General features: G+C 72.4%; 54 protein-coding genes and 1 pseudogene (1 of these 55 cut by a window edge). 19 read left to right on the plus strand and 36 right to left on the minus strand.

All coding sequences use genetic code 11. From position 1 onward, the window contains the following. Together ACF061_RS06215 and ACF061_RS06220 are read left to right on the plus strand one after the other, a co-directional pair. Positions 1-472: pseudogene (locus ACF061_RS06215) on the plus strand (DEAD/DEAH box helicase); the annotation flags it as partial. A gap of 158 nt (positions 473-630) precedes the next feature. Beyond that, positions 631-1,506 carry an alpha/beta fold hydrolase gene (locus tag ACF061_RS06220; RefSeq protein WP_392265633.1) on the plus strand — a complete coding sequence of 292 codons (876 nt, stop codon included), beginning with the start codon at positions 631-633 and terminating at the stop codon, positions 1,504-1,506. A gap of 75 nt (positions 1,507-1,581) precedes the next feature. On the opposite strand, the gene ACF061_RS06225 is transcribed toward ACF061_RS06220, so the two are convergent. After that, positions 1,582-2,478: an NYN domain-containing protein gene (locus ACF061_RS06225; RefSeq protein WP_392265634.1), complete on the minus strand. Its 897-nt coding sequence runs from the start codon at positions 2,476-2,478 to the stop codon at positions 1,582-1,584. A gap of 230 nt (positions 2,479-2,708) precedes the next feature. On the opposite strand from ACF061_RS06225, the gene ACF061_RS06230 reads away from it, so the two are divergent. Then, positions 2,709-2,861, plus strand: a complete 153-nt coding sequence (locus tag ACF061_RS06230; protein ID WP_018571269.1) for a hypothetical protein — start codon at positions 2,709-2,711, stop codon at positions 2,859-2,861. A gap of 113 nt (positions 2,862-2,974) precedes the next feature. Here ACF061_RS06230 and ACF061_RS06235 read toward each other — a convergent pair whose 3' ends face one another. From ACF061_RS06235 to ACF061_RS06245, 3 genes are all read right to left on the minus strand, one after another. Beyond that, complete coding sequence (locus ACF061_RS06235) at positions 2,975-3,577, minus strand: MarC family protein (RefSeq protein ID WP_392265635.1); 603 nt, start codon at positions 3,575-3,577, stop codon at positions 2,975-2,977. Positions 3,578-3,654: 77 nt separating this feature from the next. Beyond that, positions 3,655-4,512 carry a PHP domain-containing protein gene (locus ACF061_RS06240; RefSeq protein ID WP_392265636.1) on the minus strand — a complete coding sequence of 286 codons (858 nt, stop codon included), beginning with the start codon at positions 4,510-4,512 and terminating at the stop codon, positions 3,655-3,657. 187 nt (positions 4,513-4,699) lie between these two features. Next, positions 4,700-5,341 carry a DUF6758 family protein gene (locus ACF061_RS06245; RefSeq protein WP_392265637.1) on the minus strand — a complete coding sequence of 214 codons (642 nt, stop codon included), beginning with the start codon at positions 5,339-5,341 and terminating at the stop codon, positions 4,700-4,702. A gap of 195 nt (positions 5,342-5,536) precedes the next feature. Here ACF061_RS06245 and ACF061_RS06250 point away from each other — a divergent pair, with 195 nt between their 5' ends. Further along, positions 5,537-6,766: an MFS transporter gene (locus ACF061_RS06250; protein ID WP_392265638.1), complete on the plus strand. Its 1,230-nt coding sequence runs from the start codon at positions 5,537-5,539 to the stop codon at positions 6,764-6,766. Positions 6,767-6,867: 101 nt separating this feature from the next. Here ACF061_RS06250 and ACF061_RS06255 read toward each other — a convergent pair whose 3' ends face one another. Beyond that, positions 6,868-7,464: a suppressor of fused domain protein gene (locus ACF061_RS06255; protein ID WP_392265639.1), complete on the minus strand. Its 597-nt coding sequence runs from the start codon at positions 7,462-7,464 to the stop codon at positions 6,868-6,870. A 580-nt stretch (positions 7,465-8,044) separates the two neighbouring features. On the opposite strand from ACF061_RS06255, the gene ACF061_RS06260 reads away from it, so the two are divergent. Together ACF061_RS06260 and ACF061_RS06265 are read left to right on the plus strand one after the other, a co-directional pair. Continuing rightward, a complete protein-coding gene (locus tag ACF061_RS06260) occupies positions 8,045-9,160 on the plus strand; it encodes a magnesium and cobalt transport protein CorA (RefSeq protein WP_392265640.1) in 1,116 nt (371 codons plus the stop codon). A 118-nt stretch (positions 9,161-9,278) separates the two neighbouring features. Continuing rightward, positions 9,279-9,791, plus strand: coding sequence for a hypothetical protein (locus tag ACF061_RS06265; RefSeq protein WP_392265641.1), 513 nt, complete (start codon positions 9,279-9,281; stop codon positions 9,789-9,791). 86 nt (positions 9,792-9,877) lie between these two features. On the opposite strand, the gene ACF061_RS06270 is transcribed toward ACF061_RS06265, so the two are convergent. Next, positions 9,878-10,651 carry a hypothetical protein gene (locus ACF061_RS06270; RefSeq protein WP_392265642.1) on the minus strand — a complete coding sequence of 258 codons (774 nt, stop codon included), beginning with the start codon at positions 10,649-10,651 and terminating at the stop codon, positions 9,878-9,880. 284 nt (positions 10,652-10,935) lie between these two features. On the opposite strand from ACF061_RS06270, the gene ACF061_RS06275 reads away from it, so the two are divergent. From ACF061_RS06275 to ACF061_RS06285, 3 genes are read left to right on the plus strand one after another with little or no spacing between them, the layout of a single operon-like run. After that, a complete protein-coding gene (locus ACF061_RS06275; protein WP_392265643.1) occupies positions 10,936-12,222 on the plus strand; it encodes a magnesium transporter MgtE N-terminal domain-containing protein in 1,287 nt (428 codons plus the stop codon). Next, positions 12,212-12,805: a DUF1003 domain-containing protein gene (locus tag ACF061_RS06280; protein ID WP_392265644.1), complete on the plus strand. Its 594-nt coding sequence runs from the start codon at positions 12,212-12,214 to the stop codon at positions 12,803-12,805. The genes ACF061_RS06275 and ACF061_RS06280 overlap by 11 nt, the downstream gene beginning before the upstream one ends. Positions 12,806-12,848: 43 nt before the next feature. After that, the gene (locus tag ACF061_RS06285; RefSeq protein ID WP_392265645.1) at positions 12,849-13,982 is read left to right on the plus strand and encodes an Mrp/NBP35 family ATP-binding protein; all 1,134 of its coding nucleotides are present in this window, start codon (positions 12,849-12,851) and stop codon (positions 13,980-13,982) included. A gap of 101 nt (positions 13,983-14,083) precedes the next feature. Here ACF061_RS06285 and ACF061_RS06290 read toward each other — a convergent pair whose 3' ends face one another. After that, the gene (locus tag ACF061_RS06290; protein ID WP_392265646.1) at positions 14,084-14,473 is read right to left on the minus strand and encodes a hypothetical protein; all 390 of its coding nucleotides are present in this window, start codon (positions 14,471-14,473) and stop codon (positions 14,084-14,086) included. Positions 14,474-14,659: 186 nt separating this feature from the next. Between ACF061_RS06290 and ACF061_RS06295 the strand changes: the two genes are divergently transcribed. Further along, the gene (locus ACF061_RS06295) at positions 14,660-17,281 is read left to right on the plus strand and encodes a DUF6185 family protein (RefSeq protein WP_392265647.1); all 2,622 of its coding nucleotides are present in this window, start codon (positions 14,660-14,662) and stop codon (positions 17,279-17,281) included. 84 nt (positions 17,282-17,365) lie between these two features. Here the strand turns inward: ACF061_RS06295 and ACF061_RS06300 are convergent, their stop codons facing one another. The 5 genes from ACF061_RS06300 to sigE all read right to left on the minus strand — a co-directional run bounded on the left by ACF061_RS06300 (position 17,366) and on the right by sigE (position 23,336). Continuing rightward, complete coding sequence (locus tag ACF061_RS06300; protein ID WP_392265648.1) at positions 17,366-18,040, minus strand: hypothetical protein; 675 nt, start codon at positions 18,038-18,040, stop codon at positions 17,366-17,368. A gap of 358 nt (positions 18,041-18,398) precedes the next feature. Then, the gene (locus ACF061_RS06305) at positions 18,399-18,851 is read right to left on the minus strand and encodes a sec-independent translocase (RefSeq protein WP_392265649.1); all 453 of its coding nucleotides are present in this window, start codon (positions 18,849-18,851) and stop codon (positions 18,399-18,401) included. A 229-nt stretch (positions 18,852-19,080) separates the two neighbouring features. Next, positions 19,081-20,994 carry a trypsin-like peptidase domain-containing protein gene (locus ACF061_RS06310; protein ID WP_392265650.1) on the minus strand — a complete coding sequence of 638 codons (1,914 nt, stop codon included), beginning with the start codon at positions 20,992-20,994 and terminating at the stop codon, positions 19,081-19,083. Between the two features lie 573 nt (positions 20,995-21,567). Next, positions 21,568-22,563, minus strand: a complete 996-nt coding sequence (locus tag ACF061_RS06315) for an anti-sigma factor family protein (RefSeq protein WP_392265651.1) — start codon at positions 22,561-22,563, stop codon at positions 21,568-21,570. Further along, on the minus strand, positions 22,560-23,336 hold the full coding sequence (gene sigE / locus ACF061_RS06320; protein WP_392265652.1) for an RNA polymerase sigma factor SigE: 777 nt from the start codon (positions 23,334-23,336) through the stop codon (positions 22,560-22,562). The genes ACF061_RS06315 and sigE overlap by 4 nt, the downstream gene beginning before the upstream one ends. Positions 23,337-23,510: 174 nt before the next feature. On the opposite strand from sigE, the gene ACF061_RS06325 reads away from it, so the two are divergent. Next, a complete protein-coding gene (locus tag ACF061_RS06325; protein WP_392266157.1) occupies positions 23,511-24,209 on the plus strand; it encodes an O-methyltransferase in 699 nt (232 codons plus the stop codon). 199 nt (positions 24,210-24,408) lie between these two features. Here the strand turns inward: ACF061_RS06325 and ACF061_RS06330 are convergent, their stop codons facing one another. Further along, positions 24,409-24,576, minus strand: a complete 168-nt coding sequence (locus ACF061_RS06330) for a DUF3117 domain-containing protein (RefSeq protein ID WP_003966491.1) — start codon at positions 24,574-24,576, stop codon at positions 24,409-24,411. Positions 24,577-24,968: 392 nt separating this feature from the next. On the opposite strand from ACF061_RS06330, the gene ACF061_RS06335 reads away from it, so the two are divergent. After that, complete coding sequence (locus ACF061_RS06335) at positions 24,969-25,772, plus strand: enoyl-CoA hydratase/isomerase family protein (RefSeq protein ID WP_392265653.1); 804 nt, start codon at positions 24,969-24,971, stop codon at positions 25,770-25,772. Between the two features lie 44 nt (positions 25,773-25,816). Here the strand turns inward: ACF061_RS06335 and ACF061_RS06340 are convergent, their stop codons facing one another. After that, positions 25,817-26,404: a DNA-3-methyladenine glycosylase I gene (locus tag ACF061_RS06340; RefSeq protein WP_392266158.1), complete on the minus strand. Its 588-nt coding sequence runs from the start codon at positions 26,402-26,404 to the stop codon at positions 25,817-25,819. A 29-nt stretch (positions 26,405-26,433) separates the two neighbouring features. Continuing rightward, positions 26,434-26,790, minus strand: a complete 357-nt coding sequence (locus ACF061_RS06345) for a DivIVA domain-containing protein (protein WP_392265654.1) — start codon at positions 26,788-26,790, stop codon at positions 26,434-26,436. Between the two features lie 117 nt (positions 26,791-26,907). On the opposite strand from ACF061_RS06345, the gene folP reads away from it, so the two are divergent. Continuing rightward, entirely contained in the window at positions 26,908-27,768 is an 861-nt protein-coding gene (gene folP, locus ACF061_RS06350; protein ID WP_392266159.1) for a dihydropteroate synthase, read from the plus strand. A 125-nt stretch (positions 27,769-27,893) separates the two neighbouring features. On the opposite strand, the gene ACF061_RS06355 is transcribed toward folP, so the two are convergent. Continuing rightward, positions 27,894-28,652, minus strand: a complete 759-nt coding sequence (locus ACF061_RS06355) for a TIGR00730 family Rossman fold protein (RefSeq protein WP_392265655.1) — start codon at positions 28,650-28,652, stop codon at positions 27,894-27,896. 114 nt (positions 28,653-28,766) lie between these two features. Next, positions 28,767-29,846: a succinyl-diaminopimelate desuccinylase gene (dapE, locus tag ACF061_RS06360; RefSeq protein WP_392265656.1), complete on the minus strand. Its 1,080-nt coding sequence runs from the start codon at positions 29,844-29,846 to the stop codon at positions 28,767-28,769. 93 nt (positions 29,847-29,939) lie between these two features. Here dapE and ACF061_RS06365 point away from each other — a divergent pair, with 93 nt between their 5' ends. Both ACF061_RS06365 and ACF061_RS06370 read left to right on the plus strand, forming a co-directional pair. Continuing rightward, positions 29,940-30,920 (plus strand): heavy metal transporter, encoded by a 981-nt coding sequence (locus tag ACF061_RS06365; protein ID WP_392265657.1) that lies wholly within the window; start codon positions 29,940-29,942, stop codon positions 30,918-30,920. 418 nt (positions 30,921-31,338) lie between these two features. Next, positions 31,339-31,761, plus strand: a complete 423-nt coding sequence (locus ACF061_RS06370; protein ID WP_392265658.1) for an ATP-binding protein — start codon at positions 31,339-31,341, stop codon at positions 31,759-31,761. Between the two features lie 155 nt (positions 31,762-31,916). On the opposite strand, the gene ACF061_RS06375 is transcribed toward ACF061_RS06370, so the two are convergent. Next, entirely contained in the window at positions 31,917-33,017 is a 1,101-nt protein-coding gene (locus tag ACF061_RS06375; protein ID WP_392265659.1) for a bifunctional succinyldiaminopimelate transaminase/glutamate-prephenate aminotransferase, read from the minus strand. 117 nt (positions 33,018-33,134) lie between these two features. Beyond that, positions 33,135-33,455 carry a ferredoxin gene (gene fdxA, locus ACF061_RS06380; RefSeq protein ID WP_030176303.1) on the minus strand — a complete coding sequence of 107 codons (321 nt, stop codon included), beginning with the start codon at positions 33,453-33,455 and terminating at the stop codon, positions 33,135-33,137. 140 nt (positions 33,456-33,595) lie between these two features. Between fdxA and ACF061_RS06385 the strand changes: the two genes are divergently transcribed. Further along, positions 33,596-34,666, plus strand: a complete 1,071-nt coding sequence (locus tag ACF061_RS06385) for a GNAT family N-acetyltransferase (protein ID WP_392266160.1) — start codon at positions 33,596-33,598, stop codon at positions 34,664-34,666. 17 nt (positions 34,667-34,683) lie between these two features. Next, on the plus strand, positions 34,684-35,535 hold the full coding sequence (locus tag ACF061_RS06390) for a tetratricopeptide repeat protein (protein WP_392266161.1): 852 nt from the start codon (positions 34,684-34,686) through the stop codon (positions 35,533-35,535). A gap of 12 nt (positions 35,536-35,547) precedes the next feature. Here ACF061_RS06390 and ACF061_RS06395 read toward each other — a convergent pair whose 3' ends face one another. From ACF061_RS06395 to mshB, 7 genes are all read right to left on the minus strand, one after another. Then, positions 35,548-36,162, minus strand: a complete 615-nt coding sequence (locus ACF061_RS06395; RefSeq protein ID WP_392265660.1) for a response regulator transcription factor — start codon at positions 36,160-36,162, stop codon at positions 35,548-35,550. Continuing rightward, on the minus strand, positions 36,159-37,337 hold the full coding sequence (locus ACF061_RS06400; RefSeq protein WP_392266162.1) for a sensor histidine kinase: 1,179 nt from the start codon (positions 37,335-37,337) through the stop codon (positions 36,159-36,161). The genes ACF061_RS06395 and ACF061_RS06400 overlap by 4 nt, the downstream gene beginning before the upstream one ends. Before the next feature lie 20 nt (positions 37,338-37,357). After that, positions 37,358-38,098 (minus strand): ABC transporter permease, encoded by a 741-nt coding sequence (locus ACF061_RS06405; protein ID WP_392265661.1) that lies wholly within the window; start codon positions 38,096-38,098, stop codon positions 37,358-37,360. Continuing rightward, positions 38,095-39,036, minus strand: coding sequence for an ABC transporter ATP-binding protein (locus tag ACF061_RS06410; RefSeq protein WP_392265662.1), 942 nt, complete (start codon positions 39,034-39,036; stop codon positions 38,095-38,097). Before ACF061_RS06410 ends, ACF061_RS06405 begins: the two co-directional genes overlap by 4 nt. Before the next feature lie 263 nt (positions 39,037-39,299). Then, positions 39,300-41,789, minus strand: a complete 2,490-nt coding sequence (locus ACF061_RS06415) for a hypothetical protein (protein ID WP_392265663.1) — start codon at positions 41,787-41,789, stop codon at positions 39,300-39,302. Between the two features lie 230 nt (positions 41,790-42,019). Further along, on the minus strand, positions 42,020-42,379 hold the full coding sequence (locus ACF061_RS06420) for a DUF6113 family protein (protein ID WP_392266163.1): 360 nt from the start codon (positions 42,377-42,379) through the stop codon (positions 42,020-42,022). A gap of 32 nt (positions 42,380-42,411) precedes the next feature. Beyond that, entirely contained in the window at positions 42,412-43,365 is a 954-nt protein-coding gene (gene mshB / locus ACF061_RS06425; RefSeq protein ID WP_392265664.1) for an N-acetyl-1-D-myo-inositol-2-amino-2-deoxy-alpha-D-glucopyranoside deacetylase, read from the minus strand. 335 nt (positions 43,366-43,700) lie between these two features. Here mshB and ACF061_RS06430 point away from each other — a divergent pair, with 335 nt between their 5' ends. After that, complete coding sequence (locus tag ACF061_RS06430) at positions 43,701-44,231, plus strand: hypothetical protein (RefSeq protein ID WP_392265665.1); 531 nt, start codon at positions 43,701-43,703, stop codon at positions 44,229-44,231. A gap of 384 nt (positions 44,232-44,615) precedes the next feature. Here ACF061_RS06430 and ACF061_RS06435 read toward each other — a convergent pair whose 3' ends face one another. Then, positions 44,616-44,810: a hypothetical protein gene (locus tag ACF061_RS06435; RefSeq protein WP_392265666.1), complete on the minus strand. Its 195-nt coding sequence runs from the start codon at positions 44,808-44,810 to the stop codon at positions 44,616-44,618. Between the two features lie 186 nt (positions 44,811-44,996). Between ACF061_RS06435 and ACF061_RS06440 the strand changes: the two genes are divergently transcribed. Further along, positions 44,997-47,126 (plus strand): prolyl oligopeptidase family serine peptidase, encoded by a 2,130-nt coding sequence (locus ACF061_RS06440; RefSeq protein WP_392265667.1) that lies wholly within the window; start codon positions 44,997-44,999, stop codon positions 47,124-47,126. 171 nt (positions 47,127-47,297) lie between these two features. Here the strand turns inward: ACF061_RS06440 and ACF061_RS06445 are convergent, their stop codons facing one another. From ACF061_RS06445 to ACF061_RS06485, 9 genes are all read right to left on the minus strand, one after another. Then, entirely contained in the window at positions 47,298-48,329 is a 1,032-nt protein-coding gene (locus ACF061_RS06445; protein WP_392265668.1) for an ABC transporter ATP-binding protein, read from the minus strand. Continuing rightward, positions 48,322-49,296: an ABC transporter ATP-binding protein gene (locus tag ACF061_RS06450; protein WP_392265669.1), complete on the minus strand. Its 975-nt coding sequence runs from the start codon at positions 49,294-49,296 to the stop codon at positions 48,322-48,324. Before ACF061_RS06450 ends, ACF061_RS06445 begins: the two co-directional genes overlap by 8 nt. A 6-nt stretch (positions 49,297-49,302) precedes the next feature. Next, complete coding sequence (locus tag ACF061_RS06455; RefSeq protein ID WP_392265670.1) at positions 49,303-50,289, minus strand: ABC transporter permease; 987 nt, start codon at positions 50,287-50,289, stop codon at positions 49,303-49,305. Continuing rightward, positions 50,282-51,205, minus strand: a complete 924-nt coding sequence (locus tag ACF061_RS06460; RefSeq protein ID WP_392265671.1) for an ABC transporter permease — start codon at positions 51,203-51,205, stop codon at positions 50,282-50,284. Before ACF061_RS06460 ends, ACF061_RS06455 begins: the two co-directional genes overlap by 8 nt. Positions 51,206-51,211: 6 nt before the next feature. Next, positions 51,212-52,831, minus strand: a complete 1,620-nt coding sequence (locus ACF061_RS06465; RefSeq protein WP_392265672.1) for an ABC transporter substrate-binding protein — start codon at positions 52,829-52,831, stop codon at positions 51,212-51,214. A gap of 168 nt (positions 52,832-52,999) precedes the next feature. Then, entirely contained in the window at positions 53,000-53,392 is a 393-nt protein-coding gene (locus ACF061_RS06470; protein ID WP_392265673.1) for a VOC family protein, read from the minus strand. 94 nt (positions 53,393-53,486) lie between these two features. After that, positions 53,487-54,647: an ABC transporter ATP-binding protein gene (locus ACF061_RS06475; protein WP_392265674.1), complete on the minus strand. Its 1,161-nt coding sequence runs from the start codon at positions 54,645-54,647 to the stop codon at positions 53,487-53,489. Next, positions 54,640-55,686 (minus strand): ABC transporter ATP-binding protein, encoded by a 1,047-nt coding sequence (locus tag ACF061_RS06480; protein WP_392265675.1) that lies wholly within the window; start codon positions 55,684-55,686, stop codon positions 54,640-54,642. The genes ACF061_RS06475 and ACF061_RS06480 overlap by 8 nt, the downstream gene beginning before the upstream one ends. A 51-nt stretch (positions 55,687-55,737) precedes the next feature. Continuing rightward, a protein-coding gene (locus ACF061_RS06485) for an ABC transporter permease (protein ID WP_392265676.1) crosses the window boundary here: on the minus strand, positions 55,738-55,952 show its 3' end. 709 nt of this gene lie beyond the right edge of the window; the window shows 215 of its 924 coding nt (coding positions 710-924); its start codon lies off the right edge, out of view — the gene reads right to left on this strand; the stop codon is at positions 55,738-55,740.

Consider the following 55,952-nt stretch of genomic DNA (forward strand, 5'->3'; position numbering starts at 1 on the left):
CGCGACGGACGAGGCCGCCGAGGCCAAGCCCCGCCGCACCCGCAAGACCGCGGCCGCTCCGGCCGCCACGGCCGAGGAGCCGGTGGCCGCGGAGGCCAAGCCGAAGCGCACCCGGAAGACCGCGGAGACCGCGGAAGCGGCCGAGGCCACCGGGGACGCGACCGAGGCCAAGCCCAGGGTCCGCCGCACCCGCAAGACGGCCGCCGCCCCCGAGGCCGCGGCAGCGGAGGCGACCGGGGACGGCGTCGAGACCACGCCGCGCCGCCGCACCCGTAAGGCGGTCGCCGAGGCCGTCACCGCGGAGATCCCGGCGCAGGCCACCGGCGAGCCGGAGGTCAAGCCGCGCCGCCGCACCCGCAAGGCGGCCGAGACCGCGGAAGCGGCCGAGGCCACCGGGGACGCGACCGAGGCCAAGCCCAGGGTCCGCCGCACCCGCAAGTCGGCCGCCGCCGTGGAGGCCGCCGAGGCCTGATCCCCGCGCTCCACGGACCCGCAAGGTCCACCGGCTCGCCGGTCCACGGACACGGCACGACGGCCCGGCCCACCTCGTGTGGGCCGGGCCGTCGGCGTCCCCGGCGCGAGCGGCCCCGCACGCGCCGTATCCACCGGTGCGCCCGGTAGCCTCACCGCATGAGCAGGCCTCCGTCCTTCGTCCCGCCGGCCGGTGCGCGTGCCGGCCGGCTGCGTACCGCTCGCGGTGAGTTCGCCGTCGTCGACGCGCCCGCGGCGGCCGGCGCCGAGCCGCGGGGCACCGCCCTGCTGCTGCCGGGGTTCACCGGCAGCAAGGAGGACTTCAACCCGCTGCACGGGCCGCTCGCGGCGCGTGGCTACCGGACCGTTGCCGTGGACGGGCGCGGACAGTTCGAGACGGACGGACCGGTGGACGACACCGCGGCGTACGCCCAGGAGGAACTCGCGCGGGACGTCCTCGCCCAGGCCGAGGCGCTCGGCACGCCCGTGCACCTGCTCGGGCACTCGCTGGGCGGGCAGATCGCCCGCGCGGCCGTGCTCCTGGACCACTCCCCGTTCCGCTCCCTCACGCTCGTGTCCTCGGGCCCGGCGCAGATCTCCGTCTCGCAGCAGCAGCGCGTGAAACTGCTGCGGGACGCGCTCGCCGTGATGACGATGGCCGAGGTGTGGGACACCATCCAGGCGATGGAACCGCCCGAGGAGACCGACGCGGGGCTGGACGCCGGGCTCGACGACCGGGAGGACCTGCGCCGCCGCTGGCTCGGCAACCGGCCCGCCCAGCTCCTCGCCACCGGCCGCCAGTTGTGCACCGAGCCGGATCGCGTCGCCGAGCTCGCGGCCGTGGCGCTGCCGTTCCACGTCCTGTCGGGCGCGCGCGACGACACCTGGCCGGTGCCGCTCCTGGACGACATGGCCGTGCGGCTCGGCGCCCGGCGCACCGTCGTGGAGGGCGCCGAGCACTCCCCCAACTGCGACCGGCCGCTCGCCACCGCCCGTGCCCTCGCCGACTTCTGGGACGACGCCCTCCCACGGTGACCGGTGCCCCGGCGGCGCCCCACGCCGTCCCGGCGGTGGACCGGTGGCGTGCGGACGTGTCCCGTGCCGTCTTCGTCAGTACTGCGCCTGGAGGTGGTCCCAGAAGCCGTCCCGCAGGGCGCGTCGCAGATCGGCCTGGCCGCGCAGCGAGTACTGGAGCAGTCCTTCGGCCTCGACCAGCAGGTCCTGGTCGACCGATCCCGGCAGGTAGGGGTGGCCGGGGAGGAGTTCGACCAGGGTGTCCCGGCCGCGATCGGCGAGCCACTTCGCGGCGATCTGCGCACCGACGAAGCGGACGTCCTCACGGGTGGGCCGGACCGTGCCCGCCGGGTCGTACGTCACCGCCGTGCGCCGGGAGACGTAGGGCTTGAAGAAGTCGAGGTCGAGGGTGCGCTGGCTGTCGACCTCCCACAGCAGCGGCTCGGCCTGGTTGCGGCCCTCGGGGGCCTCGATGCCCCACAGGTGGACCCGGGCGCCGTAGCCCTGGGCGGCCTCCACCGCCGACACCAGGTCCTCGTCACCGCCGAGCAGCGCGGCGTCGCTGATGGCGCGGTGCCGGGCCAGGGACTCCAGGTCCGTGCGGATGAGGGAGTCGACGCCCTTCTGCTGGTTGTTGGCGTTGAGGTTGCCGAGGCGGACCTTGACGTCGGGCAGCTCGGCGATGGTCTGCTGCTCGGCGGTGTGGATGCGGCGCCGGGCGCCGTCGTACCAGTAGACGCGCAGCAGCCGGCTGTCGGCGAAGACCGTGCGGGCCCGGTCGATGAGCGCGTCGATCAGGCCCTCGGCGTCCAGGTCGAAGGCGCGGCGGTCCTCGGTCCCGGCCACCAGCCGCCCGGCGGCGGCGTAGAGGTATCCGGCGTCGACGAAGATCGCGTGGGTGGAGGGTGTCTTGGCCACCTCGGCGAGCATGCGCTGCAGCAGCTCGTTCGTGCGGTCGATGCGGGCGGCCAGTGCCGACGGGTCCTGGTTCATCTCTTCCATTGTCCCGTCGGTCACACTGCGAACACAACCGGTCCCGATCGGTCGACCGAAGACGCTCTACCGGTCGGTAATTAGACGTTCGAAAATTTTCTTTAGCGTAGGGAATGTTTGTAACAGGCAGCCCGTTGAATACATACGGAACACGGGTACCGACGCCCCGTGCACCGTCCATCTCCAAGTAATTCTCCGCAGGAGGATGACCAGACGAAGGGAGAAGCCCCATGCGCTTCGAAATCATGCGACTCGACGAGGTCGACGGCACCACCGTGGACAGCACCGTCGTGGACGCCGCCTCCGTCAACAGGATCGTTCAGCAGGCCGCCGCGATCGGCCAGCGACTCTGGATCCGCCCGGCCGACACACCGGCCTCGTAACAGCAGGCCCGCCGTTTGACGCTTCGGAGCCCCCGTGCGGCAGTTCGCCGTACGGGGGCTCCGTGCGTACGGGACGTCCAGGCGCCCCGGACCGGCCTGCGGCCGCCCCCGGGTCAGCCCCGGATCACCTGGGTGACCCCGTTGATGATCTGCTGGACGGCGATCGCCGAGAGCATCATGCCCGCGAGCCGCGTCACCAGGACCACGCCGCCGTCCTTGATGACCCGGATGATCAGCAGCGAGTAGCGCATGACCAGCCACAGCACGACGTGGATCGCGAGGATCGCCGCCCACACCGAGATCTGGGTGGAGACGCTGTCGGCCTTCTGCACGGCGAGGATGACGGACACGATCGCGCCGGGACCGGCGAGCAGCGGCATGCCCAGCGGGACCAGCGCGACGTTGACGTCCTTGGTCGCCTTGGGCTCGTCGGTCTTGCCGGTGAGCAGGTCGAGCGCGATCAGCAGCAGGAGCAGCCCGCCGGCGATCATCAGCGCGGGCACGGACACGTGCAGGTAGTCGAGGATCTGGTGGCCCAGCACCCCGAACACGGCGATGACGCCACCGGCCACGCAGACGGCCTGGAAGGCCATGCGCTTCTGCACCTTGCCGGGACGTCCGGCGGTCAGCGCGAGGAAGATCGGAGTGATCCCGGGGGGATCCATGATGACGAAAAGGGTGAGGAAGAGGGAGCCGAAGACGGCAGCGTCGAACATGGGTGTGGAACAGCCTTGCGGAAGAAGAGAGGTACGGGGGCCGTACCGGAGTGATGAGGGTGGCGCGGGTCGGAGGCTCAGGCTCCGCCGGTGCCCGGCACCGGGAACGCTCCGGTCGCCCGTCGCGTGATCTCCCCGTACACCTCGGGGTGGGTCGTGAACTCGCCGAGGCCGACGGTCTTCCGGCTGCCGTGGTAGTCGCTGGAACCGGTGGCCAGCAGTCCCAGCTCCTTGGCCAGGCCGCGCAGCCGCGCCCGCGTGTCGGGGTCGTGGTCCATGTGGTCGACCTCGATGCCGTCGAGGCCGGCGGCGGCCAGCTCGGCGATCCGGGCCTCCGGGACCGTGCGGCCCCGCTTGGCGGCGGCCGGGTGGGCGAAGACGCAGACTCCGCCGGCCGCCTTGACCAGGCGGATCGCCTCGAACGGGTCCGTCTCGTGCTTCTCGACGTAGGCCCGGCCGCCGTCGGCCAGCCACTTATGGGTGAAGGCGTCGCTCACGGTCGGCACGACGCCGAGTTCCACGAGCGCGGAGGCGACGTGCGGCCGGCCGACCGAGCCGTCGCCGGCGATCCGCGCGACCTGCTCCCAGGTGACCGGCACGCCCAGCGCGTTCAGCTTGGCGACCATGCCCTTGGCGCGCGGCACCCGGTCGTCCCGGACCAGCTCCCGCTCGGCGAGCAGGGCGGGCTCCTCGGGGTCGAAGAGGTAGGCCAGCATGTGCATGCTGATGCCGTCGACACGGCAGGAGAGCTCGGCGCCGGTCACCAGGGTGAGCCCCCCGGGCAGCGCGGCGATCGCCTCGGCGTGGCCCCGGGTGGTGTCGTGGTCGGTCAGCGCGACGACGTCCAGACCGGCCGCGGCGGCGTTGCGCACCAGTTCGGCCGGGGAGTCCGTACCGTCGGACGCGGTGGAGTGGGTGTGCAGGTCGATGCGCACGACACGTACTCCAGGCGGTGACGGGACGGAAGGGGACACCCAAGGATAACGGGAGCCCAGGGGTGCCCTGTCACAGCCGGAACCACTCCCCGCCCCCTACACGTCCACGCGGCCCCGCCCGCGACGACGGCCCCGCGCGGACCCCGGCCGCGGGGCCCGCCTCCCCCGGCCGGCGCCGCTCCCGCTCCTACGGTCGCAGCAGACGCGGCGAGAGCGCTCCGCACGGCACGAGGTCGACCTCCGCGCCGGCCTCGCGCAGGTCGGCCAGGACCAGTTCGTCGTACATCAGCAGCCCCGACTGCTCGGGCCAGACCACCGCCCACAGCCACAGCCCGCGCGCCTCGCCCGCGAAGACGGCGCGGTCGACCGGCGCGCCGGGGACATGCCACAGCGGCGTCGGCCGCCCGCCGGCCAGGACCTTGGCGTCGGGCGGTTTCTCGACGTCCAGGGTCGGGCCGGGGTCCGGGCCGTCGATGCCGGCGTAGCGCGCGCCGAGGCCGACGCCGAGTTCCTCGGCGACCAGGATCAGCTCGCCCATGCCGCCGAGCGGCCCGGGACCCGAGCAGGCCACGGCGGTGGCACGGCCGCCGCTGCGGTCGTCACCGGCACTGGCCACACCCGTGAACAGCCAGCCGACCGGCAGCGGCCACGGCATCCAGACCGGCACCTGGGTGCGGTGCACGACGACGCCGAGGGCTTCGACGCCGGGCGGTATCACGGGCTGGACCGGATAGACCGTCCCGTGCACATCGCACTGCCAGGAGTCGTTGAAGAGTCCGGGAGCCCTGACCCGGCCACCGCACTTCGGGCAACTGGGTTCGCCCCTCATAGGGCCCCACGGTCCTACCCGGACCGCGCCGCGTCAAGGACGATCACCCGACCGGAGGGGCCCCTCACCAGGGAGAACTAGATGTATGTTGCATTAATTAGCCGACCTAACTTACTATGTGCATAAGCCAACTATCTGCTCGCGAGCATCCGCTCACCGAGATCCCTCCGGGGCCTCCCCGGGATTGGAGAAGGCATGGACGCGGACCCCTTCGACGCGGGGGCTGCCGGCCTCCTGCGGCAGCCGAAGGCAGTCTGGGCGACGGCCGGCGCCTCGGTCGTCGCCTTCATGGGCATCGGGCTAGTCGACCCGATCCTGCCCTCCATCGCCAAGGGCCTGGACGCCACCGCCAGCCAGGTCTCCCTGCTGTTCACCTCCTACTTCCTGATCACCGCCGTCGCGATGCTGGTCACCGGCTTCGTCTCCAGCCGCATCGGCGGCCGCAAGACACTGCTGCTCGGCCTCGCCCTCGTGGTGGTCTTCGCCGGGCTCGCAGGCACCTCCGGCTCGGTCGGCCAGCTGGTCGGCTTCCGGGCGGGCTGGGGCCTGGGCAACGCGCTCTTCGTCTCCACCGCGCTCGCGGTCATCGTCGGCGCGGCGGCCGGCGGCAGCGCGGCGGCGATCCTGCTCTACGAGTCGGCGCTGGGCCTCGGCATGGCGTGCGGCCCGCTGCTCGGCGCGCTGCTCGGCGACGCCAGCTGGCGCTACCCGTTCTTCGGCACCGCGTTCCTGATGGCCGTCGGCTTCCTGTGCATCACGGCGTTCCTGAAGGAGCAGCCCAGGCCCGCCCGCAAGACCTCACTGCTGGACCCGATCAAGGCACTGGGTCACGGCGGTCTCGCCTCGGCCGCCGTCTCGGCGTTCTTCTACAACTACACGTTCTTCACCGTGCTGGCGTTCACGCCGTTCGTGCTGAACATGACGCCCTACAAGTCGGGCGCGGTGTTCTTCGCCTGGGGCGTGCTGCTCGCCGTCTTCTCGGTGATCGTGGCCCCGCGCATGCAGGAGCGGTTCGGCTCGCTGAAGGTGCTCGGCGGATCACTGGTGCTGCTGGCCGCCGACGTCGTCGTCCTGGGCTACGGCGACCACACCACCGCGATCGTCTGCACGATCCTGTCCGGCGCGTTCATCGGCGTGAACAACACCGTCTACACCGAGCTCGCCCTCGGCGTGTCCGACGCGCCGCGCCCGGTGGCCAGCGCCGGCTACAACTTCGTGCGCTGGTTCGCGGCCGCCGCCGCGCCCTACTTCGCGCCGAAGATCGAGGAGTGGACCGACGTCCACATCCCGTTCGTGGTCGCCGGCGCGACCGCCGTGCTGGGCGCGCTCGTGGTCCTGGTACGGCGCCGGGCGCTCGTCCACGAGACGGCGGAGCACCAGCCGCGGCACGCCCGCGAGGACGGCGTCACCGTCTTCGCCGACTGACGCTGCGGACCACCCTCACCGGCCGGCGCGGTCGTGCTCGCCGGCCGGTGCCGGCCATGGCCGCCAACTGACCGGGACCGGCCGCGCGTTGGTGAGATCGGTCACTGGAGCGGGACGGACCCGCGGGTCGGATCCCGCAGGTCCGTCCCGTTCGCGAGCCAGCGCTCCTGGAGCTCCTGTGCTCCGTGCACGCGCTTGAAGGCGGCCTCGTTCGGGGTCATCGGGAGCAGCGGCAGGAACCGGACGGGGTCCATCGGCCGGTCGAGTTCCAGGTCCTCGACCAAGCCGCCCGGCTCGGCCACCAGGACCGAGGTGAAGGGCGCGCCGGGCCACAGCGGCCCGCCCACGTCGAGCGAGGCCCCCGGCGCCACGACCACGCCCTCGACCTGCGGGGACGCGCCGAGCACGGCCAGCGGACGGAGCACCTTGTCGGTGTCCGCGACAGCGGCCCGGACGGACAGGACAAGCTCCGCGCGCGGCCCCTCGACGGGGTCGGCGAGCATCGCCGCGGGGTCCGTCATGGGGTGCGCGGACATTCCGAGGGTGGCGTAGCGGACGATGGCGCCCTCCGCGTCCGTGTCCCGGAAGCGCAGCACCTCGATACGGTCCGTGCCCAGGAAGGTGACCGCCGCGCGCGCGTCCGGCTCGCCCAGCGCGGAACGCAACCGGGCCTCGACCAGAGGGAGAACATCAGCCATGCGGCGAGCATAGAACTCGTCAGTACGCGGCAAAGCGGCACCTTGACACGTCGGCCGACTGATAGTCTTACCCGGCGATCGGGCAGCACACAGCGGGGTTCCTCCCAGGCGTTCAGCGCTGGGCGACCCCATCCGTCCCGACGCCACTGAAACTCCCCTGACGGGGCACCCTTCAAACAGGGTATGGATCGTCCCTCACGAGGGACCGGCCGGAGGAGGTGGGGCTGTCATGGATCGAAGTCGACCGTGCAGTAGCACCCGCTCTTCCTGCCGTTGACGTAGCTGTTCTGGCTCCGGCTGGCCGCCACCTCTCACCCTCGCGCCCTCGTGCGCGTCGTACGGAAGAGCACTTCGTTTCGTCTGCCTGATCGTCCGATCCGGCTGATCCGTCTGGTCTGTCTGATCCGAGTCAGTGACGAAGTCCGCCACCGCGACGGTGCGGTGCTCCCCGCTTTGTGGACGTGCGAAACATCCTTCTTCCGCCCGGCAGCGGAAGCTTCTTCGGCAGGACGTCCTCATTCCGGGCAGTTCCAACCGCCGCCCGGCGCCTCTTCGTCGCTCGTCACGAAGGAGCCCCGCCATGTCGATGATCCGTGACCTGCGTGCCGTGGTCCGCCCGTCCCGCCCGGCCAAGCGCAAGGACAACGGCACCTACGACACCACGCGTGACCCGGCGACGCCCTCGGCCGTCGTCGACTGCGGCGTCTACCGCGACGGCACGCGTCTGGAGACGGGCACGCCGCTCACCCCGCAGGAGGCGATGCGCCTGGTGCGGCGCGACGGGGGCTTCGTGTGGATCGGGCTGCACGAGCCGACCGAGTCGGAATTCTCCGGTATCGCGGCGGAGTTCGGGCTGCACCCGCTGGCCGTCGAGGACGCGGTCCAGGCGCACCAGCGGCCCAAGCTGGAGCGCTACGACGACACCCTCTTCACCGTCTTCAAGACCATCCACTACGTCGACCACGACCGGCTCACCGCCACCAGCGAGGTCGTCGAGACCGGCGAGGTCATGTGCTTCACCGGACGGGACTTCTTCATCACCGTCCGGCATGGCGGCCAGGGCTCGCTGCGCACGCTGCGGCACCGGTTGCAGGCCGACCCCGAGCTGCTGGCCAAGGGCCCCTCGGCGGTGCTGCACGCCATCGCCGACCACGTCGTCGACGGCTACATCGCGGTCGCGGACGCCCTCCAGGACGACGTCGAGGAGGTCGAGACGGAGGTGTTCTCGCCGGGCCGCGGCGGCACCGCGCGCGGCACCGACGCCGGGCGGATCTACCAGCTCAAGCGCGAGGTCATGGAGTTCAAGCGCGCGGTGTCGCCGCTGCTGCGGCCGATGCAGCTGCTGAGCGAGCGGCCGATGCGGCTGATCGACCCGGACATCCAGAAGTACTTCCGGGACGTGGCCGACCACCTGGCGCGGGTGCAGGAGCAGGTCATCGGCTTCGACGAACTGCTCAACTCCATCCTCCAGGCCAATCTCGCCCAGGCGTCCGTGGCGCAGAACGAGGACATGCGGAAGATCACCGCCTGGGCCGCGATCATCGCCGTGCCGACGATGGTGTGCGGGGTGTACGGCATGAACTTCAAGTACATGCCCGAGCTGCACTGGAAGTACGGCTACCCGGTGATCATGAGCGTGACGGTGGCGATCTGCCTCGGCATCCACCGCACGCTGAAGCGGAACGGCTGGCTGTAGCGGCCCCGGTCCGCGTACCCCGCTGGCCGCTCCTGCTCCGGCCCGTCCCCGCGCCGGCTCCCCCGTACCGCCCCCGCCGCGAACCCGCCCCCGCCGGGTGTCTCGTTACCCTTCTGGCATGACAAGCGAGCTGCTCGACCAGGCCCTCGTCGAGGAGGCCACGAAGAAGTCCGGCCTCATCTGGGTCCAGGGTCCCGACGCCCCGGTCCGGGCCCTGTGGCACGTCTGGCACGAGGGCGCGGCCTGTGTGGTCGGCGACGGCCCCGGCGAGCAGCCGCTGCCCGGGCTGGCCGACGGGGCGATGGCCGAGGTGACGGTGCGCAGCAAGGACAAGGGCGGCCGGCTGGTCACCTGGTCCGCGCGGGTGGTGGAGCTCGCCGCGGACTCGGAGGCGTGGCGGGCGGCGGTGGCCGAGCTCAGGGGCAAGCGGCTGAACGCCCCCGACGGCGAGGCCATGACCGGGCGGTGGGCCCGGGAGTGCCGGGTGCTGCGCCTGGAACCGGCGGGGACGACGGTGCCCCTGCCGGACGGCTCGCTGGCCGAGGCGCCGCTGCCGTCCCCGGCGACGACCCGCCGCCCGGTCCCGGCGGGACTGCCCCGTCTGCTGCTGAAGAAGCGGCGGCGGAAGTAACGAACGAGGGCGGAAACCCCCGGGGCCGGGGCGGAGACCCCCTGGGGCGATCGGCGCCCCGCGAAGGCTCGACCCCGCGCCCGGTGTCAGGAGGTCGGCAACTGCTTGCCGTAGTCGACGGTCTCGCTCTTGTCCGGTTCGGCCAGGGCGAAGTCCTCGCCCCACCGCGAGAAGCTCAGCGTCCCCGCGCCGCCCGCGCGCTGGAGGCGCAGCGGGTAGGCCGTGCCCTCCAGTGAGACGTCCAGGGCGCCGCCGGTGCCCTTGCCGCCGGTGATGCGGATCGTGCGGACGCCGGACTGCTCGTGGCGGCCGTCCTTGGCCAGCGTGCCGTGCAGGGTCAGCAGCCCGTCGAGGAGCGTTCTCTTGTCCGTGAAGCCGCTGAACCGCTTGTACGCGGGGTCGCCCTGCGGCACCTTCACGTACTTGCCGTCGAGTTTTCCGCCCGCCCCGGCGTCCTTGCCGTCCCCGCCGTCCTTGCCGTCCCCGCCGCCGTCGACGCGGTCCCAGAACTCGGCGTCCGCCTTCAGATACAGCTGCCTGCCGACCCTCAGCAGCCCGAAGGTCACCCCCTGCGAGGTGACCGAGCCGGAACCGCCGTCGGACTTCAGCCGCATGTCGAGCCAGTACGTGCGGCCGTTGCTGACCACGTTCCCGGACAGGCGCACGGCGTCGGCGGAGTCCGCCGCGGCCCGCGTCCTGGACTGGATCCCGTCGGCCGGCAGTTTGCCGACCCCGTTGGTACCCGCGTCCGGGTCGTCCGCGGAGCATCCCGTCAGCCCCGCGCCCGCGACGACGGCCGCGGCGCACAGCGCGCCCGCCAGCACGGCCCGGCGGAAACGGCCCTGGGGAATCACAGTCACAGGTGGCGCTGCCTTTCTGACGGGAGCGACGGGTGCGTGCCGTGCAAGGAGTACGACGGATGCGACGGGTGGTGCCCGAAGCGGCGTACGGCAGCGTACCGGGGCCGCGGCAACCCGGTGGAGCCAGTCCGTCCGGACCGCTCACCAGGGCGTATCCGAACGGGACGGGCTAGCCTGAAGCCGACGTGAGCGGGCAGGGGAAGGGACACCGACCTGGAGCACCCACCACACCCGAACCCAAGAGATGCCCCACGCATCACGGAGCACGCAAAGGAGGCGCGGCCATGGCAGCGGGCGCCCCCCGGATCTTCGTCTCGCACCTGTCCGGCGTCGCCACGTTCGATCCGGCCGGCGACCAGGTGGGACGCGTGCGCGATCTGGTCGTCATGCTGCGCGTCGGACGCCGACCGCCCCGGCTGCTCGGCCTGGTCGTCGAACTCCCCACCCGGCGCCGCATCTTCCTGCCCATGACCCGGGTCACCAGCATCGAGTCCGGCCAGGTCATCACCACGGGCGTGCTCAACGTCCGGCGCTTCGAGCAACGCCCCACCGAGCGGCTCGTCTTCGGCGAACTGCTGGACCGGCGGGTGGCGCTCGTGGAGACCGGCGAGGAGGTCACGGTCCTGGACCTGTCGGTGCAGCAACTGCCCGCGCGCCGCGACTGGGAGATCGACCGGGTCTTCGTCCGCAAGGGCCGCAAGAGCGGCGCGTTCCGGCGGAGCAGGGGCGAGACGCTCACCGTCGAGTGGTCCGCGGTCACCGGTTTCTCCCTGGAGGAGCACGGGCAGGGCGCGGAGAACCTGCTCGCCACCTTCGAACAGCTGCGCCCCGCCGACCTCGCCAACGTGCTGCACCACCTCTCCCCCAAGCGGCGCGCGGAGGTCGCCGCCGCGCTCGACGACGACCGGCTCGCCGACGTCCTGGAGGAGCTCCCCGAGGACGACCAGATCGAGATCCTGGGCAAGCTGAAGGGGGAGCGCGCGGCGGACGTGCTGGAGGCGATGGACCCGGACGACGCGGCCGACCTGCTCGGCGAGCTGCCCGAGGAGGAGCAGGAGCGGCTGCTCGGCCTGATGCAGCCCGCCGACGCGGCCGACATGCGCCGGCTGATGTCGTACGAGGAGCACACGGCGGGCGGTCTGATGACGACGGAGCCGATCGTTCTGCGGCCGGACGCGACCGTCGCCGACGCGCTGGCCCGGGTCCGCAACCGCGACCTGTCGCCGGCCCTCGCCGCCCAGGTCTACGTCTGCCGTCCGCCCGACGAGACCCCGACCGGCAAGTACCTGGGCACGGTGCACTTCCAGCGGTTGCTGCGCGACCCGCCCTACAGCCTGGTCAGCTCGCTCCTGGACGACGACCTCCAGCCGCTCGCCCCCGACGCCGCGCTGCCGGTCGTCGCCGGGTTCTTCGCGACCTACGACATGGTGGCGGCGCCCGTCGTCGACGAGGCGGGCTCGCTGCTGGGCGCGGTGACCGTGGACGACGTCCTGGACCACATGCTGCCGGACGACTGGCGCGAGACGGAGTTCCACCTGGACGACGAGGGGGCGGCCACCCATGGCGGCTGAGCGCGAGGGCACCCGGGACCGGCCGGCCGGAGCCACGGCCGCCGGACGGTCGCGGGCCGGCCGGCTGGACCAGCCGCGCCCGCTGCGGCGCAGGCTGCTGCCCGAGTGGGACCCGGACGCGTTCGGCCGGCTCTCCGAGCGCATCGCCCGCTTCCTGGGCACCGGACGGTTCATCGTCTGGATGACGGTGGTGATCATCCTCTGGGTGGTGTGGAACGTCGCCGCGCCAGGCCCGCTGCGCTTCGACCAGTACCCGTTCATCTTCCTCACGCTGGCGCTGTCCCTCCAGGCCTCCTACGCCGCCCCGCTGATCCTGCTGGCGCAGAACCGGCAGGACGACCGGGACCGGGTCAACCTCGAACAGGACCGCAAGCAGAACGAGCGGTCGATCGCCGACACCGAGTACCTGACACGGGAGATCGCGGCGCTGCGCATGGGCCTGGGCGAGGTGGCGACCCGCGACTGGATCCGCTCGGAGCTGCAGGATGTGATGAAAGAGCTGGAGGAGCGGCAGAACGGCCACCACACGCACGCCGTATTCCCGGCGGATCACCCACGCGGACGTGACATGGACGACCGGTGACGGGGGTCCCTGGGCCGCCGCCGATCGCCGTACCATCGTTCTCATGGTTACGGAAGACGCGGTGCGCGAAGCGCTGGCGACGGTTGACGACCCCGAGATCCACCGGCCCATCACCGAACTGGGCATGGTCAAATCGGTGGAGATCGGCGCGGACGGGACGGTCGCGGTCACCGTGTACCTGACGGTCTCCGGCTGCCCCATGCGCGAGACGATCACGCAGCGGGTGACGGACGCGGTCTCGCGGGTCGAGGGCGTCACCCGGGTCGACGTCTCGCTGGACGTGATGAGCGACGAACAGCGCAAGGAACTGGCGAACGCCCTGCGCGGCGGCCAGGCGGAGCGCGAGGTCCCCTTCGCCAAGCCGGGCAACCTGACCCGTGTCTACGCGGTCGCCTCCGGCAAGGGCGGCGTCGGCAAGTCCTCGGTCACGGTGAACCTCGCCGCCGCCATGGCGGCCGACGGCCTCAAGGTGGGCGTGGTCGACGCCGACATCTACGGCCACAGCGTGCCGCGGATGCTCGGTGCGGACGGCCGCCCCACCCAGGTCGAGAACATGATCATGCCGCCGTCGGCGAACGGCGTGAAGGTCATCTCCATCGGCATGTTCACCCCGGGCAACGCGCCGGTGGTGTGGCGCGGCCCGATGCTGCACCGCGCGCTCCAGCAGTTCCTGGCGGACGTGTACTGGGGCGACCTGGACGTCCTCCTCCTCGACCTCCCGCCCGGCACCGGCGACATCGCGATCTCCGTGGCCCAGCTTGTCCCGAACGCCGAGATCCTGGTCGTGACGACGCCTCAGCAGGCCGCCGCGGAGGTGGCCGAGCGGGCCGGTTCCATCGCCGTGCAGACCCATCAGAAGATCGTCGGCGTGGTCGAGAACATGTCCGGCCTGCCCTGCCCGCACTGCGGCGAGATGGTCGACGTCTTCGGCACGGGCGGCGGCCAGATGGTCGCCGACGGTCTGACCCGCACCACGGGGGCGTCGGTCCCGGTCCTCGGCTCCATCCCGATCGACGTCCGGCTGCGCGAGGGCGGCGACGAGGGCAAGCCGGTCGTCCTGTCCGACCCGGACTCCCCGGCCGGCTCGGCCCTGCGCGCGATCGCGGGCAAGCTCGGCGGGCGGCAGCGCGGCCTCTCGGGGCTGTCGCTGGGCATCACGCCGAGGAACAAGTTCTGACGCCGCGGTCGTGACACCGTCGTCGTGACGTCTCGGTCCTCGTGCCGGGGCGTGAGCAGGGGGCGCCGTTCCCACGGAACGGCGCCCCCTCGCCGTAGGCCCTACTCGTCCCGGCGTCCCGGGCACAGGTCGAGCGGGCTGCACAGCTGGACCACCTGGTAGGGGCCGCCGTCGAGCCCCGCCCGCCGCTGTCCGTCGCCGTGCGGCAGGAACCGCCACTGGGAGGCCTTCGTGTGGCCCGTCCGGTCCGCCTTCTCCACCTGCGCGTGAAGCGTACGGGCGCGCGGGTCGTTGGTCTCCACCAGGATCTCGTCGTCGGCGAGCGGGAAGTGGTCGTGCAGCAGGCACAGCCCGAAGCGGTCGAGGTTGCCGTGCTTCTCGAGCACCGCCACCAGGTCGCCGACGAACTCGGCGTCCTGCGGTCCCAGCCCTTCGGCATCCTCGAACCGGGGAAGCGGGCCCTGCCGGGTGTACAGCTGTGTCTCAGTCATAATTCCTCCGTCAACCATCTGACGGTCGATTGGGTCCCCAATTCCATTCTCGGCCGTCGGTCGCATTTCCGCACCCGCGGCGGCTGCGGCCGAAGGGGTGGGGCGGCGATCTCCCGCAGTGTGTCTGTTCATGACACGTGAGGCGTCACGAATACTTTCCTGGCAGGGTTCGGGAAGAGGTGTCGCGTGGGAACGGTGTGGTGGTGGCTGCGGCTGGCGGCGCTGGTGGCCGTGGCCGTGATGTGGTGCGGGAGCCCTTCCGCCGAGGCGCGGCAGAACACGCCCGACCCATGCCGGACGGAGCAGCTGGACACCAGTTACGTCAAAGCGGTAATTCGTTTCTCCCAGCACAGCGAGAACTACGTCAAGGTCTACTCGGACATGACCGTCAAAGTTCCCGTGAATAAGTGGCAGCCGGCTCATCATCTCACGTTCGACGAGAATTCCCCGGAATACCAGAGGGCGATGCGGTGTCTGCTGCGCGGTCAGGAGAATGCCGCGCGGAACGAGGAATGGCGGCCGCACGAACCGCAGGTGACCGCCGCGGACGGCTGGGTGACGGTGCGGTACGAGGCGTTCGCCTGGATCCAGAGCTACAAATCCATTCGCCTCGGCCCCTGGCTCATCGTCAGGAGCGGCGGGGACACGTGGAATGTCCTCCTCCAGCCCGCGGCACTGCGAAAACATCCCTGGGCGCAGGTCAGGGCGGAACTGGGCGGCATGCGTTTCGCCGACCGTTCCGAACGGGCGTCGTCGGCGACCGAGAACGAGCTCGTGTGGACCGGAGAGCCGCCTCGGCGCATCTGGTTCGAGGTCGACCTGCCGTGGAAACGGGCCTTCACACTCGGGTACAGCCAGTCGCTGTGGAATTCGGCGAACATCATCGCCTGGTGGGTGTGCGCCTCGTTCGTGATCGCGCTGGCCGCGCTCCGGGCCCAGCGCGCGTCCGCGCCGGCCGTGCCGGCGGCCCCACCGGCGGGCGGCGACGGGGACGGGCCCGCGCGGTGGCGGTGGGGCCGCCTCGGCGCCAGGCTCGGCCGGAACCCCGCGCGGACGGTCGTGCAGTGGGCCGTGCTCAGCGCGGCGGTCGCCCTGACGTTGCGTGTGGTCGCCTCGCAGCCGCCGCTCGCGTTGCGGTGGCGCACCCTCATCTGCGTCGCCGCCGGTCTCGCCCTGGTCCTCATCGCCCGGCCGTGGACCCGGGGCGTGCCGCCCGCCGGCTCCGGCGACCGCGCCGACGACCCCCCGGAGCCGGACGGCGTCCAGCGCCGCCAGGCGCGCGCGGTCGTCGTCAGCGCGTCGGTGGTGGCCGCCCTGGGCCTGCTGGTGGTGTTCCTCCCCGCGCTGTTCGGCCTGTCGGCGGACCTGCTCCCGAGGAGGACGCAACCGCTGGCCGGCCGGACCGGTCTGGTCCTGCTGGGCCTGGCCGCGCTGTGGCTGTGGCTGGCCGCGATGGCCGCCTGGGCGTGGCGCTTCGCGCGGGAGGGCGGGCTGGCCCGCGCCGCCTGGACCGCCCGGTGGGACAGCACCCCGGTCCGCTGCGTCGCCGTGGTCGCGGGGCTGCTGGCGGCCCTCGCCGTGGCCCTGCTCGTGTGCTGCTGGGTGTCATGGGGGCGTCAGTGGGACCGCGTCACCTGGCTCACCGCCGGGAACGACTCCGCCGCCCGGGCGAGGTACTTCGACCTGAGCCTCAGCCAGTTCTCCCTCACCGACCTGGTGTGGGTCTTCTCCCGCAGTTGGGTGCTGACCGGTGTCGCCCTCGTCGCACTCCTCCACCACCGGGTCACCGCCGCGGGCGCGCAGACCGGCCGCGGACAGCAACGGCTCACCCTGGGGCCCGAGAAGCCGGACCTGCTGCTGACCGTGGCCATGTTCGCCTTCATCGTGAACCTGAGGGCCACCGCCTTCTCGGGCGTCAGCGCGCAGTACGTCCTCTGGTTCCTGCTGAGCATCTTCTCCCTGTACGCCGTGCTCGCCGCGGGCCGGCGGCGGTCCGTGCTGTGCCGGATGGGGGACCGCTTCTACGTGCAGAGGCTGAGCACCAGGAGACGGCGCCACGAGCTGATGACCAAAGCGCACCAGTACCGCAATCTGAACCAGCAGCTGTACCTGCTGAACCAGGGGCGCGCCGGTGATGTCACACGGGACGCCGTGGAGGATCGGCTGCACAGACTGCACCAGTGGCTGGTGGCGGCATGTCCGAGGAGGAGCGGGGCCGTCGAGGTGTCCGTGCTGGACGTCGCGCTGGCCTGGGGCCCGGAGGGCCACTGGTGGTCCAACGCACTGCACAGTGCGCGCGTGGCGTGCTGTTTCGGGCTTCCGGCCAGCGTCGTCCTGGTGGTTCTCGACCAGCGGGCCGCCCAGAACCGGCTGGAGACCGCCTTCAGCCCCACCGGCTATCCCGAGGTCGTGGTGAAGTTCTTCCTGTACCAGCTGGCCTGGGTCGGGGCGGGATTCGTCCTGGGCGCGCTCTGGCGTCTTTTGCCCGGGCGCCGCAGCCACACCCGCGCGCTGAGCCTGACCCTCGCCTACGCCCTGCCCATCTGCACCGCCGCCGGGCTCGTCCGCGCCACGGACACCGATCTGGGCTACACCCTCGTGTACGTCCTGGCCATGCTCATCATCCTCACCCTGACCAGCATCTGGATGGACACCGAGACCTTCAGGGCGGAACGGCAGTTCTGGCCCAGCCGTTTCGCCCTGCTGCTGTCGATCTATCAGGTACGCGGCCTGTCCGTGCAGATCGCCTGGATCCTCACCCAGGTCACGGCCGCCATCGGCATCTGGGACAAGCTGGTCGGCGCCTGAGGCGCGCCGGCCACGAGCCGAGCAGGACCGCCCGACGGCCGTCGGGTCCCCGCGGCGCCAGGCGTACGCGGCGGGCCCGCGGCGTCAGGCGTCGTACGCCGTGATGTCCTTGACCACGGCGAAACCCAGCCCGTACGCGCTCATGCCCCTGCCGTACGCCCCCACGTGCACCCCTTGCGCGGTCGTTCCGGCGAGCACCCAGCCGAACTCGGACTCGCGGTAGTGGAAGGGGGCCGGAACCCCGTCCACGGGCAGGGAGAGCGTCGACCAGTCGGGGCCGGACAGGTCGTCGGCCAGCACCCACGCCGTCTCGGTCTGCTGCTCCAGCCAGTCGTCGCGCAGCGCGTGGTCCATCTGCATGGGCCAGGTGAAGGAGAGCAGTCCCACCCCGGCCAGCCAGGCCGCGGAGGAGACGGAGGTGGCCTCCAGCTGGCCGGTGCCGTCGGCGAGCCGCCGGACGGGGTTGGCGGCCACGGTGACGACGACCGCGAACTTGTCCTTGGGCTCGTCCGGTGACCCGGACACGAACTCGTTGCGCACGGAGGGCTCGTCGCCGTGCCCGATCGAACCGTGCTCCACGGAGCCGTCGGCCGAGGTGCCGACCTGCATCAGCCAGCGCGGTCCCGTGAAGGCCTCGTCGAGGCCGTACCACGGGAAGGGCGCCAGCAGGTAGCCGTCGACCGTGCGCCGGGCGGAGGAGAGCTGTTGTCCACCCTCCGCGGCCGGCGCCTGCGCGACCGTTCTACTCGTCGTCTCCATCTGCCCGGACGCCTCCTCGCTCTCGTCGGACCGGGGCGGCCCGCCCCCCTCCGGGCGCACTCGCCCGGTCCGCACAACAACTCGGCAGCATATCCACCCCGCCTCGGGCAGCCCGGAAAGCGCCCGGCGCGTGGCTCGGGCGGTGGGCCGATTCGGGCAGTGAGCGGTGCGCCGTGAGCGGGAAACACGGCCCGGCGGGAGGACGACGTGCCAGACGTAGGGGGGCCATGCGGACAAGACGCCCACCCGGGAGAGCTGCCGCTATGACGCGCGTCACATGCGGCGTGCGCATATGACGGCCGCGCGGCGCCGTGCCGGTAGCCGTGCCGGTATGAGACGCGTCACGTACCGCGGCGGCTCAGGTGGCGTCCGCGTCGAACGGCGGCCGGTCGTCGCGGTCGGTCCCCTCGGGCTTCTTGGTCATGTCGACCCGGCCGCCCGTCGAACCGGAGGCCGCGGACCCCGTGGAGGAGGGCGAGGAGTCGGTGTCGCGGCCGTGCACCGCGTCCGTGACCTCGGCCATCTCCTTCTTCAGGTCGAAGCCGTTGCGGATCTCCTTCAGCCCCAGGTCGTCGTTGTCCAGCTGCTTGCGGATGAACGTCTTGGGGTTGAGGTCCTCGAACTCGAAGTCCTTGAACTCCGGGCCCAGCTCCTGGCGGATGTCCTGCTTGGCGCTCTCCGAGAACTCGCGGATCTTCCGGATCGTGCGGGTCACGTCCTGGATGACCTTCGGGAGCTTGTCCGGACCGAACACGAGCATGGCCAGAACGATGATCGTCGCCAGCTCGGGCAGTCCTATGTCGTTGAACACCTGAAGCTCCTTGAGATGTCCGTGGTCCTCGGCCCTCGGCGGTCCGGTCTGCGGGGGTCCATCCGTGGTCCGGGCCGCATCCACGGTACCCGGACCACGCGTGCCACCGGTACCGCCCCGTGGTGTCGGAGTGCGTCCGCACGACCGGTTTTCCGGCGTGTTCGCCCTGCCGCAGCCGTGCGTTGGCCTGTGAACACGCTCCCGTCGGTCACTTCCTGTGAGGTTGGCGTCAGCCGCCGGTCGAGGACCCGAGCACGAGGGAGACCCTCCGTTCCTTCCCGCCGCGTTCGATGGTCAGCTCCAGCCGGTCGCCGGGGCGGTGGGCGCGCGCCCGGACGATCAGCTCCTCACCCGAGTGGACGCGTCGGCCGTCCACCGCGGTGATCACGTCACCGGCCTTGACCCCCGCCTTGGCGCCGGGGCCGCCCGGGGTGACCGGGGATCCGCCGCCACGGCTCTTCGCGCCGACCCGGGCGCCGTCGCCGGTGTAGCTCATGTCGAGCGTCACGCCGATCACCGGGTGGCTGGCCCTCCCTGTGTTGATCAGCTCCTCCGCGACGCGTCTGGCCTGGTTGACCGGGATGGCGAAGCCCAGGCCGATGGAACCGGCCTGACCGGTCTGCATGTCGGAGCCGGTGTCGGCGGAACGGATGGCCGAATTGATGCCGACGACCCGGCCGCGCGAGTCGAGGAGGGGGCCACCGGAGTTGCCGGGGTTGATGGGCGCGTCGGTCTGGAGGGCGTCGACGTACGACACGTCGCTGCCGTCGCCCTTCTCGCCGCCGGCCGTGATGGGCCGCTCCTTGGCGCTGATGATGCCCGAGGTGACGGTGTTGGCGAGGTCGAAGGGCGCGCCGATGGCCACGACCGGGTCGCCCACCTGCACGTTATCGGAGTTGCCGAGGGGCATCGGGGTCAGCCCCCGTACGCCGCTGACCTGGACGACGGCCAGGTCGTAACCGGTGTCGCGGCCGATGATCCTGGCCTTCGCTGTCTGGCCGCCGCTGAACGTCACCGATATGCCGCCGCCGGAGGCGGCCAGCTCGACGACGTGGTTGTTGGTGAGGATGTGGCCGAGGCGGTCGAGCACGAAGCCGGTGCCGGTGCCCTGCTCGTCGGAGCCGGCCACGTGCAGGGTCACCACGCTGGGCAGGGCGCGGGCGGCGATCCCGGCGACGCTGTCCGGGGCGCGCCCGGCCGGTTCCTTCCCGGCCTGCGGCAGCCGTACGGCCCCCACCCCGCCGTTGCGCTCGAAGTACGCCCCCATCACCCCGCCGACCGCACCGGACAGCAGCGCCAGCGCGACGGCACCGCCGACCAGGGACCGCCGCACCCGCCTGCGCCGCTGCTCGGCGGTCGCCACCCCGGCCCCGTTCTGCTGCAGGGCGCCGACGGCCGGGGCCGTGGCCCACGGGTCGTAGCGCTGCCAGGGACCGCCGGGTCCCGGTGAGACCTCGCCGGCGGCCGTCCGCCCGGTGTCCTGGGAGCCCACGCCGGCGGGGCCGGCGTCGAAGGGCCCGGTGCCGTGCGGGTACGGCCCACCAAAGACGGGCGCGTGCCCGGGGGCGGGCGGGCCGCCCCCCTCGACCGTGGCGGCACCGTGCGGCACCGGTCCGTCGTGCGCGCTGCCCGGCGGCTCGGCGGGAGCGGCCGGCGCGGGCGCGGGGGGTGCGGGCGGCAGCTGGGCAGCGGGCCCTGCCGGGGCACCGGTGCCGGCGGCCGGTGCCGGTGTGTCCCGCGGGACGCCTGGGGCCGACGCGGGCGCGGCCGGTGGGACGGGTGCGCCCGCCGCCATGGCGGGTGCGGGACCGGGCAGGCCCGCCCGGCCCCGCGCCGGCACAGGTCCGGCGACAGCCGTGGGCGGCAGGTGGGCCGTGCCGCCGGGGGCGGGCGTCAGCGCCGGGTGCTGCACCGGCGGGGCGGGGGCCCAGGGGCCCGGTTCGCCGTAGGGCGGGGTGTCGTAGGGGTCGGGGTCGTGCAGGGGTCCGGAGCGCTCCTCGGAGGGTGCGGCGGGGCCGGACTCGGCGGGAGGGCCGACCGGGCCTGCCGGCCCGGCCTCCTCCCGGGTGCCGGGCACCTCGGGGACGCCCGTCCCGAAGCCCGCCGCAGCAGGCCGGGCGAGCTCGAAGTCGCCCTCGTCCACCGCACCCTCGCCCGGCCGAGCGGTGGGCGCGCTCCGGCCGTCCGTGATCTGCGGCTCCGTGGGCCGCCTCAGCTCGTAGTCACCGTCGTCGTCCTCGCGCCCGGGCCGCGCCTCGGCGGCCGGGGCCGGGGACCGATGACCGGCGGCGTCCGCGGCCGGACCGTCCGTGGCGGTCCCGCCGGGCGAACCGGAAGCCTGCCCAGCGGGCGCCGGCCCGCCCGCGGCCGCCCCCTCGGAGCCGGCCGGACCTGGAGCCGGACCGCCGGGCCGCGCGAGTCCGTCCGCGGACTCGGTGCCGGCCCGGGGCACGGACGGATTCCGCGGGCCCGCCGACGGAGGCGTCGCCGCGTCCTCGGTTCCGCCCGGTGGGAGCGGCCGGGGCCGGCCGAACCACCTCGGGCGGGTGGACTTCGTGGGCTTCCCCTCGTTCATGCTCTCCCCACAGGTGCCCGCGGCACGGCTCCCCGGCGGGCGCCGTGCTTGGTCTCTCCGCGCCCGGACCGGTGTCATGGGCGCGACCACCTGGATTCAACCAGGTTCGCGGGCCCCCGCGCAGAAGACGGGCGGCGCCGGTCAGCGCGCCGTGCGGGGCGGAGCGGAGGCGGAAGGGGCCGGCGCCGGGCCGGGCACCGGTACGGCGAGAAGTCCGGGGGGCCTCAACTCCAGGTCCGCGGACCAGGCGGTCAGGGAGACCGGGGGGCGGGCGTCGAGCGGGCGTATCAACGGCGAGAGGAGCGCGGCGCCGGCCATCACGGGCGTGACCGGTGTGCGCACCTCGTCCTGCCGCCGGCCCCCGGCCGGTGACGGCACGCCGGGCAGCAGCGGCGCGGACAGCGAGGTGGGCACGAGCGGCACTCCGCCGGAGGGCCGCTGCCCCTGCGCGAGCAGCGGAACGGCCGGCTGGCGGCGACGCGCCGTCTCGGCCCCCGTCGCCGCGCCCGCGCCCGCCGTACGCGCCGGGGTCACGTTGCTGCCGGTCCCAAAGCCGCCGCGGGCCTCCGCGGCGGTGTCCCCCGCGGCGCCGGTGGTCACACCGCCCAGGGCGATCGCGGCCAGCGACACCGCTCCGGCGGCGACGAACGCGAACCGCAGCCCGCGCGAGGCCGGCCGCTCGCCGTCGGGACGGCCGACGTGATGGATCCGGAAGCCGTCCGCCGAGGCGGAGTCACGCTCCGGTCCGGGCAGGTGCGGCCGGGCCGGGACGTAGCCGAACTCGAACCGCTCGCCGCGCCGCGCGCCGAACACCCCGGTGGCCGCGTCGGACCGCCCGGAGAGGCCGGGGAAGCCGCCGCCCAGCGGTGAGCCGCCGTCGCCGTCGCCGCCCGCGGGCAGCCCCTGGAGACGCGCCAGGAAGCTCTCCGAAGGGGGCGGTGGCGCCGTCTCGGCGAAGACGTTCTTCAGCCGGCGCTGCGCGTCCACCTCCGCCTTGCACTTCGGGCAGGTGGCCACGTGCGCCAGGACGCGTTCACGCGCCTCATGACCGAGCTCTCCGTCGACGAGGGCGGAGAGCCGGTCTCCCAGATGCTGTTCCGCGAGTCCGCTCACGGGGTCGGGTCGGGATCCACTCACGCGGTCGCGCCCCCTCCCCCCAGCGCGGGGACGCGGGCCACGAAGCTGCGGCGCTCGGCTCTGCGGGCCTCGGGCGAACGGTGCGCGAGGGCCTTGCGCAGCTGCGAGCGGCCGCGGTGGATACGGGAGCGCACCGTGCCGAGCTTGACGCCCAGGGTCGCGGCGATCTCCTCGTACGACAGCCCCTCGATGTCGCACAGGACGACCGCCGCGCGGAACTCCGGGGCGAGGGTGTCCAGCGCCTGCTGGACGTCCGCGTCGAAGTGCGCGTCGTTGAAGAGCTGCTGCGGGGTGGGCTCCTTGCTGGCCAGCCGCTCGGCGGCGTCCTCGCCGAGCGCGTCGAAGCGGATGCGCTGCTTGCGGCGGACCATGTCCAGGAAGAGGTTCGTGGTGATGCGGTGCAGCCAGCCCTCGAACGTGCCCGGGGTGTAGGTCGACAGGGAGCGGAAGACGCGGACGAAGACCTCCTGGGTGAGGTCCTCGGCGTCGTGCTGGTTGCCGGTGAGGCGGTAGGCCAGGCGGTAGACGCGGCCGCTGTGGGTGCTGACGATCTCCTCCCAGGTGGGCGGAGTCCACGCCTGCCCGTCCGCGTCGGTGGAGAAGGTCGCGGTCTGGGCGAACTCGGCGGCGTGGCTCGGGTCAGCAGCGGTGTCGGTCACGGATTTCGGCCTGCCCGCCGATCCGAGAAAGCGCCGAAGCACTCCTCCCCGATCCACAGGCGCAGCCGCACCTCCCCTGTCGGCTCTGGTGGTGTCCAGTGGAGCCCCTACCATAACCACCTCGCCCGTTAGCTCCGGATAAGCGGTTTTACGAGAATTTGACACGCGCTGCCACGGCTCGTCCGGCCGGGCTGGCACCTGCTCGGCGTCCCGTTCCATCCCATATCCCCCGTCCTGCCCCCGGTCGTGTCCGGAGCCCCGCCCTCACCCCTACAAACGACCGGTCCCATCTGCGGGTTCCCGGCCCCAACGGATACAGTCACGCCCGAGGCATCCACGGGACAGGAGAGGGCCATTACCGGCAACCGGCAGACGAGCTCGGCGTTCGCCGACGCCTATGTCGCCGAGGACGACGCCCTGCGCTGGGCCCGTGACCGGGCCGGCGACGCGGGGCTGCGCTCGGTGTCACCCGGCGCGGGCGCCGCACTGCGCCTGCTCGCCGCCACCGTGGACGCCAAGGCGGTCGCGGAGATCGGGACCGGTACCGGCGTCTCGGGCATCCACCTCCTGTACGGCATGCGCCCGGACGGGGTGCTGACCACCGTCGACCCGGAGCCGGAGCACCAGCAGTTCGCCCGCCAGGCCTTCCGTGCCGCCGGCTTCGCGAGCAACCGCGCCCGTTTCATCCCCGGGCGCGCCCTCGACGTCCTGCCCCGGCTCGCGGACGCCGGTTACGACCTGGTCTTCTGCGACGGCGACCGGCACGAGTACCTGGACTACCTCGCCGAATCGTTGCGCCTGCTGCGCCCGGGCGGCCTGGTCGTCTTCGAGGGGGTCTTCGCGCACGGACGGACGGTGGACTCCGGGCCGCAGCCGGCGGAGGTGCTGCGGCTGCGGGAGCTGCTGCGCACGGTGCGCGAGAGCCCCGACCTGGTGCCGTCACTGCTCCCGGTGGGCGACGGCCTGCTCTGCGCGGTCAAGCGCTGAACCGCTGAACCGGCCGGGCCGCAAGCGCTCCGGCATCCGGACGGCGCGGGCCCGGACCGCCGGATGACGCACGGCGACGGCCGGACCGCCGCCGCCGTACCGGCCCGGCGCCCCCGTCCGGCGGACCGGCCCCGGAAAACAGCGACCCCGGCACCGCGTGCGGTACCGGGGCAGCCGAAAGGCTATGGTCGCTTGCGCGTCAGCCGACGACCTTCTTGAGGGCGTCGCCGAGCGCGTCGGCCTCGTCAGGGGTCAGCTCGACGACGAGTCGACCGCCGCCTTCGAGCGGAACGCGCATGACGATGCCCCGCCCCTCCTTGGTCACCTCGAGCGGGCCATCACCCGTCCGCGGCTTCATGGCCGCCATGCTCGTTCCCCTTCCTGAAACCCAGCTCATCGTCAAGGCCGACGGCCCACCCAGGGGCATACGAGCGATCCGGACCCGGAACGGCCCAGGACACGCGTCACCGGCATCGAACACATTGCTTCCTGGCCATTATCCCGCATCTCAGGACCCGATGACCAACATCAGTAGGCATCGCTTGGGCAACGCGCGCGAGCAAAACCACCCAATTCGGGGATGTGGCTGCGATACTGCGCACCCGCACCGACATCCCCCGACGACGGTCCCGGCTCGATTCTTTGACGCAGGTCACACCTCCGCTCCGCGCTCCGCCCGGTGATCTCCGTCATGCTGTCATTCGGACACAGGACGTACCGAGCGGTACGTCGGAGCCGCGACACCGGAGGGGATCTCCCATGGCCGACACCGTGCTCTACGAGGTGAGCGACGGGCTCGCGACGATCACGCTGAACCGTCCGGAGGCGATGAACGCGCTCGACGTCGCGACCAAGGTCGCCCTCCGGGACGCGGTCCGGTCCGCGGCGGCCGACGACGCCGTGCGCGCCGTGCTGCTGACCGCCGCCGGGGACCGCGCGTTCTGCGTGGGGCAGGACCTCAAGGAGCACATCGGACTGCTGGCGGCCGACCGGGAGACCGGCACGGAGCAGACCATGACCACCGTGCGGGAGCACTACAACCCGATCGTGCGGGCGCTGGCCGGGGCGGCGAAGCCGGTGGTGGCGGCGGTGAACGGCGTGGCCGCCGGCGCCGGCTTCGGCTTCGCGCTGGCCGCCGACTACCGGATCGTGGCGGACACGGCGGCCTTCAACACCTCGTTCGCGGGTGTCGCGCTCACCGCCGACTCCGGCATCTCCTGGACCCTGCCGCGGGTCGTGGGCCCCGGGCGCGCGACCGACCTGCTGCTCTTCCCGCGCACCATCACGGCCCAGGACGCCTACGAGCTCGGCATCGCCAACCGCGTCGTGCCCGCGGCCGAACTGCGCGCCGAGGCCGAGAAGGCGGCGCGGGCCCTGGCCGCCGGGCCGACGGTGGCGTACGCGGCGCTCAAGGAGTCCGTGGCCTACGGTCTGACGCACTCGCTGGCGGAGACCCTGGACAAGGAGGACGAGCTCCAGACCCGGGCGGGGCGCTCCGAGGACCACGCCATCGCCGTACAGGCGTTCGTGAACAAGGAGAAGCCGACGTACCTGGGCCGCTGACCGGGGCTTACGGCACCGCCCGCCCCGGCCCGCCGCCCGGCCGGTCAGGGGCGGCGGCGCGCCACGCAGTCGGCGAGGTGGTCGTCGACCAGACCGCACGCCTGCATCAGGGCGTACGCCGTCGTCGGGCCGACGAACCGCAGGCCGCGCTTCTTCAGCGCCTTCGACAGGGCCGTCGACCCGGGGGTGACGGCCGGGACGTCGGAGAGGGTCCGGGGCGCCGTACGGCCCGCCGCCGCGGGCGCGTGGGACCAGATCAGGGAGTCGAGCTCACCCGGGGCCCAGTCGGCGAGCACGCGCGCGTTGGCCAGGGTCGCGTCGATCTTGGCGCGGTTGCGGATGATGCCCGTGTCGGCGAGGAGGCGTTCGCGGTCGGCGTCCGTGAACTCCGCCACCGCGGCGATCTTGAAATCGGCGAAGGCGGCGCGGAACCCGGGGCGGCGGCGCAGGATGGTGATCCACGACAGCCCGGACTGGAACGCCTCCAGGCTGAGGCGTTCGTAGAGCGCGTCGTCGCCGTGGACCGGGCGCCCCCACTCCTCGTCGTGGTACGTCACGTACTCCGCCGCGGACAGCGCCCACGGGCAGCGCAGGCCACCGTCCGGCCCGGCGACCGCCGCGCCCGCCGTCACCGCTGCACCCGTCGTCACCACGTCTTCCGTCATCGCTGGTCCTCCTGCTCGGGCTTGGCCAGCCGCACGTGGGCCGCGGCGGCCCGGGCGCCGGCCAGCGCGGACTCCAGGTCGGCGATCCGGGCGTCGCGCTCGGCGAGTTCGGCGCCGAGCCGGCCGAGGACGTCGTCCACGTCGGCCATGCGGTAGCCGCGGACGGCGAGCGGGAAGCGCACGTCCTCCACGTCGGCGCGGGCCAGCGGGCGGTCGGGCGGCAGGGGGTCGTGCATCCGCTCGGGCGCCGCCTCGGGCAGCGGGCCGCCGCCCTCGCCGCCGCCCACGACCGCGAGGGTGACCGCGGCGACCACGACGGCGAGCGCCACGACCAGGAACAAGAACATAACCATCGCTGCGGTCCCCACGGAGTCCGTCGTATGTGTCAGGGTCCGATCGTGCCATGCGACGCTGACGGTTAGGGTCGCATGCGGCCGAAGACCGGAGCGCACGAGGAGAGGTCACAGGGGATGCTCAGGCTGGGCAGGCGCGAATTCGACGCGCACGAGCCGGTGATCATGGCGATCGTCAACCGGACCCCGGACTCCTTCTACGACCAGGGGGCGACGTTCCACGACGAGCCGGCCCTGGCCCGCGTGGAGCAGGCGGTCGCCGAGGGAGCCGCGATCGTCGACGTCGGCGGGGTGAAGGCGGGTCCCGGCGAGGAGGTGACCGCCGAGGAGGAGGCGCGGCGCACGGTCGGCTTCGTCGCCGAGGTGCGGCGGCGGTTCCCCGACGTGATCATCAGTGTGGACACCTGGCGGGCCGAAGTCGGCGAGGCCGTCTGCGAGGCGGGGGCCGACCTGCTGAACGACGCTTGGGGCGGCGTCGACCCGCGGCTGGCGGAGGTCGCGGCACGGTACCGGGTCGGGCTGGTGTGCACGCACGCGGGCGGCGCGCGGCCGCGTACCCGGCCGCACCGGGTGGCGTACGACGACGTCATGGCCGACATCCTGGGGGTGACCGTGGGGCTGGCCGAGCGGGCGGTGGCGCTGGGGGTGCCCCGGGAGTCGGTGCTGATCGACCCGGGGCACGACTTCGGCAAGAACACCCGGCACAGTCTGGAGGCGACCCGGCGGCTCGGTGAGATGGTCGCCACCGGGTGGCCGGTGCTCGTCTCCCTGTCCAACAAGGACTTCGTGGGCGAGACGCTGGACCGGCCGGTGAAGGAACGCGTGGTGGGGACCCTGGCCACGACCGCCGTCTCGGCGTGGCTGGGTGCGCGGGTGTACCGGGTGCACGAGGTCGCCGAGACCCGGCAGGTGGTGGACATGGTGGCGTCCATCGCCGGGCACCGCGCTCCGGCGGTGGCCCGGCGGGGGCTGGCGTAGCCTTCCCCGCCCCGGCCGCTCCCGCCCGTACGCCTCCCGGGGGCGGCGCCCACGGGCCCCGGGAGCACGGCCGGCCGCGCCCACGCGGCGGCGCCGCGCGGCACGACGGCCCGCGCCCCTCGGCGCTACCTGCCGGCCTCCTTGGACATCAGCGCCACCGCCTCCTCCACGTCGTCCGTGACGTGGAACAGGGTCAGGTCGTCCTCGGCCGCCTTGCCCTCGGCGATGAGCGTGTTCTTCAGCCAGTCGACCAGACCGCCCCAGTACGCGCTGCCGAAGAGGACGATGGGGAAGCGGGTGACCTTCTGGGTCTGGACCAGGGTGAGGGCCTCGAAGAGCTCGTCGAGGGTGCCCAGGCCACCGGGCAGGACCACGAACCCTTGGGCGTACTTCACGAACATCATTTTTCTTACGAAGAAGTACCGGAAGTTGAGCCCGATATCGACGTACTGGTTCAGACCCTGCTCGAACGGCAGCTCGATGCCCAGGCCGACCGAGGTGCCGCCGGCCTCGCAGGCGCCCTTGTTCGCCGCCTCCATCGCGCCCGGGCCACCGCCCGTGATCACCGCGAAGCCCGCCTCCACCAGGCCCCGGCCCAGCCGTACCCCCGCCTCGTACTCCGGCGAGTCCACCGGGGTCCGCGCCGAGCCGAACACGCTGATGGCGGGCGGGAGTTCGGCCAGCGTGCCGAAGCCCTCGATGAACTCCGACTGGATGCGCAGGACCCGCCAGGGGTCGGTGTGCACCCAGTCGGTGGGGGCGCGTTCGTCCAGCAGCCGCTGATCGGTGGTGCTCGCCTGGACCTGTCCCCGTCGCCGCAGCACGGGTCCCAGGCGCTGCTCCTCCGGCGGCTGCTTCTTGCCCTCGGGGTTGCCAGTCGGCATGTGCGCTCCCTCCGCTTGCGGGTTGTTCCACCTCAGCGTAGATCTACGCGGGTTACCTGCGGGGGACCTCGGCATGTCCGCCGTGCAGCGCCGTGCCGCGGCTTCCCGCGGAGCTCAGCGGGTGAGCCAGGCGCGCAGCCGCTCCTCGCCCGCCAGGATCTTCGCCGTCTCGACCCGTTCGTCCCGCTTGTGCGCCAACAGGGGATTGCCCGGACCGTAGTTGACGGCAGGGATGCCCAGCGCGGCGAACCGCGACACGTCCGTCCAGCCGTACTTGGGCTTCGGAGTGGCGCCGACCGCCTCGATGAACGCCACCGCGGCGGGCTGGTCCAGCCCCGGCAGGGCGCCCGCGCTGTGGTCGTCGATCACGAACTCCTCGACCCCGCAGCCGTCGAAGACCTCGCGGACGTGCGCGACCGCCTCCGCCTCCGTGCGGTCCGGGGCATAGCGGAAGTTGACGGTGACGACGCACTCGTCGGGGATGACGTTGCCGGCCACCCCGCCCGAGATCCCCACCGCGTTGAGCCCCTCGCGGTACTCCAGGCCGTCGATGACCGGGTAGCGCGGCTGGTACTCGGCCAGCCGCCGCAGGATCGGCGCGGCGGCGTGGACGGCGTTGGAGCCCATCCAGCCACGCGCCGAGTGGGCACGCTCGCCGGTGGTCCTCAGCAGCACCCGCAGGGTGCCCTGGCAGCCGCCCTCGACCTCGCCGTCGGAGGGTTCCAGCAGGATGGCGAAGTCGCCCGCCAGCCACTCCGGGCGGGCCTCGGCGACGTGCTTGAGGCCGTTCAGCTCGGCGGCGACCTCCTCGTTGTCGTAGAAGACGAAGGTCAGGTCGCGGTTGGGGGCGGGCACCGTGGCCGCGATGCGCAGTTGCACCGCCACGCCGGACTTCATGTCGCAGGTGCCGCAGCCCCACAGGACGCCGTTCTCGTCGAGCCGCGAGGGGACGTTGTCCGCGATCGGCACGGTGTCGATGTGGCCGGCCAGGATCACGCGCTCGGGCCGGCCCAGGTCCGTGCGGGCCACGACGTTGTTGCCGAGACGCTCGACGGAAAGGTGCGGCAGGGAGCGCAGCGCGGCCTCGATCGCGTCGGCGAGCGGCTTCTCCGTGCCGCTCTCCGAGGGGAAGTCGACGAGCTGCGCGGTCAGCCGCGCGGCGTCCAGCGTGAGGTCAAGCGGGGTATCGGCCATGGCCCCGACCCTAGCGCCCGGGCCGTCGGGGCGCCGCCGCGCATCGTCCGCACCTGACTCGGCAGCCCCACCCGCCTCAAGTACCTTGTACGCGTGCCAGAGCCGTCCCCCACTCCTAAGCGCCGTGGCCGCCTCCTCCGGTTCGGGGCGTCCTTCGCCGCCCTGCTCGCGGTCGCGGGCTACCTCACGGTGCAGTACCTCACGGGCGGTACGGGTCCCGGCTGCGAGGTCGGCCCCGCGGACGGGAGCGGCCCGTCCTACGAGTTCACTCCGGAGCAGGCGGTGAACGCGGCGACGATCACGGCCGTCGGCACCGGGCGCGGCATGCCCGAACGGGCGGTGGCCATCGCCCTGGCGACCGCCCTGCAGGAGTCGGGCCTGCGCAACATCGAGCACGGCGACCGGGACTCCCTCGGCCTGTTCCAGCAGCGGCCCTCGCAGGGCTGGGGCACCTCGAAGGAGATCATGGACCCGACGTACTCGGCGGGGATCTTCTACACGCACCTGGCCAAGGTCCCCGACTACCAGCGGCTGCCGCTGACGGTGGCCGCGCAGCGCGTGCAGCGCAGCGGCTTCCCGGAGGCGTACGCCAAGCACGAGCCGGACGCCACGCTGCTCGCCGCGGCCCTCACCGGGCGCGCCGCGGCCACGCTGACCTGCCAGGGCAGGCCCGGCGTCACCCGCGCCGGCGGCCCGGACGGCGTCCGGGCCGCCCTCGTCCGGGACTTCGGGCGGGACGTGGTGCAGGAGGCGGGCGCGGAGGTGGGCGGCAGCGGCGGCCCGTCACCGGCGCCCACGCCGAGCGGGGCCCCGGGCACGAGCGGGCGGACCGTGACGCTGCCGGTGCGCGCCGACACCTCGGCGGCCGACGGGCGCAGCGCGGGACAGCGCGGCTGGCAGCTCGCGCACTGGGCGGTGGCCAACGCCTCCGCGCTGCACATCGAACGGGTGTCGTACGCCGGACGGGAGTGGACCGCCGGGGTCACCGAGGGCCAGTGGCACACTACGGACGCGAAGAACGCCGACGGGGCCGCCGTGGACACGGGCGCGGTCCGCATCACCACGGGAGGTTAGGGCCTCTCGCCCGGGTCGTGCCGGGCTCGCGGGTCCCGGCTCCCGGTCCGGCCGGCCCGGCCCCGGCCGGTGCCACCGGTGCCCTCGGCCGACGGCGTCCGACGCCCGTACGGACCTTCACTCCCCAGGGTTGTGCGGCGCGGTTCGGGCCGGTGGCGTGGGCAGGTTTTCGCGCCGTCACTCCGACAGCCGCCGAAAGCCTTGGGAACACAGCGCCGTAAGGATTCAGCAGACTTCCCGCCCGGGCGTCTTTTGCCCGGTTTCCTCCGCAACCGATAATGCGACACATTGCCAACTCTTTGCGCTGGCCCGCCGCAACCTTCGCGCGCTTCGAGCGGTAGTCACTGCGTCCGAGCCCGGCCGGTCAACTTCCGGGCACGGTCGAAGACTTCAAGTTCTCTTCCGTCGAAGGAGCAACATGTCCCTCCCCCTGTCCCGCCGGATCGCCCGTGCCGCGCTGCTCGTCGCTGCGGGAGCGGCTGCCGGGGTCGGTGCGGCCGGCTCCGCCAGCGCTGCCCCCGAGCTGCCCGCCACCCCGAACGTCGGCGGCCTGACCGCCCTGGACGGGGCGAACGTCGGCAACACCGTGGACGGTGCGACCCGGCACGTCACCGGGGTCGCGGGCGACACCGGCGGCAAGGCGGTGAAGCAGACGGTGCCGACCGCGGGCAAGGCCGGCGGCAAGCTCGTGAAGCAGACGGCGCCGGTGGCGCAGAAGACGGCGGGCGACGCGGCGGGGTCCGCGGGGACCGTGCTCGGCGACACCACCAGGACGGCCACGAAGGGCGGCCTGCCCGCGCAGTCCCTGCCGGTCTCGGCGGGCCTGCCGCTCGGCGGCTGAGCGCACCTCGCACGACCCGACGGGGTCCAGGGCTCCCTGGGCCCCGTCGCCGTGTTCCGGGTTGCCAGGGCCCGCGGCGGCCGCTCGCTCCCGCCCGGCACGGCCGGCCTTCCGCGGCCCGGATGCGGAAGGCGGCCTCGGCCCGGGGGGCGGCCTCAGCCGGCCAGCCTCCGCACGGCCGCCTCGATCCTCTCGTCCGTGGCCGTCAGGGCCACACGGACGAACCGGTCGCCCGCCCGGCCGTAGAAGTCGCCGGGGGCGACCAGGATGCCCCGCTCGGCGAGGTGGGCCACGGTGTCCCAGCAGGACTCCTCGCGGGTGGCCCAGAGGTAGAGACTGGCCTCGCTGTGCTCGATGCGGAAGCCGTGGTCCAGCAGCGCCCGGCGCAAGGCGGTGCGGCGGGCCGCGTAGCGCCCGCGCTGCTCGCGCACGTGGGTGTCGTCGCCCAGGGCCGCCACCACGGCCGCCTGGGTGGGCGCGGAGGTCATCATGCCGCCGTGCTTGCGGATCTCCAGCAGCGGGCCGAGGACGGCCGGGTCGCCCGCCAGGAAGGCGGCCCGGTAGCCCGCCAGGTTGGAGCGCTTGGAGAGCGAGTGGACGGCGACGATGCCGTCGAAGGAGCCGCCGTTCACGTCGGGGTGGAGGACCGAGACCGGTTCCGCCTCCCAGCCCAGTTCGAGGTAGCACTCGTCGGAGAGGACGAGGACGCCGTGCTCGCGGGCCCAGGCGACGATCCGGGTCAGCTCCTCCTTGCCCAGCACCTTGCCCGTGGGGTTCGACGGCGAGTTCAGCCACAGGAGCTTGAGGCCGGCCGGGTCCAGGTCCGTCGTCGGGTCGTCGTAGACCTCGTGGTCCGCGCGGGCCAGACGGGCGCCGACCTCGTAGGTCGGGTAGGCCAGGCGGGGGTACGCCACCGTGTCGCCGGGGCCGAGGCCCAGCTGGGTGGGGAGCCAGGCGACCAGTTCCTTGGAGCCGACGATCGGCAGGACGTGGCGGTGGGTGACGCCGCGGGCGCCGAGACGGCGCTCCACCCAGCCGGTGATCGCGTCACGCAGTTCCGGCGTGCCCCAGACGGTCGGATAGCCCGGCGAGTCGGCCGCCGCGACCAGCGCCTTCTGGATCAGCTCGGGGACCGGGTCGACCGGGGTCCCGACGGACAGGTCGACGATGCCGTCCGGGTGGGCGGCGGCCGTCTTCTTGTACGGCTCCAGCTTGTCCCAGGGGAAGGTGGGAAGCCGGTCTGAGACTGCGGACACGGGGATCAGGCTCACTTTCTGGTACGGCAAACGCCTCGGTCCCGTGCGGCGGTAGGAGCGCTCGAGGCGATCAGGCCGTACGGGACCGAGGCGGCGTGGCGTGGGGCCGCCGGACGGTTACTCGCCCTGCGGCGGCAGCGCGGCGACGACGGGGTGGTCGCGCTCGATCAGCCCCAGCTTGCTGGCGCCACCGGGAGAGCCGAGCTCGTCGAAGAACTCGACGTTGGCCTTGTAGTAGTCCTTCCACTCCTCCGGCACGTCGTCCTCGTAGAAGATCGCCTCGACCGGGCAGACCGGTTCACAGGCACCACAGTCGACGCATTCGTCCGGGTGGATGTACAAGGACCGCTGGCCCTCGTAGATGCAGTCGACCGGGCACTCCTCGATGCACGCCTTGTCCTTCACGTCGACACAAGGCTGCGCGATGACGTAGGTCACGCTGTCGTTCCTCCTCGATAGGGCGCTGGCGGGCCTCCACAGGCTCCGCCGCCTGGCGCGCGGGAGCGCGGCGTCGTCGATGCCCGCCCCTAGTATCTCCGTTCTTGGGCATGATCCGAACAGGAGGGGTGAACCGACCCGTGGAAATTCCGGCGACAGGACGCCTCGAGGTCCGTATCACCGCTGCTGACGTGGGCAAACGAGTCTCCGTACGGCGCTTGGGCGAACCTGGTGGGGCAGGTGAGAAGTTCACCGACACGGTCGGCGTTCTCACATCATGGGACAACGGTGTGCTACTGATCACACGAAAGGACGGCGAAACCGTCCGGATCGCGGAATCCACGCTGGTAGCGGGCAAGGTGGTTCCGGCGGCTCCGGCGCGTCGGCGCGGTCCCGCCGCCACGTACGGGGAACTCGCGCGCGTCGCCGCGCGGGCCTGGCGGCCGGTGGAGAGCGAGCGGCTCGGCGACTGGGAGCTGAGGGCGGCCGGCGGGTTCACCCGGCGGGCCAATTCCGTGCTGCCGCTCGGCGATCCCGGCGTTCCGCTCGACGAGGCGCTGGCCGCCGTACGACGCTGGTACCACGGGCGCGGCCTGCCCGCGTACGTCCAGACCGCCACCGGCGCCGAGGGCACGCAGGAACAGCTGTGCGCGGAGCTGGAGCGGCGGGGCTGGGTGCGCGAGGTGACCGCCGAGCTGTGGACCGGGTCCCTGGCACCGGTCGCCGACCGGGCCGAGGGCCCCGGCGCCCGCGGGGTCGTGCTGTCCCGCACGGCCGACGAGGCGTGGCTTGCGCGCTACCAGCGCAAGGGGGTGAGCGAGGTGGCCCTGGAGGTCCTGGGCAGCGGGCCCTCGGTGTGGTTCGCGTCCGTGCCCGGCGAGGGCCGGGCCGCGCCCGCGGCGATCGGCCGGTGCGTGGTCGACGGGCGGTGGGCGTCCTTCGCCGCCGTGGAGGTGGATCCGGCGCGGCGGCGCGAGGGGCTGGCCACCGCCGTGGTGGCCGCGCTCGCCCGGCAGGCCCTCGACGAGGGCGCGTCGGCCGCCTGGCTCCAGGTGGAGACCGACAACGCCGGGGCGCGGGCGCTGTACGCCCGGATGGGCTTCACGGCGCACCACGCCTACCACCACTACCGCGAGCCCGCCCCGGCGGCGGAGGCCGCGGGGCGGCCCGCCGCACCGGGTGGCGCCGGCCCGTCGTGGCCGGCGCCGTGACCGGGTACGAGCTCGCCATGGGCGCCCCCTGTCCCCCGCCGTCCGAACGGGCCGCCGAACTGCTCCGGCGGTTCGCCGAGGAGGCCCGCTCCGAACGACCCGACCTGTCGGCGCTGTGCCTGCTGATCGGCGCGGCGGCCGACCGCACGCTGGACGAGGCGGGCCTGGACGCGGCGCAGGTCGAGCTCGACCGGCTGGCCGGGCAGCTGCCGTACCGGCCGGGCGGACCGCTCGCCTGGGCGCGGGCGCTGCACGAGCTGCTCGGCGAGCGGTACGGCTTCCGCGGCTCGGCGGCGGACTACCAGCGGCTGGACTCCTCGCTGCTGCACGAGGTGCTGCGGCGGCGGCGCGGGCTGCCCATCCTGCTGTCGGTGGTGTGGCTGGAGGTCGCACGGCGGGCCGGGGCGCCGGTGTACGGGGTCGCGCTGCCCGGCCACTTCGTGGTCGGGTTCGGCCCCGCCGAGGAACAGGTGCTCGCCGATCCGTTCGACGGGGGCCGGGTGCTCACCGGCGCGGACGCCGAACTGCTGGTCTCGGGCGCGACGGGGGCGCCGCTGAATCCGTCGATGCTCGTGCCCGCGGCGCCGCTGGACGTCGTGCTGCGGGTACTGAACAACATCCGGGCGTGGGCGGCCGTACGGCCCGAACGGTCGGACGTGGCGCTGTGGGCCGTCGAGCTGTCGCTGGTGGTGCCGTCGCACCCCGCGCGGCTGCGGTACGAGCGGGCCCAGCTGCTCGTGCAGCGGGGCGACTTCGTGGGCGGCGCGCTGGAGCTGGAGGCGTACGCCGAACTGGTCTCGGTGGTGGACGAGGAAGCGGCCGAGCGGGTGCGCGGACAGGCGCAGGCGGCGCGGGCGCTGCTGAACTGAGCGCGCGGAACGCTACAGCCAGCCCTTCTCCCGCGCGATGCGCACCGCCTCCGCCCGGTTGCGCACCGCCAGTTTCTGGATCGCGGTCGAGAGGTAGTTGCGGACCGTGCCCTGCGACAGGTGGAGGGCGGCGGCCAGTTCGGCGTTGGTGGAGCCGTCGGCGGCGGCGCGCAGGACCTCGCGTTCGCGGTCGGTGAGCGGGTTGGCGCCCTCGGCCAGGGCCGCGGCGGCGAGCGTGGGGTCGATGACCCGCTCGCCCGCCAGCACCTTCCGCACCGCTTCGGCGAGTTGGGCGGCGGGGGCGTCCTTGACCAGGAACGCGCCGGCGCCCGCCTCCATGGCGCTGCGCAGATAGCCGGGACGGCCGAAGGTGGTGAGGACGACCAGCCCGACCGCGGGCATTTCCTCGTGGAGCCGGGCGGCGGCCTCGATGCCCGTGCAGCCGGGCATCTCGATGTCGAGCAGGGCGACGTCGACGTCATGGGCGCGGGCCGCGGCCACGACCTCGTCCCCGCGAGCCACCTGGGCGACCACCTCGATGTCGTCCTCGAGGCCGAGCAGGGCGGCCAGTGCCTCGCGGACCATCGACTGGTCCTCGGCGAGGAGAACCCTGATCGTGCTGCTCATGCCCGGGATCCTACGTCGCCCACGGGCGTCAGCGGCACGCGGGCGACCAGCCGGAAACCGCGCTTGACGCGACCCGCCTCCAGCATGCCGCCGGCCTTCTCCAGCCGTTCGGTCAGACCCGTCAGGCCGTTGCCGGGCCCCTTGCCGGAAGTGCCCGGGCCGTTGTCCTCGACGCAGAGTTCGCAGAACGGGCCGTCCAGGGTCTGGCGGCGGACCAGGTCCACCGTGCAGCGGGACGCGCCGCTGTGCCGCACCACGTTGGTGACCGCCTCGCGCAGCGCCCAGGCCAGCGCGGACTCGCTCTCCTCCGGAACGCCGGCCAGATCGGGTTCGGCCGGCAGTTCGGCGATCACCCCGGCCGCCGTCAGCGCGACCTGGGCGCCCGCCAGCTCGGCGGACAGGCGCGGGCGACGGTAGCCGGTGACGGCCTCCCGGACGTCGACAAGGGCCTGCCGGCTGACCTGCTCGATGTCGGCGACCTGCTGGGCCGCCTTCTCCGGGTGGTCCGGGAGCATCCGGCCCGCCAGCTCGCTCTTCAGCGTGATCAGCGAGAGCGAGTGCCCCAGCAGATCGTGCAGGTCACGGGCGAGCCGCAGGCGTTCCTCGTTGGCGGCGAGCTGGGCGACGGTCGCGCGGGCCCAGCGCAGCTCGATGGTGGTGCGCACCAGCTCCCGTACACCGCTCATCGCGAAACCGATCAGCGGCACCAGCAGGAACAGCCCCCACAGGTCCTCGTCCGCCGTGTACAGCCCCACCAGCAGCAGCACGAGGGTGGTCAGCGGGATCGTCCAGTACGCGGTCCGCAGCGAGAAGACCGAGCCGCAGGAGACGGAGACGTACACGAACAGGCCGAACCAGGAACTGCCGAGGGTCAGGGACAGGGCGACGGCCAGCGCGCCGAGCACGCCTACCAGCCCGGCGACGGCCCGGCCGGGCAGCGGGCTGCCCATGTTCCGCAGCAGCAGCGCCAGGTAGGTCCCGACGAAGGCGGTCAGGCCCGCCGAGCCGAGCCAGGTCCCGGTGGCCGTGTGCCCGCCGGCGACCAGGTCGTTCACCGGCGAACTGAGGAAGACCAGCCAGGGAAGGACCCACACCAGCTTGCGCAGCGCGTCTGCCCTGGTGCGCGGTGGCTCGCCCATGCGGATCAGGCGCTCCTCGCGGACCTTCTCGGGCATCCGCTCCTGTGTGATGACGCTCACGCCTTCAGCGTGTCCTTCCGGTACAGCCAGGCCGCGCCGCCCGCGAACAGGGCGAAGAAGACGACGAGGACGGCGATGTCCTTGGTGTGCGGGGCCTGGCTCTGTTCGATGGCCTGCCCGAGAGCAGCGTACGCGTGGGTGGGAAGCCACTCGGCGATGTCCTGCAACCACTGCGGGAAGGTGGTCGCGGGCATCCACAGGCCGCCGAGCATGGACAGACCGAAGTAGACGATCATGGTGATCGGGCGGACCGCGTCCCCGGTGGCGAGGTAGCCGATGGCGACGCCGAGGGCGGCGAAGACCAGGCTGCCGGCCCAGATCGCCCCGGTGAGGGCGAGCCACTGCCAGGCGTCGAGACGAACCTGCTTGACGGCGGCGGCGACCGCGAAGACGACGACGATGGACGGCAGGCTGACCACGGCCGCGGCGGCCGTCTTGGCGAGGACGTAGCCGCGCCCGGGCAGGGCGGTCAGCCGCAGCTGCCGCACCCAGCCGCTCTCGCGTTCCTTGGCGATGCGCTCGCTGTTGCCCATCAGCACGGCGGTCAGGGCGCCGAACGAGGCCATCGAGACCATCATGTACGTGGGGAGGGTCAGGCCGCTGCCGTCGACCTCGGTGGTGCTGTCGGCCTTGCCGGCGATGATCAGGAACAGGATCGACGGGTAGAGCACGGAGAAGAACAGGAACTTGCGGTTGCGCAGGGCGCGGGTGAGTTCGAGCTTGATCAGGCTGTTCACGACTGCTTGGCCTCCTCGGCCTCGGTGATGGCGACGAACGCCTGCTCGAGCCCGAGCCCGGCGACCTCGAGGTTGCGGGGGTAGACGCCGAGCCCGTACAGGGCGTGGACGGTCGCGTCGGCGTCGGTGGACTGGATGCGGACGGTCTGGCCGGAGCCGCCGCTCGACACGGTGATGGAGGTCAGGAAGGGCAGGCCGCGCAGCGCGCTCTCGTCGACGGCGCCGTCCAGGTCGAAGCGGATACTGCGGGCGCCGGCCTTCGCCTTGATCTCGGCGGCGGTGCCGTCGGCCAGCAGCCGGCCCCGGTGCAGCACGAGCACCCGGTCGGCGATGGCGTCGGCCTCCTCCAGGTAGTGGGTGGCGAACAGCACCGTACGGCCCTGGTCGGCCTGGTCGCGCATGGTCGCCCAGAAGGCCTGGCGGGCGGAGACGTCCATGCCGGTGGTCGGCTCGTCCAGAACGATCAGATCGCTGTCACCGGCGGTGGCGAGGGCGAACCGGACCCGCTGGGCCTGGCCGCCGGAGAGCTTGTTGACCTTGCGGTCGGCTATCTGGGAGATGCCGGCGCGGGCCATCACATCGGCGGCCCTGAACCGTTTGGGGTGCAGGTCGCAGGCGAGCCCGACCAGCTCGGCGACGGTGACCTCCTCCATCAGCCCGCCGCTCTGCAGCATGGCGCCCACGCGCCCGGCGACGATCGCCTCCCGGGGGCCGGTGCCGAAGACGGAGACCGTGCCGCTGTCGGCGTGCTTCAGTCCGAGCAGCAGGTCGAGGGTGGTCGACTTGCCGGCGCCGTTCGGACCGAGCAGGGCCACGGTCTCCCCCGGGTTCAGGGTCAGGGACAGGCCGTCCACGGCACGTACGTTCCCGTAGCTCTTGGTCACCTGGTCGAACGTCACCACCGTGGTCCCGGTGGCGGTCTCCGCTGTCGTTGTCATGTTCCCCATCCTGGCCGGGGGGCCGGGGCGGGCGGCAGTGTCGGCGGTCCCGACTGCCGGATGACAGATGTCATCCGGGCGGCATGACAACGCGGCGCCGATGACGCCGCCCTACGGGACGCGGAGAGGAAGCGCTGGGCGCAAAGAGGAGGCGGGGCACTGGGAGCTGGGACGCGGAGAGAGACGGGACGCGGAGAGGGGCGGGACGCGGAGAGGGGGCGTCGGGTGCGGTACGCACCGGACGCCCCCTCAGCGGCGGTCGATCAGCTCGGGTTCGTGTCGATGACCGCGACCCGGTTCGTCTTGCTCATCAGCGCCTGACGCAGGGCGCTGTAGACGTCCTCGGGCGTCACGGGCGTCTTCTGCCCGTTGCCCCGGGCGATGAGCACACCGTCGAACGTCTGACCGTAGAGGTCCTTGAGGGCAGCCAGGTCGGGCTTGTCGACCAGCTTGCCGTTGACAGCCGCCACCCTGAGGAACTTCCACAGCGACTTCTGCGGACTCATCGGGATCGAGTGCGCCGGGTCCGTCTGGACCGTCACCTTGTCCGACATCGCCGGCTCCGCGAACTTCTGCATCATCCGGTCGACCTCCGCGTTGGAGACCGTCGGCTGCCGGGTGGTGGTGGGCACCTGGACCGGCGTGGTCGCGCCCGTCTCCACCTGGGTGCGGTACGCCTGCGCCACCGCCTGGGACGACCGGGCGGCGTCGATGCCCTTGCCCGCCTTCCCGTACACGGCCACGGCCTTGCCGGGCTCGAACTTGACGGTGCCGTCGTTCGAACCGGCGCCACCGGCGGCGTTCTGGAGGGCGGCCTGCAGCTTCTCCTCGTCGACGGGCATCTGCGGCTCCACCACGCGGTGGTTGCCGAACAGCGAGCCGATCACGGAGACCGGGTTGTAGTCGCTGGTCGCCGCCGCGCTGGCGGTGGCCTGGGTGTCGAGCTGGAGCCCGGCCTGGTCCGGCTTCAGGCTGACCGTCTTTCCGTCGACGGACAGCTTCAGCGGCTGGTTCACCCGCTTGCCGAAGGCGTCGTCGAGCTTCTTGACCGCGTCGTCGCGGGTGCCGCCGCCGATGTCGACGCCGAGCACCGTGGTGCCCTTGGGCACATCGGAGTGGTTCATCAGCAGCCCGGCGCCGTAGGCGACACCGGCGACGAGGACCAGACCGCCGACGAGCAGCACCAGCTTGCTGCGGCCCTTCTTCTTCGGCGCCTTGGCGGCCTTCGCGGGCTTCCCGGCCGCCGCGGGGCTCTGCGGGCCCGGAGCGGGCGCCTTCGGTGGCGCGGAGGAGAGCGAACCGTCGCCGCCGGCACCCGGCCGGAACGGCGAGTCGGGGCCGGGCTGCACGACCGGCATACCGCTGGTGACGGTCTGCCCGGAGACGTTGTCCGGCCGGCCCGGGTAGCCGGCGCCGCCCGGCTCGGGGGCGGGCTTCTGCGGGGTGAGGATCGCGGTGTCGTCGCTCAGTCCGCCGCCGGGACGCGCGGTGTGCGCACCCGCGACGCCGGCCGGTCCGGCCGCGCTGCCGCCCGTGGCGGACGGGAACAGCGCACCGTCACCGGTCACCGGGCCACCGGTCGGGCCCGCGGGCCCCCGCTGACCGCCCGGACCATTGGAACCGCCGGGTCCGCCGGGGACACCCGCCCCGTTGGTGCCACCGGGTACAGCCGTCCCGTTGGCGCCACCTTGTGCGCCGGGCGCACCGGGAACGCTCCGGCCGCCCTGGCCGCCCTGGCCTCCGTAACCGCCCTGACCGTAACCGCCCTGACCGTTCGAGCCGGTCCGATCGTTGCGGCTGCCGTGACCGCTCTGGCCGCCCTGACCGTTCTCCGAGAAGAAGGGAAGGTCGTCACGGCGGGGTTCGCCGTTGCCGCCGGAGAGCGGGCCCGCCGCCAGCGCCTCGGTCACGTCGAAGGAACCGGTGCCACCGCCGTGGCCGGGGGCGACCGGGCCACCGGTGGCGCCCGGCAGTCCGGCGCCGTTGGTGGAACCGGAACGGGAGGCCCCGGGGACGCTCATGGAGCCGACCACGCCACCGGGACGGGCGCCGGCCCCGGGACGCGCACCACCGGACGGTCCGGTGCCGGAGGCTCCCGATCCGGCCGGTCCGGTGCCGGGAACACCCGCACCCGCCCCGCCGGGGTTCGCACCGGATCCGTTCGCGGGCGTGCCCGAACCGCCGGGCAGCGCGGCGCCGTTGCCGGTGCCGCCGCCCTGACCGCCCTTGGCCGCCTGGGGCTTGCGGGGCGCGAACCAGTCGCTGGTCGGCTTCTCCTCGGCCGGCGCCGCGGGTTCGGCGGCAGGCGTCTCCGCGGCAGCGCCGGGCGTCGTCATGTCACCGCGGATGCCGTCGCCGATCGACCCGACCGCGTCGGACCCCTGGGGCCCACGGGAACCCTTGGCCCCGTTCGCCCTGCCGGCGCCGTGGGACCCGTTGTTCCCCCGGGAGGCTTCGGGTCCCGGTCCGGATTCGCCGCCGCCCCTGGTCCCGTTCCCGTTCTCCGTCTCGCCGTCGGCGACGGGCTTGCGCACGACCACCGGCGGAATCGGCCGGGATCCGGGGATGTTGATCCGGATCCGGGTCGTCAGCGTGGTCTCGGTCTTGCGTTCCTCCGGCTGCGTGGCCGAACGGCCCGCGTCCGCACCGTCGTCGGACACCGCCGGGATGCCGTACGGCGGGGTTCCCGAAGGGTAGGCGGCTCCGCCGCGCCCGTTGGGCCCGGAGGACGGAGTGTCAGTTTCACGACTCAAGGCAGGTTCTCCCGGTTGGCTCCGCCGCCCATCACGCCCTCACTCTGCGTGGGGGTCCCCCTGCACGAGCGAAGTCGAGTGCTTGGGGGAGGCTCGACGGCGCGCACCACCATACTGGCCGCTTCCGACGCTTATCCCGGGACCGCTGGGGAAAACCACACCGGACCCGCACGGGAACCACAGGAAGAAGTGGTACGTCATTCGCCAAGTCGGACGTCACGGTCGTCCGGTCACCGCCCCCGCCCCAAGGTGGCACAGATCACAGCCAGGGCCATGCCGCCGAGCAGGAAGACATAGGAGCCGCCGCCCGCGGCGAAGAGGAAGTCCCCTTCAAGGCGACTGACGGTGAGCAACATGACGACGATCAGCCAGCCGGCCGCGCCCGCCACGGCCCCGCCACGGCTGCGTGCGGCCCTCGCCCCGCCGAGGAAGAGCCCGGCGGCGCCCGCGAGGGCGAGCAGCAGTCCGCCCGGCAACCACGCGGCCTGCACCAGCGCCCCGGCGACGCCGACCACCGCGCCGAGCACGAACAGCCCCAGGTAGGCAGCCATCCGTCCGGCGGAGGGCGGCTTGAGGGGCTGCGCGATCATGGAGCCCCGCGCCGGCTCCCGTCCGGCCGGGCTCACGACGCCTCCCCGATCCCGGCGAACAGATCGATCCGACCGGCGTGATCGGTGCGGACGGTGTGATCTGTGCGACCGGTGTGATCTGTGTGCTCGCCGTGATCGAGGTGATCGTTGTGATCGTCCCCACGCACCAGCTCGTAGTACTCGGTGGTGAAGAGCGGCTGGGCGAGCTCGTTGGAGAGCGCGAAGCAGGGTTCGGCCACCTCGATCTGGGTGGCGTGCGCGCGCATCGCGGCGGCCTTGGCGGCAGCGTGAGCGGCGTCGCCCTCGATCCGGGCGGTGATCCGGTCGTCGCCGACGACGCCGGGCACGTCCTCGATGACCGCGGACTTCTCGAACGGCAGACCGGGCAAGGCGTCCTGGAGCCGTGCGAAGGCGGCCTCGGCGACGGACCGCGGCATCCGGTTCCAGTACACCCGGGCGATCCGCCAGGGCTCTCCGAGGTCGGGGCGTACGGCGGGATCGGCGGCGAGGTCGAGGGCCCGCATGGCGACGCGGTGGGCCTGGATGTGGTCGGGGTGGCCGTACCCGCCGTTGTCGTCGTACGTCACGAGGACCTGCGGGCGCACCTCGCGGATCACGGCGACGAGGTGTTCGGCGGCCTCGTCGAGGTCGGCCTGCCAGAAACAGTCCGGGTCGTCGTTGTCGGCGAGCCCCATCATCCCGGAGTCCTGGTACTGCCCGGCGCCGCCGAGCAGCCGGAAGTCCGCGACACCCAGCTCTCCCATGGCCGCGGCGAGCTCCTGCCTCCGGTGGGCGCCGAGGGCGGCCCCGCTCAGGTGCCGCAGTTCGGGCGGGATGACCTCGCCCCGCTCCCCCAGGGTGCAGGTCACCAGCGTCACCAGCGCGCCCTCGGCCGCGTACCTGGCCATGGTCACGCCGTTGTTGATCGACTCGTCGTCCGGGTGCGCGTGCACCAGCAGCAGACGCCGAGCGGGCAGTTCCGTCATGGGTCCACCCTACGAGGCGCCGGCGCGCTCCCCGGCAGAGTCCCCGTGATCCACCCGCAAGTGCGGCGTCGACCGGACGATCAGCCACCGTCCCGCCACGGTCTCCTCTGCCATCCTGGTGCGGTCCCCGCTGCGGAGGTCACCGCGGCCGCCCCGCGGCTTCCGCCGCGGCCACAGCCGCCGGGCCTTCGCCGCCGGGTCGCCGCCCGCCACGCTCACCGGCCCGTCGGACGCGGCTCGCCCATCGCGGGCGGCGCGGAGCCCCGCGCCGGGACGACGTCGGCCGGTCCCCGCCCGGCGCCCGCCCCGCCCTGCCCTCCCCCGATCGGAGTCCCATGCGCATACGCCCCGCCACCGTCCTCGCACTCCTGTTGTCCATGACGGCGCTGACGGGTGCCTGCACGGAACAGGAGAGGCGACCGGAGTCCCCCGCGGAGTCGGAGGAGTGGCCGGGGAAGGCGGAGCAGGAGGACGCGATGGAGCGCGCCGAACGCGCCCTGGACTCCACGGAGCCCGACGGCGCGGCGCGCGTCGACGAGGGCATGGAGACCCGGCCCCAGGGGCTGGAGAGGACATTCCCGGCGAAGGGCAACCGGCCCTACACCTTGGGCGTCGCCTGCCAGGCCCCTGTCACCGACCGCTCGGTCACGCTGACGCTCGAACGGGGCGCCGAGGTCAGCGAGTACGAGGTGACGTGCGGCGACCGAGAGGCCGACCTGTTCAACGTCCCCGCCGGCGCCCCCTTCACGGCCAGGATCTCCCCGGACCGGCGAGACACCCACGTCATGGTGTTGTGGCGCCTCGACACCATCGCCCCCGACGACGTGCACGACTGCGAGGACGACATCACCGGGTGCGACGACTGAGCCCGCCGCCATCCATGGAGGGCGGCACGGCAACTTCGAGAACCTCTGGGCGACCCCCGCTCCGCTCGCCGAAGCCGCGTCCGCCATTTCACACGCGCCCAAGGGCTGACTGGCGGAGGACATGGGGGGAGTGCCGTGGGGGTGGGGGTGGGAGAGTGTCGCTGTGGGGGTGGGCTGCCGTGGGGGGCTTAGTGGTGTGGGCGTGGGTTGGTGGCGTGGCAGTCGGCCGGGTCCGCCGGCCGTGCGCGGCCGTGCGTCCGTCGTCCGTGGGCGGGCGATCCACGGCGACGAGTCATTCCGTCGCGCACGCCGGGAGGGAACGTTCGGCTGCGCGACGGACGGCACGGCAAGGGCAGCGGTGCTCCGGCTGGTTGAGGCCCGTACTCAGAACTTGATGCTGCCGATCATCCCCGCGATGTTCGTGGTCAGATCGCTGATCGTGGGAGCGATCGTCGAAGAGGCCAGGTAGAAGCCGAGCAGCATGCACACGATCGCATGCGCGGCTTTCAGGCCGGACTTCTTGATCAACAAGAAGACGATGATCGCCAGCAGCACCACCGCCGAAATCGAGAGTGCCACGGCGGCTCACCTCCAAAGATCCCAGGACGCGGGGGGTGTCGGGGGGTCGAACTATGGGGGCAGTCAAATCCTCACAACAGGCATGGGGTTCATACCCACTGTGCGCTATTGATCATAACTATCCGCACGCGCGCACCAGCCAGCGCACGGTCGTACAAGGGGGCGCATGGCCAATATGGTCGGGGTATGACGACCGAGCCTGTCTCCTTCCCCCGACGGCACGCACGCACCCTGCGGTTCACGCTCGGCGCGCCGCGCGCGTTCACGGTGTCACCGGACGCCTCCCGCGTCGTGTTCCTGCGCTCCGACTCCGGTGCGGACCGGGCGAATTCGCTGCGCGTCCTCGACCTGGGCGACCGCCGGGAGCGGGTGGTCGCCGACCCGCGTGCCCTCCTCGGGGGCGCCTTTGAGGATCTCTCACCCGAGGAGCGGGCGCGTCGTGAGCGCAGCCGTGAGGGCGGGGCCGGGATCGTCGGCTACGCCACCGACACGGCCGTCGAGTTGGCGTCTTTCACCTTGTCAGGGCGGCTCTTCGCAGCGGAGCTGAGGGCCGGCACCACGCGCGAACTGGGCGTGCCCGGGCCGGTGATCGACCCCCGGCCCGCCCCCGACGGCCGGCACATCGCCTATGTCTGCGAGGGCGCCCTGCGCCTGGTGGGCGCCGAGGGCGACGGCGACCGGGCGCTCGTCGAACCGGAGTCGGAGTCGGTCGTCCACGGGCTCGCCGAGTTCATCGCGGCCGAGGAGATGGGCCGGTCGCGGGGCTTCTGGTGGTCGCCGGAGTCGGACCGGCTGCTCGTGGCGCGCGTGGACGACGCGCCGGTGCAGCGCTGGTGGATCTCCGATCCCGCACAGCCCGGGCGGGCGCCCGGCCAGGTCCGCTACCCGGCGGCCGGCACCGCGAACGCGGACGTACGACTGTTCGTGGTCGGGCTGGACGGGGCGCGCACGGAGGTGGTCTGGGACCGGGACCGCTACCCGTATCTGGCGCATGTGCACTGGTCAGCGGCGGGTGCGCCGCTGCTCCTCGTACAGGCGCGGGACCAGCGCAGCCAGCTGTACCTGGCCGTGGACCCGGACTCCGGACAGACCCGCATGGTGCACGCCGATGAAGATCCGAATTGGCTTGATCTTTTCCCTGGCGTGCCCTGCTGGAGCCCCTCCGGGCAGCTCGTTCGGGTCGCGGACGAGGGCGGCGCGCGGGTGCTGGCGGTCGGGGAACGGCCGCTCACGGGGGCCCAGTTGCACGTGCGCGCGGTCCTGGACGTATCCGCCGACGACGTGCTGCTGTCCGCCTCGGCCGGCGAGGAGGCCGCCGATCCGGAGACCGGTGAGGTGCATGTGTACCGGGTCAACGAGCTCGGTGTGGAGCGCGTGAGTCAGGAGCCCGGCGTGCACTCCGCCGTGCGCGCCGGAGGGGTGACCGTCCTCGTCTCCGCCACGCTCGACCGGCCGGGCGCCCAGGTCCGGGTGCTGCGGGACGGCGAGCAGGTGGCGGCCATCGCCTCACACGCCGAAGATCCTGGTTTGTCCCCCCGTGTCACTCTCACCCAGGGGGGCGCACGCAAAATTCCGTGCGCCGTGCTTATGCCTACGGACTACCCCCGTGACACTGCCCATGCCACTCCCCTGCCCGTCCTCCTCGACCCCTACGGCGGCCCGCACGGACCCCGCGTGGTCGCCGCGCACAACGCGCACCTCACCTCCCAGTGGTTCGCCGACCAGGGTTTCGCGGTGGTCGTCGCCGACGGCCGCGGCACCCCGGGCCGCTCCCCCGCCTGGGAGAAGGCCGTCCACCACGACTTCACGGTCACCCTCGACGACCAGATCGACGCCCTCCAGGACCTCGCCAGGAGCCACCCCCTCGACCTCGGCCGGGTGGCGATCCGCGGCTGGTCCTACGGGGGCTACCTGTCCGCGCTGGCCGTGCTGCGCCGCCCGGACGTCTTCCACGCGGCCGTCGCCGGCGCCCCGGTCACCGACTGGCGCCTCTACGACACCCACTACACCGAGCGCTACCTGGGCGACCCGGGCGCGCACCCGGACGTCTACGCGAAGTGTTCCCTCGTCACCGACGACGGTCTGACCGAACCCGCCGAGCAGCACCGGCCGCTGATGATCGTGCACGGCCTCGCGGACGACAACGTGGTCGTCGCGCACGCCCTGCGGCTGTCCTCGGCGCTGCTCGCCGCCGGCCGGCCGCACGAGGTGCTGCCGCTGTCCGGGGTCACCCACATGACTCCGCAGGAACAGGTGGCGGAGAACCTGCTGCTGCTCCAGGTGGACTTCCTCAAGCGCTCACTCGGTCTCATCTGAGCGCTCACTGAACACCCAACCCGCATCTGCTCACGTCTGAACCCGGAGCACATGCCAACGGGCCGGGGCTGCATGGCGCGCCCCGGCCCGTCCACGGCACCCGCACGGCCGTACGTTCCTCAGATTCACGTGTCCGTATATCGGTGCTGATTCCGTGAGGTTGCCTCCGCGTTAACGCTCCGTCCGCCGCTCGGCCGCGAACAGGCAGGCCGAGTCGTGGGCCGCGGGGCCGGTGTCATGGCGGAACTCCGCGGGTACCGCCAGCGCCGGCACCTCCAGGGCGCAGCGTTCCCGGGCCTTGAAGCAGCGGGTGCGGAAGCGGCAGCCGGACGGGATGGCGGCCGGGGACGGCACATCACCCGTGAGGATGATCCTGTCCCGGCGCTCCCGGGCCTCCGGGTCGGGCACGGGGACCGCCGACAGCAGTGCCTGGGTGTAGGGGTGCGTCGGGTGGTCGTAGATCTGCGTGTCGGTGCCGGTCTCGACGATCCGGCCCAGGTACATGACCGCCACCCGGTCGGAGATGTGCCGGACGATCGACAGGTCGTGGGCGATGAAGACGTACGACAACTCGAATTCACGCTGCAGCCGCTCCAGCAGGTTGATCACCTGTGCCTGGACGGACACGTCGAGCGCGGACACCGGCTCGTCGGCGACGATGATCTCCGGCCGCAGGGCCAGGCCCCGGGCGATCCCGATGCGCTGGCGCTGGCCGCCGGAGAACTGGTGGGGGTAGCGGTTGACGTACTCCGGGTTGAGGCCGACCACGTCCAGCAGCTCCTGGACCCGCCTGCGCCGCTCGCCCTTCGGAGCGGCCTCCGGGTGGATCTCGTACGGCTCGCCGATGATGTCGCCCACCGTCATGCGCGGGTTGAGCGAGGTGTACGGGTCCTGGAACACCATCTGGATGTTGCGGCGCACGGCCTTCAGCGCTCGCCCGGACAGCCCGGTGACGTCCTCGCCCCGGTAGCGGATCTCGCCCGCCGTCGGTCGCTCCAGACTGCACAGGAGCTTCGCGACCGTCGACTTGCCGCAGCCGGACTCGCCCACGATGCCGAGCGTCTCGCCGCGTCCGAGGGTGAAGTCGACTCCGTCGACCGCCTTGACGGCACCGACCTGCTTCTTGAACAGGACGCCCCGGGTGAGCGGGTAGTGCTTGACGAGCCCGGTGACCTCCAGGAGGGGCTCGGCGGGGTCAGCCATCCAGGCACTCCCTCCAGAAGTGGCAGGCGCTGGCCCGGTCCCGGGCGACCTCGTACAGCGGCGGCACGTCCGTCCGGCAGACGTCCCGGGCCATCGGGCAGCGCGGGTGGAAGGCGCAACCGGGCGGCACCCGCATGAGGCTGGGCGGCAGGCCCTTGATGGCGTACAGCTCCCGGCCCTTGTGGTCCAGGCGCGGGATCGACTCCAGCAGGCCCTTGGTGTAGGGGTGCGCCGGACGCTTGTACAGCTCGTGCACGGGGGCCGTCTCGACGATCCGGCCGGCGTACATCACCGCGATCCTGTCGGCGACGTCGGCGACGACGCCGAGGTCGTGGGTGATCAGGATCAGGCCCATGTCGTACTCGCGCTGGAGCTCGGCGAGCAGGTCCATGACCTGGGCCTGCACCGTCACGTCGAGGGCCGTGGTGGGCTCGTCGGCGATGATCAGGTCCGGCTCCAGGGCCAGCGCCATCGCGATCATGATGCGCTGGCGCATACCGCCGGAGAACTGGTGCGGGTAGTCGCCGACCCGCTGGGCGGCGGCCGGGATGCGCACCCTGTCCATCAGCTCGATCGCCTTCGCCCGCGCGTTTCTGCGGGACATGCCCCGGTGCACGGTGAACATCTCACCGAGCTGGTCGCCGACGGTCAGGACGGGGTTCAGGGCGGACAGGGCGTCCTGGAAGATCATGGCCATCCCGGCGCCCCGGATCCGCCGCCGTTCCTCCTCCCTCAGCTTCAGCAGGTCCCGGTCCCGGAAGCGGATCTCGCCACCGCCGATCCGGCCGGGAGGCATGTCGAGGATGCCCATGACCGCCTGCGCGGTGACGGACTTGCCGGAGCCCGACTCACCGAGCACGGCGAGCGTCTCGCCCGCGTCCACCTCGTAGCTCACCCCGTTGACGGCGTGGGCGACCCCGTCCCGGGTGCGGAACTCCACGTGCAGGTCACGGACCTCCAGCAGCATGCGCCGTCACCTCAGCCTGGGGTCGAGGGCGTCGCGCACCGCGTCGCCGAGCATGATGAAGGCCAGGACGGTGACCGCGAGGGCTCCGGCGGGCCACAGCAGCGCGTGCGGGGCGTTGCGGACGTAGGGCGAGGCGGCGGAGATCTCGATGCCCCAGGACACGCTCGGCGGCTTCAGCCCGACGCCCAGGTAGGAGAGCGTCGCCTCCAGCGCGATGTAGGTGCCGAGCGCGATGGTGGCGACGACGATCACGGGGGCGACCGCGTTGGGCGCGATGTGCCGCAGCAGGATGCGGGAGTCGGAGGCGCCCAGGGCGCGGGCGGCCTGGACGTAGTCGTGCTGTTTGGCGGTGATGACCGAGCCGCGGGCGATCCGGGAGATCTGCGGCCAGCCCAGCAGCACCATGAAGCCGACCACCGGCCAGACGGTGTTGCTGGTGACCACGGACAGCAGGACCAGACCGCCGAGGACGACCGGGATGGCGAAGAAGATGTCGGTGGCCCGGGACAGGACCGCGTCCCACACGCCGCCGAAGTAGCCGGCGAGGGCGCCCAGGGCCGATCCGAGGACCGCCACGCCGAGGGTGGCGCAGACGCCGACCGTCACGGAGGCGCGGGCGCCGTGGACGGTGCGCGTGTAGACGTCGCAGCCCTGGCCGTCGAAGCCGAAGGGGTGACCGGCGCTCGGGCCGTCCTGCGCTTTGGCCAGGTCGCACTGGAGCGGGTTGCCGGGGGCGATGAGGGAGGGCCGGATCGCGATGAGGACGAGGAAGCAGATCACCAGTGCGGAGACGATGAAGACGGGGTTGCGGCGCAGGTCGTGCCAGGCGTCGGACCAGAGGGACCGGGGTCTGTCCCGCGGGCCCGCGCCGTCCGGGTGATCCGGTTCCCGCTCGAGGGTGGTCGCCTCGCTCGCAGCGAGGTCCATTCCGCCGCCCATGCCGGTGCCGGCGACGGCGCGTTCGGGTTCCTGGGGCTGTTGCCGCTCAGACATAGCGGATCCTCGGGTCGAGCACGGCGTACAGCAGGTCCACGAGCAGGTTGGCGACCAGGAAGACCAGGACGAGGACGGTGACGAAGCCGACCACGGTCTGGGTGTTCTGGCGCAGGACGCCCTGGTAGAGCTGGTAGCCGACGCCGTGGATGTTGAAGATGCGCTCGGTGACGATGGCGCCGCCCATCAGGGCGCCGATGTCGGTGCCGATGAAGGTGACCACGGGGATGAGCGAGTTGCGCAGCAGATGCCGGACGACGACCCGGCGGCGGGGCAGTCCCTTGGCGATCGCGGTGCGGACGTAGTCGGCGCGCCGGTTCTCGGCGAGGGAGGTGCGGGTCAGGCGGGTGACGTAGGCGAGGGAGACGGAGGCGAGGACGAGGCCGGGCAGGATCAGCTCGTCGATGGTGGCCTCCGGTGGGACCGAGGGCCTGATCCAGCCCCATTTGACGCCGAGCAGCAGTTGGAGCAGCAGGCCGGTGACGAAGGTGGGCACGGAGATGACGACGAGGGTGCCGAGCAGGACGGTGGTGTCGACGGGGCGGCCGCGGCGCAGTCCGGTGACGACGCCGAGGGTGATGCCGATGACGATCTCGAAGACGATGGCGACGACGGTCAGCCGGATGGTGACGGGGAACGCCGTGGACATCAGCTCGGTGACGGGCTGGCCGTTGAACGCGGTGCCGAAGTCGCCGGTGAAGACGTTGCCCATGTAGGTCGCGTACTGCCGCCACAGGGGCTTGTCGAGGCCGAATTCCCGTTTGAGCTGAGCGGCGGTGGCGGTGTCGCAGGCGCGCTCGCCGCACAGTCCGGCGACGGGGTCGCCCATCACGTTCACCATCAGGAAGATCAGCAGCGTGGCCCCGAAGAAGACCGGGATCATCTGGAGGAGCCGTCTGACGATGTGACGTCCCATGGCGGGTCAGCCCACCTTGATCTCGTCGTAGACGGGAACGCTGAAGGGGTTGAGCGCCACGTCGTGCAGCCGGTCGGAGTAGCCGGCGCTGCCGTTCTGGTACCAGAGCGGGATGGCGGCCATGGCGTCCCGGACGACGCGCTCCGCCTGCTGGAACAGGCCGATCGCGGTCGCCTTGTCGGTCTCGGCGTTGGCCCGGTCGACGAGTGCGTCGAAGTGCTTGTCGGACCACTTGCCGTCGTTGGAGGAGGCGTTGGTGTAGTACAGCGGCTGGAGGAAGTTCTGGATGAGCGGGTAGTCCATCTGCCAGCCCGCCCGGAACGGTCCGGACATCCTGTGCTGGGAGATCTGGTTGCGGAAGTCGGCGAAGGTGCCGACCGGGTTGCCCACGCAGGCCCGGTCGTTGCCGAGCGCGTTGTTGATGGAGTTGCACACGGCGTCCACCCACTCCTTGTGCGAGCCGGTGTCCGCGTTGTAGGTGATCCGTACCTGGCCGCCGGGCAGGCCGCCGCCCTCCCGGACCAGCTTGCGTGCCTCGGCGGGGTGGTATTCGCAGGCCTTGCCGCACAGGCCGGGCTGGTGGCCGCCGGCGGGGCCGAGGACGGGGGAGGTCCAGTCGGTGGCCGGGGTGCGGGTGCCCCGGAAGAGGGTCTTGGTGATCTGCTCGCGGTCGATGGCCATGGACAGGCCGGTGCGGACCTCGCGCGCGCCGTCGGTGTTCCACGCCTTGTCGTAGTACGGAAAGGCGAGGGTCTGGATGATGCCGGCCGGGGTGTTGACGTAGCGGCCGTTCAGGTCGGAGCCGACGTTCTTGAGCTGGCTCGCGGGGATGTCGTCGACCAGGTCGAGGTTGCCGGCCAGTACGTCGGTGTAGGCGGTGTTGGAGTCGGTGTAGACCATCAGGGTCACGCCGTCGTTGAGCGCCTTGTCGGGGCCCGGGTAGCCGTCCCACTTCCGGAGGTACATCTGCGCGCCCTTGGTGTAGGACTCGATGGCGTACGGGCCGTTGCCGACGGGCTTGTCCAGCCAGGCCGCGTGGTCGGTGAAGAAGGCCCGGGGCAGCGGGGCGAAGGCGACGTAGCCGAGGGTGTCGGGGAAGGTGGAGAACTTCTGGTCGAGCCTGACGGTGAAGGTCCGCGGGCCGGTGACCTTCAGGCCGGAGAGCGTGTCGGCGCTCTGCGCTCCGGTGTCGGGGTGGACCTTGTCGTAGCCCTCGATGTAGCCGAAGAAGTACGCGTTCTTCTGGTTGTTGCGCAGGGCGGCGCCGTAGTTCCAGGCGTCGACGAAGGACCTGGCGGTGACCGGTTCGCCGTTGCTGAACCGCCAGCCGTCCTTGACGGTGACGGTGTAGTTCCGCGAGTCGGTGGTGTCGATCCGTTCGGCGAGCATGTTCTCGGCCCTGCCGGTCCTCGGGTTGTACCGCTTCAGCCCGCGGAAGACCATGTCGAGCACCTTGCCGCCCTGCACCTCGTTGGTGTTGGACGGTTCCAGCGGGTTCTGCGGGTCGCCCCAGGACGAGCTGAGGACGCTGCCCCCGGCGGCGCCCGTTCCGCTTCCGCAGGCGGCCAGCGGCAGGGCCGCCGCCATCGCACCCGCGGCCCATCTCGCGCGGGTGCCTCCACGCATGGTGCCTCCTCGGGGTGCGGTGTGCGGTCGGCGCGGCGGGGCCGGCGTGCTCGGGCAGGCCCGGACGAACCTGCCGACATATCAGCACATGAACCGCATGTCACACCGTCGCCTCACCCGGGGGCGGCACGACTCCAGCCGGATGTACGCACTCCGGCCGGCCCGGTCTCAGGGGCCCGGCTCGGCTGCCACCAGCTCGGCCTCGAACCCGTCGGCGTCGGTGAGGTAGCCCGCGTAGTGCCGCGGGCCTCCGGCATGGGGGTAGCGGTCGGCGAAGAGCGGCGACCAGCCGTGCGCGGGTGCGTCACGCATGAGCGCGTCGACGTCGGCGCGGGTGCCCGCGTGGAAGGCCAGGTGGTTCAGGCCCGGCCGCATCCGGTCGTGCCCGCCGCCGCGCATCGCCGGGGACCGCTCCAGGACGAGGTAGGTGGGGCCGTGCCGCCAGCTGCGGCCGTGTTCCCACTCCTGGTACGGCTCGTAACCGAGGCGGCCCAGCAGCCAGCCCCAGGAGCGGATCGCGCGGGGCAGGTCGGGGACCCACAGTTCGACGTGGTGCAGCATCCGGCCTGTCCTCACTGTGCTCGTGTCTCCCGCGCGAACGCCGGTTCCCGGCGCCTTGGGAAGGCGCCGGGAACCGGGAACGGGACTCAAGGACCTACGCCGCGCCGACGACGTCCTTCTCCTCGGCGAAGTGGCAGGCCGACTCGTGGGCCGCCGGGGTGTCCGAGCCCTTGAAGCGCTCGGGGACCGCCAGGAGGGGAGCCTCCTTGGCGCACTTGTCCTGGGCCTTCCAGCAGCGGGTGCGGAACCGGCAGCCCGAGGGCGGGTTGGCCGGGGAGGGCACGTCACCGGTGAGGATGATCCGGTCGCGGTGCTCTCGGGCGTCCGGGTCCGGCACCGGGACCGCCGACAGCAGTGCCTGGGTGTAGGGGTGCGTCGGGTGGTCGTAGATCTGCTGGTCGGTGCCGATCTCCGCCATCTTGCCGAGGTACATCACGCCCACCCGGTCGGAGATGTGGCGGACGATCGACAGGTCGTGCGCGATGAAGATGTAGGAGAGGTTGTACTCGTCCTGCAGTCGCTCCATCAGGTTGATGACCTGCGCCTGGACCGACACGTCCAGCGCGGACACCGGCTCGTCGCAGATGATGACCTCGGGGTTGAGCGCGAGGCCGCGGGCGATGCCGATGCGCTGGCGCTGGCCGCCGGAGAACTGGTGCGGGTAGCGGTTGATGTACTCCGGGTTGAGGCCGACGACGTCCAGCAGCTCCTGCACCTTGCGGCGCCGGTCGCCCTTGGGGGCCACCTCGGGGTGGATGTCGAAGGGCTCGCCGATGATGTCGCCCACCGTCATGCGCGGGTTGAGCGAGGTGTACGGGTCCTGGAACACCATCTGGATGTTGCGGCGCACGGCCTTCAGGGCGCGCGCGGACAGCCTGGTGATGTCCTGGCCCTTGTAGAAGATCTCGCCGGCGGTCGCCTGCTCCAGGTTCATCAGGAGCTTGGCGACGGTGGACTTGCCGCAGCCCGACTCTCCCACGATGCCCAGGGTCTCGCCCTGGTACAGGTCGAAGGAGACGCCGTCGACGGCCTTCACCGCGCCGATCTGCTTCTTGAACAGGATGCCCTGGGTGAGCGGGAAGTGCTTCACCAGGTTGCGCACCTGCAGGATCGGCTCGCCCCGCTGGGCCGGCGTGTCGATCGCCGCGACCGCCTCCGTCTCGGAGGCCGCGTCGACGGTTTCCACCTTGGAGACGTTCGGCGTGGCGTCGTCCTTGGGCTCGTCGTCCTTCGCGAGCTTGGTGGGCTCAGCCATGGATCGTCTCCTTCCAGAAGTGGCATGCGGAGTGACGGCCGGGCAGCTCCGTGCCGTCCAGCTCGGTCACCGGCACCAGCGGCGGTACGTCGGTGCGGCAGACGTCCTGCGCCATGGTGCAGCGCGGGTTGAAGGCGCAGCCCGGCGGGATCGCCTGGAGGTTGGGCGGCAGGCCCTTGATCGCGTACAGCTCCTGGCCCTTGTGGTCCAGGCGCGGGATCGACTCCAGCAGGCCCTTGGTGTAAGGGTGCGCCGGACGCTTGTACAGCTCGTGCACGGGGGCCGTCTCGACGATCCGGCCGGCGTACATCACCGCGATCTTGTCGGCGACGTCGGCGACGACGCCGAGGTCGTGGGTGATCAGGATCAGGCCCATGTTGTACTCGCGCTGGAGCTCGGCGAGCAGGTCCATGACCTGGGCCTGCACCGTCACGTCGAGGGCCGTGGTGGGCTCGTCGGCGATGATCAGGTCCGGCTCCAGGGCCAGCGCCATCGCGATCATGATGCGCTGGCGCATACCGCCGGAGAACTGGTGCGGGTAGTCGCCGACCCGCTGGGCGGCGGCCGGGATGCGCACCCTGTCCATCAGCTCGATGGCCTTGGCCTTGGCGTCCTTGCGGGACATGCCCTGGTGCGAGCGGAACATCTCGCCGAGCTGGAAGCCGACGGACAGGACCGGGTTGAGCGAGGACAGCGCGTCCTGGAAGATCATCGCCATCTTGGCGCCGCGCAGCTTGCGCCGCTCGTGCTCCGACAGGCGCAGGATGTCCTGGCCCTGGAAGAAGATCTCGCCCTTGGCGATCCGTCCGGGCGGGCTGTCCAGGATGCCCATGATCGCCTGCGCGGTGACCGACTTGCCGGAGCCCGACTCACCGAGCACGGCGAGCGTCTCGCCCGCGTTGACGCTGTAGTTGACGCCGTTGACCGCCTTGGTCACGGAGTCACGGACCTTGAACTCCACGTGCAGGTCGCGGACTTCGAGGAGCGGTGCGGCCCCGTCCGCCCCGGCGTTGGTGGGAGCCATCTCCAGGCTGGTCATGCCGTCACCTTCATCGTGCTTGGTCACAGGGGTTCGACTCATGGCGGTGCCTCACCGGAGCTTCGGGTCGAGCGCGTCGCGCAGACCGTTGCCCAGCAGGATGAAGCCGAGTGCGGTGATGACGATCGCGAGGCTCGGGTAGGTCCACATGAAGTCCTTGACGCCCATGAAGTTGCGGCCCGCGGAGATCATGTTGCCCCACTCGGCGACCTCCGGGTCGACGCCGACGCCGAGGTACGACAGCGACGCCTCGGCCACGATCGCGA

This window comes from Streptomyces sp. NPDC015220 (assembly GCF_043079345.1).
Classification (GTDB): Bacteria; Actinomycetota; Actinomycetes; order Streptomycetales; family Streptomycetaceae; genus Streptomyces.

Coding starts and splice junctions, on each gene's coding strand:
- ACF061_RS06370 (WP_392265658.1), top strand. CDS start 31,339: ATGTCCCTCCCCCTGTCCCGCCGGATCGCCCGTGCCGCGCTGCTCGTC.
- ACF061_RS06280 (WP_392265644.1), top strand. CDS start 12,212: ATGGCGGCTGAGCGCGAGGGCACCCGGGACCGGCCGGCCGGAGCCACG.
- dapE (WP_392265656.1), bottom strand. CDS start 29,846: ATGGCCGATACCCCGCTTGACCTCACGCTGGACGCCGCGCGGCTGACC.
- ACF061_RS06470 (WP_392265673.1), bottom strand. CDS start 53,392: ATGCTGCACCACGTCGAACTGTGGGTCCCCGACCTGCCCCGCGCGATC.
- ACF061_RS06430 (WP_392265665.1), top strand. CDS start 43,701: ATGCGCATACGCCCCGCCACCGTCCTCGCACTCCTGTTGTCCATGACG.
- ACF061_RS06400 (WP_392266162.1), bottom strand. CDS start 37,337: ATGCCCGAGAAGGTCCGCGAGGAGCGCCTGATCCGCATGGGCGAGCCA.
- ACF061_RS06465 (WP_392265672.1), bottom strand. CDS start 52,831: ATGCGTGGAGGCACCCGCGCGAGATGGGCCGCGGGTGCGATGGCGGCG.
- ACF061_RS06275 (WP_392265643.1), top strand. CDS start 10,936: ATGGCAGCGGGCGCCCCCCGGATCTTCGTCTCGCACCTGTCCGGCGTC.
- ACF061_RS06445 (WP_392265668.1), bottom strand. CDS start 48,329: ATGGCTGACCCCGCCGAGCCCCTCCTGGAGGTCACCGGGCTCGTCAAG.
- ACF061_RS06285 (WP_392265645.1), top strand. CDS start 12,849: ATGGTTACGGAAGACGCGGTGCGCGAAGCGCTGGCGACGGTTGACGAC.
- ACF061_RS06335 (WP_392265653.1), top strand. CDS start 24,969: ATGGCCGACACCGTGCTCTACGAGGTGAGCGACGGGCTCGCGACGATC.
- ACF061_RS06250 (WP_392265638.1), top strand. CDS start 5,537: ATGGACGCGGACCCCTTCGACGCGGGGGCTGCCGGCCTCCTGCGGCAG.
- folP (WP_392266159.1), top strand. CDS start 26,908: ATGCTCAGGCTGGGCAGGCGCGAATTCGACGCGCACGAGCCGGTGATC.
- ACF061_RS06235 (WP_392265635.1), bottom strand. CDS start 3,577: ATGTTCGACGCTGCCGTCTTCGGCTCCCTCTTCCTCACCCTTTTCGTC.
- ACF061_RS06245 (WP_392265637.1), bottom strand. CDS start 5,341: ATGAGGGGCGAACCCAGTTGCCCGAAGTGCGGTGGCCGGGTCAGGGCT.
- mshB (WP_392265664.1), bottom strand. CDS start 43,365: ATGACGGAACTGCCCGCTCGGCGTCTGCTGCTGGTGCACGCGCACCCG.
- ACF061_RS06220 (WP_392265633.1), top strand. CDS start 631: ATGAGCAGGCCTCCGTCCTTCGTCCCGCCGGCCGGTGCGCGTGCCGGC.
- ACF061_RS06265 (WP_392265641.1), top strand. CDS start 9,279: ATGACAAGCGAGCTGCTCGACCAGGCCCTCGTCGAGGAGGCCACGAAG.
- ACF061_RS06330 (WP_003966491.1), bottom strand. CDS start 24,576: ATGGCGGCCATGAAGCCGCGGACGGGTGATGGCCCGCTCGAGGTGACC.
- ACF061_RS06455 (WP_392265670.1), bottom strand. CDS start 50,289: ATGTCTGAGCGGCAACAGCCCCAGGAACCCGAACGCGCCGTCGCCGGC.
- ACF061_RS06225 (WP_392265634.1), bottom strand. CDS start 2,478: ATGAACCAGGACCCGTCGGCACTGGCCGCCCGCATCGACCGCACGAAC.
- ACF061_RS06345 (WP_392265654.1), bottom strand. CDS start 26,790: ATGGTTATGTTCTTGTTCCTGGTCGTGGCGCTCGCCGTCGTGGTCGCC.
- ACF061_RS06475 (WP_392265674.1), bottom strand. CDS start 54,647: ATGGCTGAGCCCACCAAGCTCGCGAAGGACGACGAGCCCAAGGACGAC.
- ACF061_RS06255 (WP_392265639.1), bottom strand. CDS start 7,464: ATGGCTGATGTTCTCCCTCTGGTCGAGGCCCGGTTGCGTTCCGCGCTG.
- ACF061_RS06410 (WP_392265662.1), bottom strand. CDS start 39,036: ATGACAACGACAGCGGAGACCGCCACCGGGACCACGGTGGTGACGTTC.
- sigE (WP_392265652.1), bottom strand. CDS start 23,336: ATGGTAGGGGCTCCACTGGACACCACCAGAGCCGACAGGGGAGGTGCG.
- ACF061_RS06480 (WP_392265675.1), bottom strand. CDS start 55,686: ATGACCAGCCTGGAGATGGCTCCCACCAACGCCGGGGCGGACGGGGCC.
- ACF061_RS06230 (WP_018571269.1), top strand. CDS start 2,709: ATGCGCTTCGAAATCATGCGACTCGACGAGGTCGACGGCACCACCGTG.
- ACF061_RS06450 (WP_392265669.1), bottom strand. CDS start 49,296: ATGCTGCTGGAGGTCCGTGACCTGCACGTGGAGTTCCGCACCCGGGAC.
- ACF061_RS06355 (WP_392265655.1), bottom strand. CDS start 28,652: ATGCCGACTGGCAACCCCGAGGGCAAGAAGCAGCCGCCGGAGGAGCAG.
- ACF061_RS06440 (WP_392265667.1), top strand. CDS start 44,997: ATGACGACCGAGCCTGTCTCCTTCCCCCGACGGCACGCACGCACCCTG.
- ACF061_RS06420 (WP_392266163.1), bottom strand. CDS start 42,379: ATGATCGCGCAGCCCCTCAAGCCGCCCTCCGCCGGACGGATGGCTGCC.
- ACF061_RS06390 (WP_392266161.1), top strand. CDS start 34,684: ATGGGCGCCCCCTGTCCCCCGCCGTCCGAACGGGCCGCCGAACTGCTC.
- ACF061_RS06290 (WP_392265646.1), bottom strand. CDS start 14,473: ATGACTGAGACACAGCTGTACACCCGGCAGGGCCCGCTTCCCCGGTTC.
- ACF061_RS06460 (WP_392265671.1), bottom strand. CDS start 51,205: ATGGGACGTCACATCGTCAGACGGCTCCTCCAGATGATCCCGGTCTTC.
- ACF061_RS06260 (WP_392265640.1), top strand. CDS start 8,045: ATGTCGATGATCCGTGACCTGCGTGCCGTGGTCCGCCCGTCCCGCCCG.
- ACF061_RS06395 (WP_392265660.1), bottom strand. CDS start 36,162: ATGAGCAGCACGATCAGGGTTCTCCTCGCCGAGGACCAGTCGATGGTC.
- ACF061_RS06300 (WP_392265648.1), bottom strand. CDS start 18,040: ATGGAGACGACGAGTAGAACGGTCGCGCAGGCGCCGGCCGCGGAGGGT.